This is a genomic window from Jeotgalibaca arthritidis, from assembly GCF_011100465.1.
GTDB lineage: Bacteria > Bacillota > Bacilli > Lactobacillales > Aerococcaceae > Jeotgalibaca > Jeotgalibaca arthritidis.
In genome coordinates, this window is sequence record NZ_CP049740.1 from 57,672 (window position 1) to 115,342 (window position 57,671).

Annotated in this window: 52 protein-coding genes, 1 tRNA gene, 1 other RNA gene and 2 pseudogenes (2 of these 56 cut by a window edge); 4 read left to right on the forward strand and 52 right to left on the reverse strand. The window is 38.3% G+C overall.

Going from position 1 to position 57,671, the window contains the following annotated elements; genetic code table 11:
* Positions 1–564, forward strand: the 3' portion of a protein-coding gene (locus G7057_RS00320) for a gamma-glutamyl-gamma-aminobutyrate hydrolase family protein (protein ID WP_166160523.1). It extends 156 nt beyond the left edge of the window; the window shows 564 of its 720 coding nt (coding positions 157–720); its start codon lies beyond the left edge, outside the window; it ends in the stop codon at positions 562–564.
* Positions 565–616: 52 nt separating this feature from the next.
* Here G7057_RS00320 and G7057_RS00325 read toward each other — a convergent pair whose 3' ends face one another.
* The 8 genes from G7057_RS00325 to G7057_RS00360 all read right to left on the reverse strand — a co-directional run bounded on the left by G7057_RS00325 (position 617) and on the right by G7057_RS00360 (position 7,123).
* Positions 617–970, reverse strand: coding sequence for a glycine cleavage system protein H (locus G7057_RS00325; protein WP_166160524.1), 354 nt, complete (start codon positions 968–970; stop codon positions 617–619).
* Between the two features lie 11 nt (positions 971–981).
* Complete coding sequence (locus G7057_RS00330; RefSeq protein ID WP_166160525.1) at positions 982–1,335, reverse strand: arsenate reductase family protein; 354 nt, start codon at positions 1,333–1,335, stop codon at positions 982–984.
* A 17-nt stretch (positions 1,336–1,352) separates the two neighbouring features.
* Positions 1,353–2,552: an FtsW/RodA/SpoVE family cell cycle protein gene (locus tag G7057_RS00335; protein ID WP_166160526.1), complete on the reverse strand. Its 1,200-nt coding sequence runs from the start codon at positions 2,550–2,552 to the stop codon at positions 1,353–1,355.
* A 101-nt stretch (positions 2,553–2,653) separates the two neighbouring features.
* Positions 2,654–3,673 carry a YihY/virulence factor BrkB family protein gene (locus G7057_RS00340; RefSeq protein ID WP_166160527.1) on the reverse strand — a complete coding sequence of 340 codons (1,020 nt, stop codon included), beginning with the start codon at positions 3,671–3,673 and terminating at the stop codon, positions 2,654–2,656.
* A 99-nt stretch (positions 3,674–3,772) separates the two neighbouring features.
* Positions 3,773–4,813: a branched-chain amino acid aminotransferase gene (locus G7057_RS00345; RefSeq protein ID WP_166160528.1), complete on the reverse strand. Its 1,041-nt coding sequence runs from the start codon at positions 4,811–4,813 to the stop codon at positions 3,773–3,775.
* Positions 4,814–5,147: 334 nt separating this feature from the next.
* Complete coding sequence (locus G7057_RS00350) at positions 5,148–5,597, reverse strand: hypothetical protein (protein WP_166160529.1); 450 nt, start codon at positions 5,595–5,597, stop codon at positions 5,148–5,150.
* 24 nt (positions 5,598–5,621) lie between these two features.
* The gene (locus G7057_RS00355; RefSeq protein ID WP_166160530.1) at positions 5,622–6,566 is read right to left on the reverse strand and encodes a metallophosphoesterase family protein; all 945 of its coding nucleotides are present in this window, start codon (positions 6,564–6,566) and stop codon (positions 5,622–5,624) included.
* Positions 6,567–6,685: 119 nt separating this feature from the next.
* Positions 6,686–7,123 (reverse strand): GNAT family N-acetyltransferase, encoded by a 438-nt coding sequence (locus G7057_RS00360; RefSeq protein WP_166160531.1) that lies wholly within the window; start codon positions 7,121–7,123, stop codon positions 6,686–6,688.
* A 129-nt stretch (positions 7,124–7,252) separates the two neighbouring features.
* Between G7057_RS00360 and ssrA the strand changes: the two genes are divergently transcribed.
* Positions 7,253–7,619: a transfer-messenger RNA gene (gene ssrA, locus G7057_RS00365) on the forward strand.
* 226 nt (positions 7,620–7,845) lie between these two features.
* Here ssrA and G7057_RS00370 read toward each other — a convergent pair.
* From G7057_RS00370 to G7057_RS00565, 40 genes and pseudogenes are all read right to left on the reverse strand, one after another.
* Positions 7,846–8,589 carry a histidine phosphatase family protein gene (locus G7057_RS00370; protein ID WP_166160532.1) on the reverse strand — a complete coding sequence of 248 codons (744 nt, stop codon included), beginning with the start codon at positions 8,587–8,589 and terminating at the stop codon, positions 7,846–7,848.
* Between the two features lie 19 nt (positions 8,590–8,608).
* On the reverse strand, positions 8,609–10,594 hold the full coding sequence (locus G7057_RS00375) for a fructose-1,6-bisphosphatase (RefSeq protein WP_227004608.1): 1,986 nt from the start codon (positions 10,592–10,594) through the stop codon (positions 8,609–8,611).
* Positions 10,595–10,754: 160 nt separating this feature from the next.
* The gene (smpB, locus tag G7057_RS00380; RefSeq protein WP_166160533.1) at positions 10,755–11,216 is read right to left on the reverse strand and encodes an SsrA-binding protein SmpB; all 462 of its coding nucleotides are present in this window, start codon (positions 11,214–11,216) and stop codon (positions 10,755–10,757) included.
* Positions 11,217–11,248: 32 nt separating this feature from the next.
* Complete coding sequence (rnr, locus tag G7057_RS00385; protein ID WP_166160534.1) at positions 11,249–13,609, reverse strand: ribonuclease R; 2,361 nt, start codon at positions 13,607–13,609, stop codon at positions 11,249–11,251.
* The gene (locus G7057_RS00390) at positions 13,606–14,370 is read right to left on the reverse strand and encodes an alpha/beta hydrolase (RefSeq protein ID WP_166160535.1); all 765 of its coding nucleotides are present in this window, start codon (positions 14,368–14,370) and stop codon (positions 13,606–13,608) included. The genes rnr and G7057_RS00390 overlap by 4 nt, the downstream gene beginning before the upstream one ends.
* A gap of 124 nt (positions 14,371–14,494) precedes the next feature.
* A complete protein-coding gene (gene secG, locus G7057_RS00395) occupies positions 14,495–14,728 on the reverse strand; it encodes a preprotein translocase subunit SecG (RefSeq protein WP_076765660.1) in 234 nt (77 codons plus the stop codon).
* 67 nt (positions 14,729–14,795) lie between these two features.
* Complete coding sequence (locus G7057_RS00400) at positions 14,796–16,049, reverse strand: DUF1015 domain-containing protein (RefSeq protein WP_166160536.1); 1,254 nt, start codon at positions 16,047–16,049, stop codon at positions 14,796–14,798.
* An 8-nt stretch (positions 16,050–16,057) separates the two neighbouring features.
* Positions 16,058–17,230, reverse strand: a complete 1,173-nt coding sequence (locus G7057_RS00405; protein ID WP_166163975.1) for a phosphoglycerate dehydrogenase — start codon at positions 17,228–17,230, stop codon at positions 16,058–16,060.
* Positions 17,231–17,235: 5 nt separating this feature from the next.
* A complete protein-coding gene (gene serC / locus G7057_RS00410) occupies positions 17,236–18,318 on the reverse strand; it encodes a 3-phosphoserine/phosphohydroxythreonine transaminase (protein WP_166160537.1) in 1,083 nt (360 codons plus the stop codon).
* A 324-nt stretch (positions 18,319–18,642) separates the two neighbouring features.
* Positions 18,643–19,941, reverse strand: coding sequence for a phosphopyruvate hydratase (eno, locus tag G7057_RS00415; protein ID WP_166160538.1), 1,299 nt, complete (start codon positions 19,939–19,941; stop codon positions 18,643–18,645).
* A gap of 94 nt (positions 19,942–20,035) precedes the next feature.
* Complete coding sequence (gpmI, locus tag G7057_RS00420) at positions 20,036–21,565, reverse strand: 2,3-bisphosphoglycerate-independent phosphoglycerate mutase (protein ID WP_076765653.1); 1,530 nt, start codon at positions 21,563–21,565, stop codon at positions 20,036–20,038.
* Positions 21,565–22,320: a triose-phosphate isomerase gene (gene tpiA, locus G7057_RS00425; RefSeq protein ID WP_166160539.1), complete on the reverse strand. Its 756-nt coding sequence runs from the start codon at positions 22,318–22,320 to the stop codon at positions 21,565–21,567. Before tpiA ends, gpmI begins: the two co-directional genes overlap by 1 nt.
* Positions 22,321–22,352: 32 nt before the next feature.
* Complete coding sequence (locus G7057_RS00430; protein WP_166160540.1) at positions 22,353–23,543, reverse strand: phosphoglycerate kinase; 1,191 nt, start codon at positions 23,541–23,543, stop codon at positions 22,353–22,355.
* A gap of 99 nt (positions 23,544–23,642) precedes the next feature.
* Entirely contained in the window at positions 23,643–24,644 is a 1,002-nt protein-coding gene (gap, locus tag G7057_RS00435) for a type I glyceraldehyde-3-phosphate dehydrogenase (RefSeq protein ID WP_166160541.1), read from the reverse strand.
* Positions 24,645–24,683: 39 nt separating this feature from the next.
* On the reverse strand, positions 24,684–25,721 hold the full coding sequence (locus G7057_RS00440; protein WP_166160542.1) for a sugar-binding transcriptional regulator: 1,038 nt from the start codon (positions 25,719–25,721) through the stop codon (positions 24,684–24,686).
* Between the two features lie 277 nt (positions 25,722–25,998).
* Positions 25,999–26,592: an ATP-dependent Clp endopeptidase proteolytic subunit ClpP gene (gene clpP, locus G7057_RS00445; RefSeq protein ID WP_166160543.1), complete on the reverse strand. Its 594-nt coding sequence runs from the start codon at positions 26,590–26,592 to the stop codon at positions 25,999–26,001.
* Positions 26,593–26,800: 208 nt separating this feature from the next.
* The gene (gene icd, locus G7057_RS00450; RefSeq protein ID WP_166160544.1) at positions 26,801–28,069 is read right to left on the reverse strand and encodes an NADP-dependent isocitrate dehydrogenase; all 1,269 of its coding nucleotides are present in this window, start codon (positions 28,067–28,069) and stop codon (positions 26,801–26,803) included.
* A gap of 22 nt (positions 28,070–28,091) precedes the next feature.
* On the reverse strand, positions 28,092–29,210 hold the full coding sequence (locus G7057_RS00455; RefSeq protein WP_166160545.1) for a citrate synthase: 1,119 nt from the start codon (positions 29,208–29,210) through the stop codon (positions 28,092–28,094).
* Positions 29,211–29,236: 26 nt separating this feature from the next.
* The gene (acnA, locus tag G7057_RS00460) at positions 29,237–31,942 is read right to left on the reverse strand and encodes an aconitate hydratase AcnA (protein ID WP_166160546.1); all 2,706 of its coding nucleotides are present in this window, start codon (positions 31,940–31,942) and stop codon (positions 29,237–29,239) included.
* Positions 31,943–32,391: 449 nt separating this feature from the next.
* A tRNA-Arg gene (locus G7057_RS00465) sits at positions 32,392–32,463 on the reverse strand.
* 131 nt (positions 32,464–32,594) lie between these two features.
* Positions 32,595–33,953 (reverse strand): ISL3 family transposase, encoded by a 1,359-nt coding sequence (locus G7057_RS00470; protein WP_076766430.1) that lies wholly within the window; start codon positions 33,951–33,953, stop codon positions 32,595–32,597.
* 174 nt (positions 33,954–34,127) lie between these two features.
* Positions 34,128–34,961: pseudogene (locus G7057_RS00475) on the reverse strand (IS3 family transposase); the annotation flags it as partial.
* Positions 34,919–35,674 (reverse strand): helix-turn-helix domain-containing protein, encoded by a 756-nt coding sequence (locus tag G7057_RS11945; RefSeq protein ID WP_076766434.1) that lies wholly within the window; start codon positions 35,672–35,674, stop codon positions 34,919–34,921. The pseudogene G7057_RS00475 and the gene G7057_RS11945, both read right to left, overlap by 43 nt.
* Before the next feature lie 196 nt (positions 35,675–35,870).
* Positions 35,871–36,050, reverse strand: coding sequence for a DNA-directed RNA polymerase subunit beta (locus G7057_RS00485; protein ID WP_076765636.1), 180 nt, complete (start codon positions 36,048–36,050; stop codon positions 35,871–35,873).
* A gap of 18 nt (positions 36,051–36,068) precedes the next feature.
* On the reverse strand, positions 36,069–37,103 hold the full coding sequence (gene mreB, locus G7057_RS00490; RefSeq protein WP_076765634.1) for a rod shape-determining protein: 1,035 nt from the start codon (positions 37,101–37,103) through the stop codon (positions 36,069–36,071).
* 41 nt (positions 37,104–37,144) lie between these two features.
* A complete protein-coding gene (gene murA, locus G7057_RS00495) occupies positions 37,145–38,458 on the reverse strand; it encodes a UDP-N-acetylglucosamine 1-carboxyvinyltransferase (RefSeq protein ID WP_166160547.1) in 1,314 nt (437 codons plus the stop codon).
* Between the two features lie 85 nt (positions 38,459–38,543).
* Complete coding sequence (locus G7057_RS00500) at positions 38,544–38,780, reverse strand: DUF1146 family protein (RefSeq protein WP_166160548.1); 237 nt, start codon at positions 38,778–38,780, stop codon at positions 38,544–38,546.
* 299 nt (positions 38,781–39,079) lie between these two features.
* Positions 39,080–39,502 carry a F0F1 ATP synthase subunit epsilon gene (locus tag G7057_RS00505; protein WP_166160549.1) on the reverse strand — a complete coding sequence of 141 codons (423 nt, stop codon included), beginning with the start codon at positions 39,500–39,502 and terminating at the stop codon, positions 39,080–39,082.
* 3 nt (positions 39,503–39,505) lie between these two features.
* Positions 39,506–40,927 carry a F0F1 ATP synthase subunit beta gene (atpD, locus tag G7057_RS00510; RefSeq protein WP_076765626.1) on the reverse strand — a complete coding sequence of 474 codons (1,422 nt, stop codon included), beginning with the start codon at positions 40,925–40,927 and terminating at the stop codon, positions 39,506–39,508.
* 23 nt (positions 40,928–40,950) lie between these two features.
* Entirely contained in the window at positions 40,951–41,865 is a 915-nt protein-coding gene (locus tag G7057_RS00515; RefSeq protein WP_166160550.1) for a F0F1 ATP synthase subunit gamma, read from the reverse strand.
* Positions 41,866–41,912: 47 nt separating this feature from the next.
* Positions 41,913–43,421, reverse strand: coding sequence for a F0F1 ATP synthase subunit alpha (gene atpA / locus G7057_RS00520; protein WP_166160551.1), 1,509 nt, complete (start codon positions 43,419–43,421; stop codon positions 41,913–41,915).
* A 19-nt stretch (positions 43,422–43,440) separates the two neighbouring features.
* Entirely contained in the window at positions 43,441–43,962 is a 522-nt protein-coding gene (locus G7057_RS00525) for a F0F1 ATP synthase subunit delta (RefSeq protein ID WP_166160552.1), read from the reverse strand.
* Between the two features lies 1 nt (position 43,963).
* Positions 43,964–44,467, reverse strand: coding sequence for a F0F1 ATP synthase subunit B (atpF, locus tag G7057_RS00530; RefSeq protein WP_166160553.1), 504 nt, complete (start codon positions 44,465–44,467; stop codon positions 43,964–43,966).
* A 36-nt stretch (positions 44,468–44,503) separates the two neighbouring features.
* Positions 44,504–44,716, reverse strand: coding sequence for a F0F1 ATP synthase subunit C (atpE, locus tag G7057_RS00535; protein ID WP_076765617.1), 213 nt, complete (start codon positions 44,714–44,716; stop codon positions 44,504–44,506).
* Positions 44,717–44,754: 38 nt separating this feature from the next.
* Positions 44,755–45,468 (reverse strand): F0F1 ATP synthase subunit A, encoded by a 714-nt coding sequence (gene atpB, locus G7057_RS00540; RefSeq protein ID WP_166160554.1) that lies wholly within the window; start codon positions 45,466–45,468, stop codon positions 44,755–44,757.
* Positions 45,469–45,766: 298 nt separating this feature from the next.
* Positions 45,767–46,385, reverse strand: a pseudogene (gene upp / locus G7057_RS00545) (uracil phosphoribosyltransferase).
* Positions 46,386–46,496: 111 nt separating this feature from the next.
* Entirely contained in the window at positions 46,497–47,723 is a 1,227-nt protein-coding gene (glyA, locus tag G7057_RS00550) for a serine hydroxymethyltransferase (protein WP_166160555.1), read from the reverse strand.
* Positions 47,724–47,953: 230 nt separating this feature from the next.
* Positions 47,954–48,811 (reverse strand): peptide chain release factor N(5)-glutamine methyltransferase, encoded by an 858-nt coding sequence (prmC, locus tag G7057_RS00555; protein WP_166160556.1) that lies wholly within the window; start codon positions 48,809–48,811, stop codon positions 47,954–47,956.
* A complete protein-coding gene (gene prfA / locus G7057_RS00560; RefSeq protein ID WP_166160557.1) occupies positions 48,798–49,877 on the reverse strand; it encodes a peptide chain release factor 1 in 1,080 nt (359 codons plus the stop codon). The genes prmC and prfA overlap by 14 nt, the downstream gene beginning before the upstream one ends.
* A 47-nt stretch (positions 49,878–49,924) precedes the next feature.
* Positions 49,925–50,494 carry a thymidine kinase gene (locus G7057_RS00565; RefSeq protein WP_166160558.1) on the reverse strand — a complete coding sequence of 190 codons (570 nt, stop codon included), beginning with the start codon at positions 50,492–50,494 and terminating at the stop codon, positions 49,925–49,927.
* Between the two features lie 210 nt (positions 50,495–50,704).
* Here G7057_RS00565 and G7057_RS00570 point away from each other — a divergent pair, with 210 nt between their 5' ends.
* Together G7057_RS00570 and G7057_RS00575 are read left to right on the forward strand one after the other, a co-directional pair.
* Positions 50,705–52,054 carry a Mur ligase family protein gene (locus G7057_RS00570; RefSeq protein WP_227004609.1) on the forward strand — a complete coding sequence of 450 codons (1,350 nt, stop codon included), beginning with the start codon at positions 50,705–50,707 and terminating at the stop codon, positions 52,052–52,054.
* Complete coding sequence (locus tag G7057_RS00575; protein ID WP_076765601.1) at positions 52,055–52,720, forward strand: type 1 glutamine amidotransferase; 666 nt, start codon at positions 52,055–52,057, stop codon at positions 52,718–52,720.
* Between the two features lie 208 nt (positions 52,721–52,928).
* Here the strand turns inward: G7057_RS00575 and G7057_RS00580 are convergent, their stop codons facing one another.
* The 4 genes from G7057_RS00580 to G7057_RS00595 form a co-directional block, all read right to left on the reverse strand.
* The gene (locus tag G7057_RS00580) at positions 52,929–54,068 is read right to left on the reverse strand and encodes a DUF1648 domain-containing protein (RefSeq protein WP_166160560.1); all 1,140 of its coding nucleotides are present in this window, start codon (positions 54,066–54,068) and stop codon (positions 52,929–52,931) included.
* Position 54,069: 1 nt separating this feature from the next.
* Positions 54,070–54,456, reverse strand: a complete 387-nt coding sequence (locus G7057_RS00585; protein ID WP_166160561.1) for a GntR family transcriptional regulator — start codon at positions 54,454–54,456, stop codon at positions 54,070–54,072.
* A 268-nt stretch (positions 54,457–54,724) separates the two neighbouring features.
* The gene (locus tag G7057_RS00590) at positions 54,725–56,545 is read right to left on the reverse strand and encodes an ABC transporter ATP-binding protein (protein ID WP_166160562.1); all 1,821 of its coding nucleotides are present in this window, start codon (positions 56,543–56,545) and stop codon (positions 54,725–54,727) included.
* Positions 56,542–57,671: the 3' portion of an ABC transporter ATP-binding protein gene (locus G7057_RS00595; RefSeq protein ID WP_166160563.1), read on the reverse strand. The gene runs 601 nt beyond the window's last position; 1,130 of the gene's 1,731 nt are visible here — the last part of the coding sequence; its start codon lies beyond the right edge, outside the window; it ends in the stop codon at positions 56,542–56,544. The genes G7057_RS00590 and G7057_RS00595 overlap by 4 nt, the downstream gene beginning before the upstream one ends.

A 57,671-nucleotide genomic window follows, 5' to 3' on the forward strand; every position in this document is an offset into this window, starting at 1 on the left:
GCTGAGCGTTATGTAAGTTTGATTGATGGCTTAATTTTAACGGGTGGTCATGATGTCAATCCTATGCATTACGGTGAAGCACCTCACTCAAAATTACAGGCTATTTTCCCTCAGCGTGATTTATTTGATCTCGCTTTATTAAAAGCAGCTATCAAAAAAGGCATCCCTGTTTTAGGAATTTGTCGCGGTATGCAAATCGTCAATGTTTATTACGGTGGCAGTTTATACCAAGACCTAGACAGTCAATACGAGCAAACGCTCATTCAGCACGTTCAACGCTCTTCCTTTCATATTCCGATTCATATGGTCAGTGTTGAAAAGGATAGCTATATCGCTGAGATAACGGGTGAATCATTGATGGTTAATTCCTTCCACCACCAAGCCCTTAAGGAAGTTGGAAAAGGATTAAGGGTTGTTGCCAATAGCCCAGATGGTATTATCGAAGCGGTTGAGGATATGGGTTCAAATGTGGTTGCCATTCAGTGGCATCCAGAAACCATGATCCCTCATGATGCTGTCAGCCAAGCTTTCTTCAATGATTTAGTCGCAAGAGCTGAAGGATAACTAAAAAGAGAGTCATCAGGATTTTAACTCATCCTGATGACTCTCTTTTGGCTTATGATAAGCCTGATTCGTTATTTAACTGTGAAAATGCTGTTTCATCAACATCTGTTAACTTAACAATCCATGTATCGTTGCGATCTTGGCTGTTTAATTGTGAAGGATGATCAGATAAGTCTTCATTCACTTCCACGATCGTTGCATCTAGTGGCAAGGTTAATTCGGTAACAGCTTTTGCTGCTTCAACACCAATTAAGGTATCATCTTTTTTAATCTCACCTGTTGATGGTAAGTCGATAAAGCTGACTTCACCTAGATCATCTTGACCTTTATCAGATAAACCGACAACAACCTGTCCGTCTACCTTTTCAAACCAAAAACCGTCTAAACTATATTTTAATTCTGCCATTTCTGTTCCTCCTAGACCCAAATTTCACTGTATTGGTCTTCTTTGAAACCAACTGTGACCTCTTTGCCATTTGTAACAAACGGCCGGCGGATTAGCATGCCATCATTAACAAGATAAGCGACAGCCTCTTCGGTTGTCAAGTCGTCCAGCTTATCCTTTAAGCCAAGCTCTTTATATAAGTTACCGCTCGTATTGAACAAACGACGTCTCGTGATTGTTTCGTTTTCCAATAATTGCGTTAATAGTTCTTTACTCGGTGTTTCTTCTTTAATATTTTTCCAGTCATAAGCAATGTTGTTTACATCCAACCATTTCTCTGCTCGTTTACACGTCGTACATGTTGGGTGTCCGTAATAGACTAACACACACATTCCTCCCTTTTCTACATACCGTAGTGTTCTGCTTCATCTGAGAACATATAAGATTTATAGTGGTACCGCATTGACATGACCAAACCAATTCCCATCATGTTTCCTAATAAGGATGATCCCCCTTGCGAAATAAACGGCAGTGGAATCCCTGTTAGCGGTAAGAGTCCGATTGTCATCCCAATGTTTTCTAAAACGTGGAACAAAATCATCATAATCACGCCTGTTGTCATGTAGGCATAGAACTCGTTTTGCGTGTCAAAACAAATGCGAACCATTTGGTAAATGAGTAAAAAGTAAACTAAGACGACGAAACAGCCGCCGATAAAGCCAAAGTTCTCACCAATAGTAGCGAAAATCATATCCGATTCGCGAACGGGCACATAAACTTCTGATACACCAATTCCCTTACCAAACAGCTTACCTGATCCAATGGCCTTCATACTTTGAGCCAATTGGAAGGCGTCTCCTCTACTATCCGCAAATGGATCGAGCCACGAATCGATTCGGGCAAATTGGTAATCCATAAAGCCTAGTTTGATAAGGAGTTGTCGGTCGTAGACAACTAAGAAAATCAGTAGCGCACCTAAACCACCGATAATTAAGAAGACTGGCAGTAAAATTTTCCACGATACACCAGACATTAAGGTCATTCCGATAATAATGGCCATATAAACCAATACGGTTCCTAAGTCATTTTGGACCATAACGAGGACAATCAGTGGCAGCGACCATGCGGCAATTTTAGCTAACAAGAAACAGTCAGTTTTAACTGTTCGCTCTTCTGTTTCCATATTATGCTTGGTAATCACTCGTCCTAACATCATAATGAGTGAAATTTTAACGACTTCTGAAGGCTGAAAGGTAACAGGTCCAAAGGAGAACCAGCTCTTAGCCCCTTGACTAGCGGCCATCTCTCTATCATAGAAAATGAGGACTAATATCAATAAGGCCACCCCAGCAAAGTACGCAACAGGAGCCAATTTCCACAGTTGCTCCGAGTCAAAATTCATCATGATGATGGCAACAATTGTTCCAACCGCATACCAGGCAACTTGCATAATAACCGGACGGATAGCTGGACTACTACTCATTAGGTACATGGTTGAATAGAGTGTCACGATACTAATAATAGCTAGCAACATGACCGCTAAGATGATGCCATAATCAATTTTGGACACATCTTGTTTTGAATTTTTTTGTTGATTTCTCATGAGTGATTCCTTTCTTTCTAAATACAACGTCATTAAGTTATTATATAGATAAAAACCAATAAAATAAAGGTAAGAATCTTTAAAGGACTCTTACCTTTTTCTTAACGTTGCCAGTCAGAATAATCTTCTTGTCCGGGCAAGTCTTTCGTCTTCACTTTTAAACTTTCTTTGGTTAATCTTTTTCTTAAAATTTGTTTCGTTGCGAGATAGTCCTGCGCTTTATCAGAATAGACAACTGATAAATAGGTTTCACCTTCATCGAGGATAATTTTATTTTCATGGGTATAGTCATAAATAATAACGTTCAAAATGCCGCCAACAATAAATACGCTACTGATTAAGTAGAGCCAAATCATCAAAACAATAAAGACACCTATCGCACCGTTCCCAATCGCTTGACCTCCCGCAAATCGGATGTATAAGGTAAATAGTTGGGAAACACCAAGGAAGCCTATCGTTGCTAAAACGGCACCGGGAATCGCAAATTTAAAGGACCACCTAACATTTGGCACAATAAAGTAAATAAAGGACATAATCACCACTAAGACGACTAATGCAACAAGCCAGCGGAAATATTCAAAGGTGGTGATGATGCCGACGAGGTCGACTGGTAATAGATTTTGGACTAAGTTTAAAATTTCTCTACCGAAAACAAAGATAAAGGAGACCGCTCCAATTAAGAAAACAAACGAGACTGTAATCAGAAAGGAGAAGATTCGGGTCACAATAAAATTCTTACGTTCTTTAGCATTATACACTTGGTTGAGAACGCGTTGGAAAACGGTAAAGGCTTTGGATGCCGGCCAAATCGATACGACCACCCCGATTGAAACGACACCGCTACTCCCACCACTGAGATAGCCTTCTAATATAGGTAGTAAAACAGACCCCACTTCAGCCGGCACACCCATTTCTACATATTCGAGGACTTGTTCGGTTGGTATCGGCAATAGCGGAATGATATTCCCTAATGCAAGTAAAATGGGAAAGAGTGCCAAAAGAATATAGTAAGCTAATTCTGCGGCCTGTCTTCCCATTTCGGCACGCTTGAATTGGGTCATGGCGATGCCAAGTATTTTCCCAAAATCAAGTTTTTGATTTTCCTTTGATAAAGCAGCCATGTCTCTCACAACCTTTTGTTTTGTTAGCTTTATCTTACCAAAGGCTGTGGCTGAGGTAAAATGAAACGGCCGATTCACTTGGAATCAGCCGTTTTATTTTTATTCAAATACGTCGTAAATCCAGCCTTCTGGTCCTTCAATATCACCAAATTGAATAGCTGTTAGTAGCTCATACAACTTCTGTGTAATCGGTCCAACTTCCGTTTCCGAATAGAAGACATGGAACTCATCATGATTTTGAATGCCACCAATCGGAGAAATAACAGCAGCTGTTCCGCAGGCTCCCGCTTCTTTAAATTCATCCAAACGGTCGACATAAACATCACGCTCTTCTACCTTCATGCCTAATAAATGTTCAGCAATATGTAGAAGTGAGTATTTGGTAATACTTGGTAAGATCGACGGCGATTGCGGTGTTACAAAAACATCATCATGAGTAATCGCAAAGAAGTTAGCTGAACCAACTTCTTCAATTTTTGTATGCGTAGCTGGATCTAAATAAATACAATCACTAAATTCACGGTCATGAGCAAGTTGACCTGGCAGTAAACTTGCGGCATAGTTGCCACCTACCTTAGCTGCACCTGTACCATGAGGAGCAGCACGGTCGTAGTCAGACACAATAAAGTTGGTTGGTGCTAAACCACCTTTGAAATAAGGACCAACCGGCATTACAAAAACAGAGAAAATATATTCTGGTGCAGGTTTTACACCGATATTATCGCCCACGCCAATCAAATATGGTCTAATATACAAGGTACTACCTGATTCATAGGGTGGCACCCAAGCTTCGTTAGCGCGAACCACTTGTTTCACGGCATCCACGAATTTATCGACCGGCACCGTTGGCATCATCAAACGTTCACAACTTTTAATCATGCGTTTGGCATTTTCATCTGGTCTGAAAAGTTGGATATCGCCCTCTTTTGTTCGGTAAGCTTTTAAGCCTTCAAAACAAGATTGACCGTAATGGAGGGCAGTAGAGCCCTCACTAATGGTAATGGTATTATCTGTTACTAATTGGCCATCATCCCACTGACCGTCTTTCCAATAAGAGATATAGCGATAGTCTGTCTTCATATAAGAAAAGCCTAAGTTTTCCCAATCTAAATCTACGGTTTTAAGATTTTCTGCTGTCATAGTTATTCCTCCAGTTTAACACTGATATTTTTGCTAAAAAGAAAAGATGGACTGCTGCTAAGAGCGGGCCCACCTTTCACAACGAGCCCTTACTCAACAAGAAGAGGACTCTTATTTTTGTTTATCACAAAATAGAATCCTAAGGCTCAATATTCACAAAAATGACAGCTTGGAGTACTAAGATGCTGTTTTTAAACATGTTTTTTCTAGTCATTGCCATTATACTATTTTGCATCTTAGTTCCTCCTCTCGTCATTTGACTATTGATTATGTAGCTATTCTATATTTCTAATGAGAATAAGTCAATGGTATTTCTAATTATTCTCTAATTTTATTAATTAGCAGGGTAATCGACATACTCATTGGTAATAATATCCAATTCCTGTACATTTCCTGTTTCATTATCGTATCGGAAAAATCCTCTTGAGCTAGCCGCTGCGTCACCATTTTCACGAATATTAATAGTCACGATTTCTCCTTCTACACCATCAATCAGGTAAAGGAAGTCATCACCTTCTTCTAAACCAGTTAAATCTGAAATCGCTGTTTTTGCTGCTTCAATTTTTGCTGCTTCGTCATGGTTTAATTCCGTGTCAGTTGATTCGTCAGTTGATTCAGCAACTGATTCACTTTCAACTGCACCGTTCGTTGATTCTTCAACCGATTCAACTACCGCTTCTGAGCTACTTTCTGCTGAACCCACATTTGGATCAGTTGTATCGGTACAGGCTGCTAATAATAAAGTCGCACCTAATAATAGTGAATATTTTTTAATATTAATCATTCAATCCCTGCTTTCTTTTTCTTATTATCGTTTAGCTGTATCACTTTCGAGCGAAAGAATACCTTGATAGTCGGGGTGTTTCATATCAAATTCAGATACGTGGGCCGGTCCTCGCATCACTTCGCGAACCACATTTAATAGACCATCTTCATTAGCCTTTATTTTCCATCTGACGAGCTGAATAATCTCGCCATTTAATTCCAAGGCCGTAATAATCGTCGGATAAACACAACACCCAATGTTAAAGTAAGGCAATGTAGCTGTCTTTGGAAATTTAAAGCGATGAGTATGCCCACAAATGAGCATCATCTTGTTTTCCGCAATCCACTTGGAATAATTTTTTTCTATTTTGTGGCGGCGATGAATATTTTTAACGGGACTCACTGGATTTCGAATCCCAAAGGCATGTAGAAAGCGCCAAAAATATTTCAACGACAGCATGGTTAACATCCAAAATTGATCGTTGGGGGCATCCCCTTGATGACCGTGAACAGTAAAAATTTCTTGCCCTGTCTTCTTGTGTTTTAAAACAAGGGCTTCAATCGGCTTCAGGTCTTTTAGAAAATCAAAAAAAGTCTCCGAATACTCATCGTAGTTGCGGTAGTAATGCTTTTCGACATAGTGCTGATGCTTCATATAGATATTGTGATTGCCATACATCATAATAAAACGATCATCATCGTAGAATTTCTTAATCGTTGAAAAGACTTCTGGATGGGCGTTTTTGATGTGTTTGACATCTTGATATTCCCACAGTTCATCCCCATCACCAGCTTCGACATAGGTGTACCCATTTTTGTAATAGTAATCAATGGCGTACTGAAAAATATTGCGGTTGCGAGTGAATTCGTCTGATAAACTGCCATCGCCTCGGTGTTGATCACTGATGAATACATATTTAGTCGTCTCATCAAAGACTTCCACCCTTGCACCTTCATAGGCAGCTGTTAAGCGTTGTTTGGTAAACATAGCTTTCACTCCTCATCTACTCTTTTCTTGCGAGTAACAATAAAGCTCTTAGTTTAATTATACGTGAAGAATGATTAAAATAAAAATATGTCGCAAAAACTTGAGAAAAGCTTAACCTGCTACACGAGAGATTTTTCCATTCGAATATGTCCTACTGGCGCAGATAGCATAATATAAGGTTCTCCAACGGTATGGTAGCCCTGCTTTTCATAAAAGCCTTGCGCTGATAGTCGTGCTGCTAGATTAACCGATTTAGCCCCTTGGCTGTGGCCTATTTTTTCTAATTCGTTGAGTACTAATCGACCAATCCCGCCTTGTTGTTGTCGTGTATCCACGCAAATGTAGTCAATGTGATAGTCTTTATTTTGTAGTATCGCAATTCCTACGCCTAATAAAGTGGTGTCGCTAAATGCACCAATAATAACGGCTTCTTCTTCATTCGTTAAATCTTCGTCGTAAATGGATAGGCCTAGCGGTTCTCTCATTATTGTATTTCTGAGTGCTATCGTTTCTTGGTAGTCGGGACTTCCGTAAGCCAGTTGTTTTAATAAGACCATCATATCCCCCCATATATCGTTTAATGGTAATTATACGCCATTATGCTGGAAAAAGTGACTTATTTGACAAATTAATGCTTTACGGTATAATTAATTGTACTCAATATGAGTAGCCCTTAATCTGATTAAGGGGATGTTACGGATTCGACAGGTATAGGTCGAGCTTTTGACGCGCTTCGTAGGTTACGGCTACGCAAAAACGTTCCAGTTAAATATAACTGCAAAAACAAACAATAACACTTTAGCTTTCGCTGCGTAAAACCAGCTAGCTAAGATCCTCTTGGTATCGTCCATGTACTCAAGTAAGGGTCTCAAACTTAGTGGACTACACCGTGACTTTCCACCTGGAGGAATCGGAAGAGACTAATCAGGTTAGCGTTGTGTAACGCCTGTTAAACGGCTAACACGAGGCGAACTCCAAATTGTTTAACTATGAGCGTAGACTTGGAAGTGCCGATATATTTGGACGCGGGTTCGACTCCCGCCATCTCCATACTATTCCAGAGCCGTCTGGAATGCGAAAGTCCTTGATTTTTATCAAGGGCTTTTTTGTTTGCCCTCTTTTATAGGAAAAGCGGTCTTTGCAAACGATTATTCATTTGCAAAAACCGAAATAAGCTGAAAAACGGTAGTTGAAAACCAATTTTCGTTTGCAAAAACCGAAATAGCCAAAAAACCGGTCTTTGAAAGTAAATGATCACTTTCAAAGACCGGTTTCGTTTTTATTCGTCTGTTTCTTTATCAGATGGCAAGATTTTATGGCTCGTAGGCTCATCATTGCCACCCGGTGTATTGTCTGGTGCGAAATGTTCAGTACTATTGAATTTTTCTAAATGATAGAAGCCATCATAGTAACTGACAACTGAAATACTGGCATTATCTAAATGACGATCGATTTCGAAATCTGGAATAAGAGCATGGATTATGTTTCGAATGGTCATCCCATGAGAAACAATCAAAATGTTTTGCCCAGAATCGCGATGCTTATCAATTAACTTGATTAAGCCACGTTCGACACGCAACCAGAATGTTAAGTAGTCTTCTGCTTCGTGGTACGGATCCATTTTGCGCATTCCGTTTAATTCTTTAATAACAGATGTGTTATCTGAGTAATCAATCCCATTTTCAAATCCTAAAAACTGGTGCAGCTGCGCCCATGTTTCGGTCGCATCCAAACCTTCATATGAACCAAAGAAAATTTCTCTAAATTCAGGCATTGCTTTCACACTCGGTGTGTCTTTGTGTTCATTTTCATTTAAAATGATTTGTGCTGTTTCAAATGTTCGTCTTAAGTCACTGCAGTAAACAGCATCAAACTTGATGTTTGCTAGTCCTGCTCCACTGCGTGATACATCGCGTTTCCCTCTATTAGTCAAAGGAGCGTCTGACCAACCTTGCATGCGATTGTACTGATTTAAGTAGGTCTCGCCATGTCTCATAAAATAAAATGTGACTCCCTTAGTCATCTTACACCTCTTTAAAAATCTATTTCGTTTTGACAGTTTCGACAATACGTCCTTCTTGATAGGCCAACAATAATTTTTGTAAATCTTTGACTTGTTGGGTTAAACGCACGCCGACATCTGTTTCACGTACTGTTTTTCGTTCTAGTTCTTTGTCCACTACTCGACGTGTAGACACAATATCAATTTCATTAAGCAATGCGTCCGTTACCGAAGTAAAGGGTTGATGAGAAACGAGTTGCATACCAAATGAATTATATAATAAGGTATAGCCCGCTAAACCGGTTGTATCTTGGTAAGCTTTTGAAAAGCCACCATCGATAACGATAAGCTTACCATCAGCCTTCAGAGGATTTTCCCCACGCTTTTCTTTAACTGGCGTGTGGCCATTAATAATATGACCTTTTGACGGATCCAAATCAAATTCTCTTAAAATCATTTCGCAAGTTGCAACATTGTCCCGCTCTTTGTAGTAGATATTTTTCTCTTCAAGATGGGTTGCTTTATCTTTGATATACAAGCGTTCAAAGGTCGTCATCTTATCTTTTCCGAAAAGTGACGAGGCCTTTCCTTCCCATTGATACCAGATATAATCAAGATTTTTTTGGTTGCTTAGGCCTTTTTTACGGTTTAAGTAGCCTTTTCTCAAAATATCTTCGTATTTATCTAGCAAGTTTTTTCCGCTATATGACTTATTATTAATCGTCATCTCCATAAAGCTGCCATCTTTATTAAGTGGTACACAGCCATGGAACAGCAGGTTATCATTATATTTAAGATAGAGGCTTCCCTTGCTGTATAGAAATTGGGTATGCTTGTGAAGGCGTTCTGAGTTCATAAAGCCGTCTGTCAACCGTTGAATCACCACTTCTTCTTCAGCAGTGAGTTTGTAGGGATCGTTTGGATCAATCGTTGGAAAGTAATCACACGTTAATGGGTATTCCTTACCATCTAGACGAATGGTTCCTTTTTCGTAATCAATATCAGACAGTAACAAGCGATCATTCATTTCAAATTCAGGATGACGCTTAATGATCTCGCCTTCCAACTTAAATTGGATAATCGAAATCGCTTGATTCATCTTCGCAATTTGACGAATTTCTTCTGGATAAATTTTTTCTTCCGAGTCTGGATTGATTTTTGGCATAAATGGTTCGTAACGATCTTCTGTATAATTCATTTCTGAAAATAGCATCAACGACCGCAATGAGATTCCGTAAGCATCTTCGATAATTTCAAGATTATCGTAGCGCGCACAAATCCGAATTACATTCGCTATACAAGCTGCTGAACCACTCGCTGCACCCATCCATAACACGTCATGATTTCCCCATTGAATATCTAATTCATGACCATCCATTAACGTATCAATAATACGGTCTGGGTATGGGCCACGATCATAAATATCACCAACTACATGTATATGGTCAACCACTAGTCGTTGGATAACATGGGCAAATGCAGAAATTAATTCTTTTCCTCGTTTTAAAGAAATAACCGTCTTAATAATCTTATCATAGTAGTCTTCTTTATTCGACATTATCGTATCCTTGAACAAGAGCTCCTCAATAATATAGGCATAATCACTTGGCAAGGCTTTTCTAACTTTAGAACGGGTATATTTAGACACAACAAAGGCACAGAGTTCTGTAATGCGTGTCGTTGTCAAAATAAAGAATTCTTCAATTTCTTCCTGACTCTCAAGTGAAGCTACAATTAAATCTATTTTCTTATCGGGGTAATAGACAATGGTAGCGAGCTGATTCATTTCCTTGGTGCTTAAACGGCCTTGGAAAACCTCTTTAATTTTTTCTTTAACGTTACCTGATCCATTTCTAAGAACATGTTGAACAGCATAATATTCCCCGTGCAAATCACTAATGAAATGCTCGGTCGCTTTGGGTAAGTTCATGATCGCTTCTAAGTTGATTATCTCGGTAACCGTATCGGCAATCGTTGGATATTCTTTCGAAAGTAATCGCAGGTATTTATCTGTTTGAACAATCATGGTCTAACCTCCATACAATCATCGTTATATTTATCATATCTTTTAAACCGTCAAATGAACAGTCTAAATTAGACATTTGATGAAAGTATTTTAATAAATACGCATTTTTGTCACAAAAAAAAGAGAGTAGTTTTCATAAAAACTGCTCCCTTTCCTTATTCTAATAACGATTCTTTAATGCACGATCGACTTCGCGTTTCATATCTTTTTGTTTTAGCGACTCACGTTTATCGTATTTTTTCTTACCTTGAGCGACACCAATTAACACTTTTGCATAACCATCTTTAATATAAACTTTCAATGGAATTACGGTAACCCCTTGTGTTTTTGTTTGATTAGCTAAGTAATTGATTTGCTTTTTATGCAGTAAGAGTTTGCGTGAACGAAGTGGATCATGGTTAAAAATGTTTCCTTGTTCAAACGGACTGATATGTACATTTTGCAAAGTCGCTTCTCCATTACGGATGGACACATAGCCATCTCGAATGTTAATACGAGCATTACGAATGGATTTAATTTCAGTGCCTTTTAAAACCATCCCTGCTTCAAATGTTTCCAGAATACTATATTCGTAACTGGCCTGTCTGTTTTGGGCAAGAACTTTTCCGTCTCCCTTTGGCATCACTTCTACCTCAATTTCTGCTTCAAAATTTTTTAACGTTTCTTTTTAGAACGTTTTTTCTTTTCCCCGCCTTGTTTATTGGAAGTCTTTTCTCGTGATCCACCGTTATCTTTCCGTTTTTTACGGTGACCTTTCATACCTCGGTCTTGGTTGGATCTCGGTTTACTCTTCCCATTCTTCTTACGGCTAGGTGTTTGTATCTCTTGATTATACACTGTCAATTCATCATCTTCAACTAAGGCGAAGTCAATCTCACGTGAATCAACATCTGCTTTAGTTACTTCAATGCGAACTTTTTGACCAATTCTGAAAATCATACCTGTTCGTTCACCCAGTAGCACCATATGGCTCTCTAGGTAGTTAAAATAATCTTGCTTCATATTCGAAATATGAACCAAACCTTCAATGGTATTTGGTAACTCAACGAAGATACCAAATTTAGTCACTGAACTAATGACACCTTCGAATTGTTGGCCAACTTTATCAACCATAAATTCTGTTTTCTTCAGAGAGTCAGTCTCACGTTCTGCATCCACTGAGCGGCGTTCTGTTACTGAACTTTGAACAGAAATGTCAGACAGTTTTTGTTCCCACTTATCACGTTGTTCAGCGGTTTGCTTGTCAGTCAGATACATGCGCAACAATCTGTGAACAATCAAGTCGGGATAACGTCTGATTGGTGATGTGAAGTGCGTATAGTCTTTAGTCGCCAAACCGTAGTGACCAATTGGATTAGTATCATATTTTGCTTGTTTCATACTCCGTAATAAGACGCTGGCAACAACGGCATGGTATGGTTCATCTGCCGTTTTTTGTAAAATGTTTTGCAGTTGCTTTGGTTTAATACTTTCGTTCGATCCCGTAACCACCATTCCAAATGTCGTCACGAATTCCATAAATCGAAGCATTTTAACAGGATCCGGTTGCTCATGAATCCGGTAAATAGCCGGTAGTTTACGACGCGTAAAGTGTGCTGCTACTGTTTCATTGGCTGCTAACATAAATGATTCAATTAGACGTTCGCCAACACCACGTTCCACAACTTTAATATCAAGAGGATGGCCTGCTTCATCAACGATTATTTTTGATTCGGTCGTATCGAAATCAATCGAGCCGCGCACTTTCCGTTTTTTCTCTAAAATCTTATGAAGGCCGCCCATATCTTCAAGTAAATTAACATACTCGATAAAGACATCGCGTGTTTCTCGGTCACGGTCTTCTAAAATGGCGTTTACTGCTGTATAGGTAAAGCGTTGGTTTGAGTTAATGATTGACGGGAAAATATCGTATTTTACGACATCGCCTTTATAATCAATCTCCATCACACACGACATAGCCAAGCGGTCTTCATGCGGTAAGAGCGAGCAGACACCATTTGATAGTTTCTGCGGTAACATTGGTACCACACGGTCTGTTAAATAGACACTCGTTCCGCGCTCAAAAGCCTCGCGGTCAATCGCTGAATGTTCAGTTACAAAGTAAGAAACATCCGCAATATGGACACTTAGTTGATAGTTGCCATTGGCTAAAATAGACATTGAAATGGCATCATCCAAATCCTTAGCATCTGCCCCATCAATCGTAATGGTCACTTGGTCTCTTAAGTCGCGGCGATTCGTATATTCGTCCTCTGGTATCTCAAACGGAATGGCTTCTGCTTGTTGAATAGCATCCTCTGGGAACTCTGTCGGAATCCCTAGTTTATAAAGGATGGACAAAATATCGACACCAGGTGCATTTTTATGTCCAATCTCTTGAGTCACGATACCTGTCATCGCAACAGGATTATCACTATTTGGATACTCTACAACTTCGCTGACAACGATGCTCCCTTCAACGGGATGAAGACCTGTTGGCTGAACATACAAGAGCATCTGTTTAATTTTATTATCTTGAGGGACAACATAACCTAAATAGCCTGTTTCCTCTCTTCTTGGTGCATCGTAAGGGAAAAACTCTCCGACTATGCGGTTGGTTTTCCGTGCAATGATTTTAGTGATTTTACCTTCTGGACCTTTACTATTCCAAGGCTCAGGCTTATGGGTAATCACAACTTCGACTTGATCGCCTTCCATGGCACTAGCCGTCTGCTCTTTTGAGATGTAAATATCATCTTCAGCTGGATCATAATCAACGAAGCCAAAGCCGCGATCATTGGCGCGGAATGTTCCGACTAATGTCGCATCATCTCGTTTAATTCTAAATTTCCCTTCTCGGTTTAAAACAATTTGCCCCGCTTGTTCAGCTTTAGCAATTGCTTTTACTAAGTTATTAAAGCTTTTCGAATCATCATAGCCTAGTGCTACGCTTAATTGCTTCACTGAATAACTGTCGTATTGATGTTCTTGTAAGTAATCAATGACTTGATTAAGAACATGTTCTGTTTGTGTCATACGTTTTCCTCTTTCCAATTTAGCTTGTCAAGGTAGTTGATGACGGATGTTTCAAAATCGTGGCGCTTTGATCCTACAGTAATCACGTGGGTTGCTTCTGGGAAAAATTGGAAGTCAACTGTTGCATGGTTAATGGCGTCTCGCAAGACACGGCCATTCATATAATCAATCAATTCATCCTTACCTGAAGAAGCAATATAGTAACTACCGGTAATCTTATCTAAGTCTGCCTGAACGATATCGGTAAACTCACGTATATCAGCCATTTGTTGACCAAGCTTTTCTTTAATTCTGTCAATATTCCCCTCAATTTCTTCTGAGGTTTTGCCAATGTGTTTATTAAATGTACGATAGTAATTAACGAATGCAGCAGGTACTTTGCTATCACCAATATTTAAAACAGGTGAGTTAAACGATCCGCCTCCGATATAATTGCCAGTTTCAAGCAAACGTGTTGCAATAATACCACCCATGGAAAGTCCCATAACGGCAATATCTTCGTAGCCCTTTGAGCGTAGAAAGGCTGTTGCTGCTTCACCATCTGCCAGCCACTGTTGGGGACTGCCTTCATCTAGAATATCTTCAAACCGCTCTGTCGCGTGTCCAGTGAATTGAGGAGAGTATACGGTATAGCCTTTTCTCTCTAACGTTCTGCCAAGCATCCGAACGTCATTCGAGCTGCCTGTGTAAGCATGTAGTAACAAAACTGCTCGTTTCCCTTTTTCAAAGAAAAATGGTTGTGGTAATTTTATTTCTTTCATGTGATAACTCCTCTGCTCATATTCTACGTTTATTGTACGTTAGATTTCAAAAAAATCATACTAAATAGAAAAAGGACTCGAACAAAAGTCCCAGTCCTTTTCTCTTAAATTCATCGTATTATCTTTAATTTGAAGACAAATAAGCTAGTGCAATAGCTAAACCAATAAATAGAAAACCTAATACAGCTGTTACTCTTCTCAGACCAGCTTCAAAGCCTCTTGCTTTTTGTTTTCCAAATAACTGCTCTGCTCCACCGCTTAATGCACTTGCTGCATTAGTTTTAGACGGTTGTAACAAGACAGAGATAATGAGTAAAATTGATACAATGATTAAAGCGATTAATAAGACGTCGTACAATGGTGGACCTCCTTTAAATACTACCGCTTAGTATATCATAATTGAGCACGTGATTCTAGTAGTTAATCTATTTTTTACCCTTTTCTGTTTCCAACTCATGCAAGAATAATCCACTCAATAACTTTGGCTCAAACCAAGTTGATTTCGGTGGCATCTGCTCACCTAGATCAGATACCGTCAATAATTCGTCCATTGATGTTGGATAAAGCGAAAAGGCAATGCTAGCGTCTTTATCCGCTAATTTCATTAAGGTTGCTGTATCGTGAATACCACCAATAAAATCGAGACGTTGGTCTGTTTTGGGATCAGTAATATCAAAGATTGGTTCAAATAAGAAATTCTGTAATAAAGAAGCATCCAAACCATCTACATAGTTTTCAGGTCTCTTGTCATCTTTAATCGTTAGCTTGTACCATTTCTTATCGATATACATACCGAAGCTACCTTTTTCTTGTGGTTGGTATTGCGCATCATCTAAGGCTTCAACCGTAAAATAAGTCTCGATTTTTGCCCAATCGCCATCCTTCAATGGTAAATGAACAAGACGATTATATGGCAAGATCTCCAATTGAGATGTTGGGAAAGCAATTCCTAAGAAATAATTAAGCTCTGCGTCATCTGCTGCATCAGGGAATTCTTCACGTCTTTGTTTTGTAATTTTAGCTGCTGCAGCCATACGGTGATGACCGTCAGCAATATACAATGCCTCAATATCATCTCTAAAGTAGTTGGTAATTTTTTCAACTAAGTCATCTTCGTCAATTTTCCAGACGTAATGCTCCACGTTATAGAAGCTTTCAAAGCAATAAATCCCCATATTGCGGTTTTTAAAGTCCAATAATAGGTCATTAAGTTCGCTGTGGTCTTTGTAAGTTAAGAAAATAGGACTTGTATTGGCATCAAGTGCATCATTATGGCGAATACGGTCTATTTCTTTATCTGGACGTGTTTTTTCATGTACTTTAATCGTTTTATTGATATAATCATCCACTGAAATTGCCATTACAATACCGTATTGCGATTTACCATTACGTGTCAAGCGATAAAGGTAGTAGCTTGGTTTTTCTTCTTTTACTAGCCATCCTTTTGATAAGAAGTCTTGATAATTTGTTTTTGCCATCTCATAAACACGGTCATCATCAACAGCAACATCATCTGATAAGTCTACTTCTGCACGGTCAACTCTTAAAAATGACTTGGGATTATTGCTAACTAGTTCTTTTGCTTCTGCAACATTTACCACATCATATGGGAGACTAGCGATTTTATCGACATCATAATTATTGGGACGAACGGCTTGGAACGGTTTAATCTTTACCATAAATACTGTTACTTCCTTTCTATGATACGCGTTTTTATTACACCTGATATTTCTTGAATTTGACCGGTTACCTCTTCTAACAAGGACATTTCAACCTCTGGAATATCAATAACCGTATAGGCGTAATTACCACGACTCCTGTTCAGAATATTATCAATATTAACAAAATGTTTGGCTAAAATTGCTGAAATTTGACCAATCATATTAGGAACATTACGATTGACAATGGTGATACGTAGTGGTGATTGTAATGGTACATCAATCGTTGGGAAATTCACAGAATTGATAATATTTCCTGTTTCTAAGAAGTATTTCAATGTTTTGACTGCCATAATTGAACATTGTACCTCTGCTTCATCGGTTGATGCGCCTAAATGTGGGAACATCATAATTTTATCGTTGTCAAAAAATTCTTTTTCGGCAAAGTCGGTCACGTATTTAGACAATTTTCCTTCTTCTAATGCTTCTAACAAGTCTTCCTTAACAATTAATTCATTTCGAGCAAAGTTCAATAATACAGCGCCGTCTTTCATTTGGTTAATAAATTCTTTATCAACATACCCTTCTGTATTAGCATTTACGGGAATGTGAATTGAGATATAGTCTGAATCTCTCAATACTTCTTGTAATGTTTTCGCGTTTTTAACACGTCTTGATATATTCCAAGCTGTTTCAACTGATACATATGGATCATAGCCGATAACATCCATTTTCAAATGATAAGCATCTGTCGCTAATAAAGAACCGATTGCGCCTAGCCCAATTACACCTAACGTTTTGCCAGCTAGCTCTGTTCCTGAAAATTGCTTTTTACCAGCTTCTACTTGCTCAGAAATATCATCGCCTTGTAGTTCTTTCAACCAGTTTATACCTCGGTAAATGGGGCGAGCCGCCATAATCAAACCAGCAATAACCATTTCCTTAACAGCATTAGCGTTAGCACCTGGTGTGTTGAAAACGACAATTCCCTCTTCTGAAGCACGTTCAATTGGAATGTTATTCACACCTGCACCTGCACGCGCAATCGCTAGTAAGCTCTCATTAAAGGTTAAATCATGGATTTTTTTACTTCTTAATAAAATTGCTTCTGCATCTTGTGTCTCATTTAAACTGTATTCCTTTTTATTCAGAAGGTCTAACCCTTCTGTTGCGATCATATTAAAAGTTTGAATGTCTCTCATCATGCTTATTTAGCTCCTCTGTTTTCTTCGAATTCTTTCATAAATGCAACTAGTTCCTGAACACCTTCTAGTGGAAAGGCATTATACAAACTCGCGCGCATACCGCCTACTGAACGGTGACCTTTTAAGTTAACAAAACCGCGCTCTTGTGCTTCTTTTAAGAAGTCTTTTGTTAAAGTGTCATCTGTTAGTGTAAACGGAATATTCGTTAGCGAACGGAATTCTTTTTGAACAGGTGATTGGTAGAAATCAGACTCTTCAATCGTTTGATATAAAAGACCCGCTTTTTCTTGGTTTGTTTTCACCATTTCACTAACGCCGCCTAATTCGATTAACCACTCGAATACTAATTTTGCCATATAAATCGCAAAGGTTGGTGGTGTATTATACATTGATCCTGAGCTGACATAGGTCTTGTAGTCAAGCATAGTTGGAATTCCTGGGGTATCTTGTAACAGGTCTTCACGAACAATGACGATTGTTACGCCTGCTGGACCAATATTTTTCTGTGCACCAGCGTAAATCAAACCAAAGTCGCTGACATTGTAGTTAGCAGATAAAATATTTGAAGACATATCGGCTACGACTGGTACGTCACCGAATGTTGGAATAGTTTGGTATGCTGTTCCTTCAATCGTATTGTTTGTTGTAATGTGAACATAATCTAATCCTTCTGGAATTTCTGTAACTTCTGGAATAAGGGTATGTTTGTTTTCTTTTGTGTTTGCTAAGATAACAGCTCGGTCACCAATTAGAGCTTCTGCTTCTTGATAAGCTTTTTCCCCCCATGAGCCAGAGACAATATAACCAGCCTTACCATCTTTCAAAAGATTCAACGGTATAGCAGCGAATTGAAGCGTTGCCCCACCCTGAATAAATAAAACTTTATAGTTATCTGGAATAGCCATTAATTGGCGTAAATGAGCTTCTGCATCATCAATAATAGCTTGAAAAAGCGAGGATCGATGACTCAACTCCATTACGGACATGCCACTATTTTCATAAGATAGTAATTCGTGTTGAGCTTTTTCTAAAACAGATTTTGGTAGGATAGCTGGACCAGCCGAAAAATTCCATGTTGTTTTCATCATATCGCCTCATTTGCTTTTTCTAATATTTTTTTAATTCTATTTTCATAAATTATTATAGCAGATTTTAACAATTAAAAAAGGGTAAAAGAGAAAGTTACTAAAAAAAGTAATATTCGTTAATAACAAATTATATTTTTTTGCCTTTTTGGAGTTAAATCATTATTTTAGTTGATTTTAACATAAACCTCTTCTTATTCAAATTTATATCATTTCAGCTATTTCCGAACACTTTTAAATACAAACCTAAAAAATGTTCGACAAATGCAAAAAAGCTCTACCTGCATTTTCATGCAAGTAGAGCTTTTTTAACTTAAAAGGTTATTATTTGTTTTCTAGGTTGTAGAATGCTTCTAGACCTTCGTAAACAGCTAGTTCACCTAATTGATCTTCAATACGTAATAATTGGTTGTATTTAGCGATACGGTCAGTACGGCTTAATGAACCAGTTTTGATTTGACCAGCATTTGTTGCAACAGCGATATCAGCGATTGTTGCGTCTTCTGTTTCACCTGAACGGTGAGAGATAACAGCAGTGTAACCAGCTTTTTTAGCCATTTCAATTGCTTCAAATGTTTCTGTCAAAGTACCGATTTGGTTAACTTTGATTAGGATTGAGTTACCGATGTGGTTTTTAATCCCTTTGCTTAAGATTTCAGTGTTTGTTACGAACAAGTCGTCACCAACTAATTGAACTTTTTCGCCTAGGCGTTCAGTCAATAGTTTCCATCCATCCCAGTCATTTTCGTCCATACCATCTTCGATTGAGATGATTGGGTATTTGTTAACTAATTCTTCTAAGTAATCTACTTGTTCAGCAGCAGTACGTTTAGCTCCGCCTTCACCTTCGAATTTAGAGTAGTCGTAGATACCGTCTTCGTAGAATTCTGAAGATGCACAGTCAAATCCTAGGTAAACATCTTTACCTGGTTCTAGACCTACAGCTTTAATTGCTTCAAGAATTGTTTCAACACCGTCTTCAGTTCCTTCGAAACGAGGTGCGAATCCACCTTCGTCACCTACAGATGTTTCTAGGCCACGAGCTTTAAGGATTGAAGCAAGTTTGTGGAAGATTTCAGCTCCCCAACGTAGTGCTTCTTTGAATGTTGGTGCTCCAACAGGAAGAATCATGAACTCTTGGAACGCGATTGGTGCATCAGAGTGAGATCCACCGTTGATAATGTTCATCATTGGAGTTGGTAAAACTTTAGAGTTGAACCCACCTAGGTATTGGTATAGAGGTACATCTAGGTAGTCAGCAGCAGCGCGAGCTACAGCGATAGAAACAGCTAGAATAGCGTTTGCTCCTAATTTACCTTTGTTTGGTGTTCCATCTAATTCGATCATAGTTCTATCGATAGCTAGTTGGTCACGTACGTCAAAACCGATAACAGCGTCAGCGATTAGCTCAACGTTTTCTACAGCTTTTTGTACACCTTTTCCTAAGTAACGATCTTTGTCGCCGTCACGTAATTCTACAGCTTCGTGTTCACCAGTAGATGCTCCAGACGGAACCATACCGCGTCCGAATGCGCCGCTTTCTGTGTATACCTCAACCTCTACTGTTGGGTTACCGCGTGAATCAAGAACTTCTCTAGCCAAAATATCTGTAATGAATGGCATTTTTTTCTCTCCTTTTTATAAAACAATACTTGGTTTTACATACTAATTTTAGACAACTTTTACTAAGATTGCAACCACTTCTTACAATCATTGATTACTTAATAATCAATGATTCACCAGTCATTTCTGCTGGTTTCTCAACATTCAATAAATCTAACATTGTTGGTGCTACATCGGCTAGTTTACCGTCAGTACGCAATGTCACATCTTTTTTCGTTACAATAACAGGAACAGGTACAGTTGTATGAGCTGTATGTGGTGTTCCTTCTGGTGTAATCATTGTATCTGCGTTACCATGATCAGCAAAAATAATTGCGTAACCATCGTGTGCTAAAATACGATCAACGACTTTACCTAGGTTTTCGTCAACAGCTTCAATTGCTTTAATTGTTGGCTCTAACATACCTGAGTGTCCCACCATGTCTGGGTTTGCAAAGTTCAAGATGATAGCGTCGTACTTGTCTTCGTCAATAGCATTCGCCATTGCATCGCCTAATTCGTAAGCACTCATTTCTGGTTTTAAGTCATAAGTAGCTACTTTTGGTGATGGAATCAGAATACGGTCTTCGCCTTCATATGGATCATGCTTACCACCATTCATAAAGAATGTCACGTGTGGGTACTTTTCAGTTTCAGCAGCATGTAGCTGTGTTAAGCCTTTGTTACTCAACACTTCAGCAACCACGTTTGTTAATGGAATTGGCGGGAAAGCCACTTCTCCAATAACAGAATCTTGGTATAGTGTCATTGAAACAAATTTAACATTTTCCGGACGTACGCCACGATCAAATTCTGCCCACTCTACATTTGTAAAGGCATTTGATAATTGAATCGCACGGTCTGGACGGAAGTTAAAGAAGATAACAGCATCATTATCGTGAACTGGCGCAACTGGTTTGCCATCTTTAACAATGACACTTGGCATAACGAATTCATCGGTTACATTGTTTGCATAGCTTGCTTCTACAACTGCTTGAGCAGATGTAAATTCTTCACCTTTTCCAAGGACAACAGCGTCATATGCTTTTTCAACACGTTCCCAACGTTTGTCGCGGTCCATTGCATAGTAACGACCTGAAACTGATGCAATTTCGCCTACTCCAAGTTCTTGCATTTTATCTTCTACTGTCTTGATATAACCAGGTGCAGCATGAGGATCAACGTCACGTCCATCTAAGAAAGCATGTAGGTAAACGTTTTTGATTCCTTTTTCTTTTGCACTCTCAAGCAAAGCAAGTACATGGTTAATGTGACTGTGTACACCACCGTCAGACAACAAACCAAATAAATGCAAGCTTGAGTTATTGTCAAGCGCATGGTTGTAAGCAGCTGTTAATGCTGGGTTTGTTAAAAACTCACCATCACTAATTGCTTTATCGATACGTGTTAAACTTTGGTAGACAACACGACCAGCACCAATATTTGTATGTCCTACTTCTGAATTACCCATCTGGCCTTCTGGTAAGCCTACAGCTAAACCAGATGCTGCCATTGTTGCATGAGGAAATTCGTTCCAGTAGCGGTCAAAATTTGGTTTATTTGCTTGAGCAACAGCATTACCAACTGTTTCGTCACGCTTACCAAAGCCATCAAGAATGATGATTGCTACAGGTTTTTTAGTCATTATTTTACTGCCTCCAATAGTTGCAAGAAAGATTCTGCTTCTAAACTTGCGCCACCTACAAGAGCACCGTCAATATGTTCTTGACCCATGTATTCTTGGATGTTTTCTGGCTTAACACTTCCACCGTATTGGATGCGAACTTTATCTGCTGTATCAGCGTCATATAAGTCACGAACTGTTTGACGTACAACGCCACATGTGTCGTTAGCATCTTGTGATGTCGATGATTTACCAGTACCGATTGCCCAGATTGGTTCGTAAGCAATAACCAAGCTAGCTACTTGACCAGCAGTCAAATCTTTCAAAGCGTTAGTAATTTGACCTTTAATCCAGTCATTTGTTTCGCCAGCTTCTCTTTGTTCTAGTGTTTCACCACAACAAACGATAGGTGTCATGTTGTTACGGAAAATTGCATGTGCTTTTTTGTTAATATCTTCATCTGTTTCGTGGAAGTATTCTCTACGTTCAGAGTGTCCGATAATCACATAGTCAGTTCCTAATGCACCAAGAGCTTTCGGGCTGATTTCGCCTGTAAATGCTCCTTCTTCTTCAAAGTAGCAGTTTTGAGCAGCAACTTTAAGGTCAGTACCTTTGCTATCTGAAATCATTTTTTCTAAATACAAAGCTGGTGATCCAATCACTGAATCTACTTTGTCATTTGATGGTACGGCATGTTTAACTGCTTCGATAAACGCGTGCGCTTCTTCAGCAGTTTTATTCATTTTCCAGTTACCAGCGATAATTGGTTTACGCATAATAATCCTCCTACTTGATCTTACAACGGTTTTTATTTATCAGAAATTGATGCAACACCTGGTAGTTCTTTACCTTCTAGATATTCTAGAGAAGCACCGCCACCTGTTGAAATGTGAGTAAAGTCTTCAGCAAATCCTAATTGCATTGCTGCAGCAGCTGAATCTCCCCCACCGATGATTGTTACAGCATCGTCTAATTTAGCGATAGCTTCACAAACACCAATTGTTCCTTTAGCAAAGTTGTCTAATTCGAATACGCCCATTGGACCATTCCATACAACTGTTTTAGCGCCTTCTAATTCTTTAGCAAACAGTTCTACAGTTGCAGGACCAACGTCTAATGCCATTTTATCTTCAGGCATTTCATCTGCAGAAACAACACCTGCTGAAGCATCGTTGCTGAATGTTGTTGCTAAATGAGCGTCGATTGGCAAGATTAATTTGTCGCCTGCGCGAGCAATTAAGTCTTTAGCTAATTCTACTTTGTCAGCTTCTAATAGAGAAGTACCGATTTCTTTACCTTCTGCTTTAGCAAAAGTATAAGCCATACCACCACCGATAATAACTTTATCAGCTTTTTCTAGTAGGTTTTCGATAACACCAATTTTGTCGCTTACTTTAGCTCCACCAAGGATAGCTACGAAAGGACGTGCTGGCTCGTCAACAGCGCCACCGATGAATTTGATTTCTTTATCCATCAAGAAACCTGCTGCTGATTCTAAGTTTGAAGCGATTCCTACGTTAGATGCGTGAGCACGGTGAGCCGTTCCAAATGCATCGTTAACGAACAAGTCACCTAGGCTAGCCCAGTATTTACCTAATTCAGGATCGTTTTTGCTTTCTTTTTTACCATCAACGTCTTCAAAACGAGTGTTTTCAAATACTAAAACGTCGCCGTCTTTTAGATTGTTGATTGCTTCTTCTAATTCTGCACCACGTGTTTGTGGAACAAATGTTACGTCTTTACCTAATAATTCTCCTAGGCGTGTTGCAACTGGTTTAAGAGACAATTTAGCTTTGTCTTCTTCCGTTTTCACTTTACCTAAGTGAGAAAATAGGATAACTTTTGCGTTATTTTCTAATAAATATTCGATTGTTGGCAATGCTTGAACAATACGGTTATCGTTAGTAATTTCGCCGTCTTTCATTGGTACGTTGAAATCTGCACGAACTAAAACTTTTTTACCTGTTACAGCTAAGTCTGTTACAACTTTCTTTGTCATAGGATGACCCCCAGTTTGAGTTTTCATAAAAAAAGCAGGGAAGCGCGATGCTTCCCCGCTTTTCGTTCTTTACGATCCGCTATCGGATTAATTCAAATCTTATAGGTTAGTAAAGTATTCTAAAGTACGAACTAATTGAGCAGTATATGACATTTCGTTATCGTACCAAGAAACAGTTTTAACTAATTGTTGGTCTCCAACTGTCATTACTTTAGTTTGAGTTTCGTCAAACAATGAACCGTAAGTCATTCCTACGATATCTGCAGAAACGATTTGATCTTCGTTGTAACCGTAAGATTCGTTAGCAGCAGCTTTCATTGCAGCGTTAACTTCGTCAACAGTAACTTTTTTGTCTAGAACTGTAATTAATTCAGTTAATGAACCAGCAGCTACAGGAACACGTTGTGCAGCGCCATCAAGTTTACCTTTAAGTTCTGGTAAAACATCACCGATTGCTTTAGCAGCACCAGTTGTGTTAGGGATGATGCTTTCTGCAGCGGCACGAGCACGACGGAAGTCACCTTTTGCATGTGGAGCATCCAATGTGTTTTGGTCACCTGTGTAAGCGTGGATTGTAGTCATAAGACCTGAAACGATACCAAACTCATCGTTCAATGTTTTAGCCATAGGAGCTAAACAGTTAGTCGTACATGAAGCACCAGATACGATAACATCGTCTGCTGTTAATGTTTCATGGTTAACGTTGTAAACGATTGTTTTAACATCGCTACCTGCAGGAGCAGATAATAGAACGCGTTTTGCGCCAGCTTCGATATGAGCCATTGCTGCATCTTTACTGTTGAAGAAACCAGTACATTCTAATACAAATTCTACACCTAACTCACCCCATGGGTTGTCAGCTAGGTTTCTGTGTGAGAAGATTTTAACTTCTTTACCATTGATTGTGAATGAGTCTTCGTTAACTACAACTTCACCATCGAAACGTCCTTGTGTAGTGTCATATTTTAACAAATGAGCTAACATTTTTGCGTCAGTCAAGTCGTTTACTGCTACCACTTCGATACCTTCAAGTTCTTGGATACGACGGAATGCAAGACGACCAATACGTCCAAACCCATTAATTGCTATTTTTGTTGTCATACTAAGATTTCCTCCTTTAGGATAATCAGTTTTTTTATTTTAAAGGGTATCCCCTTTTAAAATCGAGTTAGCGGCACCTTCATCTGTTACAAGCCATGTATGATCAGGTGCGATATGTGAATAAGCTTTAATCGCTTTTGCTTTTAATTCTCCTCCTGCTATGGCTATCGCATAGGGAATTTCTTCGACGTCTTCCATTTGAAGACCAAACCGTGATAAACGAGAGGTGATATTTCCCTTTTCATCAAAGTAACACCCAAATGCTTCTCCGACTACTTCACTCTCATTTAACCGTTCTTTTTCGTCAGCTGACATGCGCCGACGTTCCATCATAACTTTAGCATTTCCGATGCTATATAACAAGCAATTCGCACGTTTCATCATATTAATTGTATAACGAATGGTTGGTTCATCTTTCAATGAATCCAGTGCCTGTGCACTTAGGTTATCCGGAGCAAATAATGCTGTATTTTCCCCACCTGTTGCTTGCGCCATCAGATCACTCACAGAGTTGGCTTGAATGGACATCACTTCACCTAAGCCGCCTCGTGACGGAACAAAAGTGAATTTACGATTGTCAGATAGATTTGTTGTCATGTGTCTTGCCATAGTAGCCATGGTACTTCCACCTGCTACTGCAACGATGAATTCACCTTCTGGTAAAAGCTCATCGAACATTTCAACCGCTGCTATTCCTAACTGGTCGAGTACGTCCGGGTCATCATCAAGGTTTCCCGGGATAATACGACAGAGTTGTAATTTCAGCCTCTTAGCTAGTTCCTCTTCTTTTTCATTCATCTTCATAAACTGATCAACGGTTTGTTCAAGTTCAAAAAGAATCTTCTTCCCTTTAAGAGTCAAGGTCATACCAGCCTTGGAACTAGAGATAATACCGTTTTTTCGTAAAAAATCTGTTTCTGTGCGTAAGGTACGTTCAGACTGATTCAACTTTTCCGATAATGCTCTTCGTCCAACTGGTGCGGACTCTCGAATCTCTTTCAAAATTCGATAACGAGAATGAAGAACTGATAATAAATCAGGAACTATTTTCTGTAAGACGGAAATGGAATTCTTCATATAATCCCCCATCTCTAATGTATTGGACGATTTAAGTCCAACAAAGAAAAACTCTTCTTTTAAAAAATATCATTTTATTTTTTGTTGAAAAAAGGAGAAGTAATCTGCATTTATTAACCTTACGCATTTTATTCTAACAATTTTAATAGCATTTGACAAGCCTTTATACTTTTAACTTTGTTTTCTTACTATTTTTTAATAGTTACATTGGTCAATAAACGTCCCAACGAAGCTGTAAAAAAAAAGACAGCCTTTTTATTTGGCTGCCTTAAACAAATTAAGCTAAATTTTTAGAGCTTGTCATCACTTCATCGATAATACCATATTCTTTTGCTTGATCAGCACTCATATAGTTATCACGGTCAGTATCTCTCTCAATAACTTCCATTGGTTGTCCTGTTTTTTCAGATAAAATCTTATTCAAACGTTCACGTGTTTTTAAAATGTGTCGTGCAGCAATTTCAATTTCAGTTGCTTGACCTTGCGCACCGCCTAATGGTTGGTGAATCATAATTTCAGCATTTGGCAAGGCAAAACGTTTACCTTTAGCTCCTGCTGTTAACAAGAAACTACCCATTGAAGCTGCCATTCCCATTGCGATAGTTTGAACATCTGCCTTAACAAAGTTCATCGTATCATAAATAGCAAGACCTGCTGATACAGAACCACCTGGTGAGTTGATATAAATATAAATATCTTTTTCTGGATCTTGAGCATCTAAGAATAATAATTGAGCGATAACAGAGTTAGCTGTGTTGTCGTCAATTGGGCCGCTCAACATAATGATACGGTCTTTTAAAAGTCTTGAGTAAATATCATAAGCGCGTTCACCGCGTGATGATTGTTCGATAACTGTAGGTATTAAATTCATGTTAGTTTCCTCCTATACGATAATTTCTTTCTTTACATTTCTCATTGTATAACAAAGGTCAAATAAGGTCAATAATTAAGTGTCGCTGTTTGACCTTCCTAGAAAGAAACTTATTCTAACCTATTTTACCAAACTTTTGAAAAAATTATAGGAAATTCGCTCGAAAAAGAAACAATCGAATGTTTTTTCGATTGTTTCTAGTCAGTCCTTATAAGTTTTCGATTAACAAGTCTCCAAATTGCGAACAGCTTACCTCAGTTGCGCCATCCATTAGACGAGCAAAGTCATAGGTTACCGTTTTATTTAAAATGGTTTTTTCAAGAGCAGCAATAATCAAATCGGCTGCTTCTCCCCATCCAATATGCTCTAACATTAAAGTTCCAGAGAGAATAACTGACGATGGATTAACCTTATCAAGACCTGCATATTTCGGAGCCGTCCCATGTGTTGCTTCAAAAATAGCATGCCCAGTCAGATAGTTAATATTCGCTCCAGGCGCAATACCAATACCGCCTACTTGCGCAGCAAGAGCATCTGAAATGTAATCCCCATTCAAGTTCATGGTCGCCACAACATCAAATTCAGCTGGACGCGTTAAAATCTGTTGAAGGAAAATATCTGCAATGACGTCTTTGACAATAATTTTACCGGCAGCAACAGCTTCGTCTTGCGCTTTGTTCGCTGCATCCGCTCCATCTGCTGCTTTAATCCGATCATACTGTTGCCAAGTAAAGACATCATCGCCAAACTCATTTTCAGCTAGGTCATATCCCCAATTTTTAAAGGCGCCTTCTGTGTACTTCATAATATTACCTTTATGAACGAGTGTGACTGTCGGACGATTTTCCTTAATGGCATAGCTAATAGCTGCTCTAACCAAACGCTCCGTCCCTTCTTTAGAAACAGGCTTAATACCAATCCCACTTGTTTCAGGGAAACGAATCTTGTTGATGCCCATTTCATTAATTAAGAAGTCAATTATTTTCCGTGCTTGGTCACTATCCTTCTCAAATTCGATACCGGCATAAATATCTTCTGTATTCTCTCTAAAGATAACCATATCTGTTAATTCAGGTTGCTTTAACGGTGATGGTACGCCTTCAAAATAACGGACAGGCCGTAAACAGACATATAAATCAAGTACTTGCCTTAAAGCAACGTTCAACGAACGGAAACCGCCACTAATCGGTGTCGTTAAAGGTCCTTTTATAGCAATCAAGTATTCATCAATCACATCTAGGGTCTCTTTAGGTAACCATTCTCCTGTTTGGTCATATGCTTTTTCTCCTGCTAGCACTTCCTTCCAAACAATTTGGCGTTTCGCTTGATAAGCTTTCTCAACTGCTGCATCAAAAACTCGTTCAGCTGCTTTCCAAATATCTGGTCCGATCCCGTCTCCTTCAATGAAGGGAATAACAGGATAATCTGGGATCACTAACTTGCCATCAACAACTTTAATTTTTTCTCCATCTACCATAAACACTTATCCTCCTTGGTTACTATCGCTTGTCAATTGGAATATAAACTTGACCACTTGGGCCAATATAGCGTGAACGCGGACGAATCAAACTATTGTTTTCGCGCTGCTCCTTAATATGTGCTAACCAACCCGATACACGGCTCATAGCAAAAATCAGCGTAAAGAGATCACTTTCAATTCCCAACACATGATAGACCGTTGCAGAGTAGAAATCGACATTGGGTATTAACCCTCTTGCATCACGGATATACTCTTCAATTTCGACTGATATATCGTACCATCTCGCATCTTCCGTATCATGAGTCAGTTGATAAGCCATTTCTTTTAGATAACTTTGACGTGGGTCTACTGTTTTATAAACACGGTGGCCAAAACCCATGATTTTTTCTTTAGAATCTAACTTTTTCTGTAAATATTCTGCAGCTGTTCCATTGTTATAAATCTCTTCTAGCATATCAAATACTCGCTCGTTAGCTCCCCCATGAAGCGACCCTTTTAACGTGCCAATAGCAGTAGTCACACAAGAGTATACATCTGATAAGGTTGACGCTGACACACGAGAAGCAAAGGTCGATGCATTCAGTTCATGATCGGCATGAAGAACAAGCGCTTGATTTAATGCCTTTACCTGAGTTGCTGTCGGTTCTTCACCCGTTAACATATAAAGAAAATTAGCAGTAAATCCTAAATCATTTCTCGGTTGAATCGGATTCAACCCTTTACGAAGCCTTGAAAAAGCAGCAACAATTGTTGGCATTTTCGCTTGTAAAGATAAGCTTTGAATCTTAGCTGATTTTTCTGAATTTTCTTCAGCATAAGGATCAAAAACCCCTAACAAAGAGACCGTCGTACGTAAAACACTCATCGGATGAAGATTTTGTCGTGTTTGAATTCTTAAACAAGCTTCTACTTCACCTGAAATACTCGACCAATCTTTCAATTCTTGTTGAAAAGTTGCGAGCTCGTCTTGAGTCGGTAAATGACGGTACCACAGTAAAAAGATAACCTCTTCGAAACTAGCGTCATTATTCATTAATTCTTGGATGCTATAACCCGCGTACGCCAATTCATCATCAATGATCGAACTGATTTCGGTATCACAAGCATAGATATTTGCTAAGCCGCCTACAATTTCCATTCTTTCACCTTCAATTCTTTCGGGATTCATGTCTGCATGGTTTCCAATTTCTTACGGACAACCATCGGAAGAATACCTTTATGTTTGTAATAACGAATATCTGCTTCCGCATCGAAACGTACAATTGCTTGGAAGTTAATTTTTTCGCCATTTGGATGAAGCGCTCGAACATTAACAACTTCACGAATACCAGTTTCTCTTGGCAAATCAACAGAGAAGCTTTCTTCACCCGTTAAACCAAGTGTATCTGCATCTTCTCCTTCTAAGAACTGAAGAGGCAAGACACCCATCATCACTAAGTTTGAACGGTGGATCCGCTCATAACTCTTGGCAATAACAGCCTTTACACCTAGTAAACTTGTTCCCTTAGCAGCCCAGTCACGCGAAGAACCCATACCGTAATCTTCACCAGCTATTACAACTAGCCCAGTACCGTCTTCTCTGTATTTCATAGCTGCATCATATATCGTCATAATCTCGCCAGTTGGCCAATAAGTGGTGTAGCCACCTTCCGTACCTTCTGCCACTTGATTTCGAATCCGAATATTTCCAAAGGTTCCTCTCATCATGACTTCATGATGACCACGACGCGAACCGAACGAGTTAAAGTCTCGAAGCGAAACGCCATTTTCTTTTAAGAACTTACCAGCAGGTGAACGCATACCGATAGCGCCGGCAGGTGAAATATGGTCTGTCGTAACAGAATTCCCAAATTTAGCTAGCACACCAAGATTAACTAATGGTTCTATCTCGCCTGCTTCTGGACTCATATCTTCAAAATAAGGCGGGTTAGCAATATATGTTGAAGCCATATCCCACTCATAGACATTTTCATCAGTGGTTTGGATCGCATTCCAGTCTTCGTTAGCATGGAAAACTTCTGCATAATATTTTTGATAGAGTTCTGGCGTAACATATTTGTCAATGTAGTCATTGACTTCTGTTGCTTCTGGCCAAATATCACTTAAAAAGACATCTCGCCCGTCTTTGTCTTTGCCAAGTGCTTCAGTGGTTAAATTGATATTCACATTACCTGCTAAGGCATAGGCCACAACTAAAGGCGGTGATGCTAGATAGTTGGCTTTAGTTAGAGGATGAATCCGTCCTTCAAAGTTTCGGTTACCACTCAGTACAGAAGATACTAGCAAATTACCTGTTTGTATCGCTTCTTCAATTTCTGGTAGCAAAGGACCTGAGTTCCCAATACACGTTGTACAACCATAGCCGACTAAATTAAAACCTAACGCTTCTAGATACGGCATCAGACCAGCATCTTCTAGATAGGCTGTCACAACTTTTGACCCTGGAGCCAGCGATGTTTTTACAATTGGCGATACTGACAGGCCTTTTTCGGCAGCTTTCTTCGCTAATAAAGCTGCGGATATTAAAACAAAAGGATTAGACGTATTTGTACAACTTGTAATAGCGGCAATAACAACATCACCTGTTTTGATTACATGTTCTTGACCGTCAATGACACACGTTGTTGATTTTTCTAATTCTTTTAAATCTAAGCCGAAACCTTGGTTGCCTTCTGGCCCTTCTAAAGCGGCTTGAAAGGATTTCTTCATATCAGATAAAGGAATTAAATCTTGCGGACGTTTTGGTCCAGATAGGTTTGAATCAACTTCTGATAAATCAATTTCAATGACATTTGAATATACAGCCTCTACCTCTGGTTTATAAAAGAGATGATTAGCTGTAAGAACATCTTTCACAAGAGTTATGGTTTCATCCGAACGTTTTGTCAACGCCATATACCGTAATGTTTCATCATCAACTGGGAAGAAGCCACAGGTCGCCCCGTACTCAGGCGCCATATTAGCAATGGTTGCTCGGTCAGCTAACGTTAGTGATGCTAATCCTTCTCCAAAGTATTCAACAAATTTACCAACGACATTTGCTTGTCTAAGAACTTGGGTCACTTTAAGAGCTAAGTCTGTCGCAGTTGCGCCCGCTTTTAAATCACCAACAAAGCGCACGCCAATTACATCTGGAATTGGAAAGTAAGAGGGTTCATTTAACATACATGCCTCTGCTTCAATCCCACCAACTCCCCAGCCCAATACACCGATTCCATTGATCATAGTTGTATGAGAATCCGTCCCAACCAAACTATCTGGAAATGCCCACAGTTCACCCGTTTCTTCTTTAGAAACAACGACGTCTGATAAATACTCTATATTAACTTGGTGAATAATCCCTGTCGCTGGCGGAACAACACGATAGTTAGAAAAAGCATTCTGTGCCCACTTCAAGAACGTATAGCGTTCTTTGTTTCGTTCGAATTCTAGGGCAGCATTAAAGGCTAATGCTTCTGGCGTTCGGTAAGCATCAACTTGAACAGAATGGTCAACGACTAAGTCAACTGGAATCTCTGGGTTAATTTGGTCACCTATACCACCGAAGCGAATGAGCGCTTCTCTCATAGATGCTAGGTCAACAATAACAGGAACACCTGTGAAATCTTGCAGAATAACACGCGTCGGTTTAAATGGTATTTCGCCATCTTGCCGATCTTCTGCCCATTTTGCTAGTTGTTCAATGTTCGTTTCTGTTATATCGATACCATCTTCTTGTCGTATTAACGATTCCAACAGAATACGAATGGTGTAAGGAATCTTATCAATTGATACACCCAAAGCAGTTGTTACTTCAGCAATATCAAAATAATGGTATTTTTTTCCATTAGATGTTAATTCCTTCTTACTCAAATCATGATACGAAGTCATAGCTCCACTCCTATTCCTCAATAAGCATTAAAAAGTATTATCATTATAACCTCATAGTTTCTCATTGTAAATTCATTTTTATACGTGTATTCTAACTATAGTTTCATTTAACGTTTGGAAGAATGCTTACTAACGTTGTTATATCAAGTTTTCACTGTCCTTTTCATCAAAAATTATAGAGCATAATATTTTTAAAAATAAACCGTCATTTTGTTAGATTTTATAACACAGATTGCTTTTTTAATTGTTTTTTGATGATTTATCACAAAATCTATGTGAGGATATCGAACAAAAGGACAAAAAAAGACTACCTATCGATTAGGTAGTCTTTTTTGCCGATATTTTGCCGATATTATTTTAAAAAAGTCCTTTTCATACTATTGTGTCATTTAGAAACCTTGTTCTATCAACACTTTTGACGACTTTTCGCAAACCATCTTTTCTATTTACGTCTCCTGAGGGAATCGAACCCCCATCGCAAGAACCGGAATCTTGAGTGATATCCATTACACTAAGGAGACACAATAGTATTATTATAGCAAAGGTTAACCTTATAAACAATCATTTTCAAGAACTTTGACAATGAAAAACGCCTAAAAAAACGGTTCTCTGTCAAATCGTGTTGGTGACCCTATAATAGTCAAAGTGAGATTTAAATTCTCACTTTGGCTTTTTCTTTTTGTCTAGCTTGTTCGTCTTGATAGCGTAATGCCTTGGGCTCAAAATGATTGATAGTCAAGCGGAAACTGACCAGAATACGCGCACGGAGATTCGTGTAATTACGATAACCAAACCCAGATCGCTTTATGGTCTTAATTTTATTGTTAATACCTTCAATGGCGCCATTAGAAAGGGTATAAAAACAGGCATTGCTAATACCCACTCGATGTGTCACTAACGTTTGGACGGTGGTACGGATCTTTCTTGGTAATATCTGTTGTCTAGTGTCTTCTAAAATCGTGCTAAATTGTTCAAAATCATGCTGATAAAGGGCGAAACGGAGATGATTGACTAACATGTAAACCTGACGCAACTGTGGATCAAGGGACAATAAATAATCAACCATCATCTTTTCAGTCATCAGACCGTCATAAAGACGATGGGTTCGGTAATCACTCACATTTAATTCCCAGTCATTTTTTAAAAGCAACTTCCATTGTTTCTTTAACTTACGGTAATCCCTCGGGCGTTTACTGTAGAGATTATTCATCACACGAATACGATGTGTATTGAGTGCGCGATTGAGATGCTGCACGATATGAAAGCGATCAATGACAATTTGGGCGTTTGGAAAACACGTTTTTACCACTGCCATATAAGGCGAATACATGTCCATCGTGACCGTCTTCACGCTATAACGAGACTCTTTTGGATACCGTAAAAAATAATCAATGAGATGATCTTTTCTTCTGTCTTCAACGACATCCATTAACCGATGGTTTTGAGCATCAATAAATAGAAAACTCATCGCACCTGAGACAGCTCCAACTGACTTAAATTCATCAATAGAGAGATGTTGAGGCAAGTAGAGATGCTTAGAAGCTAGCGGTTTCGCAACCTGTCTAAGCACACGAATAACAGTACTCGTCGAAACAGACAAGTGCTGAGCTACCAATGTCATGGACTGTATTTCACGCAGCTCCATCGCAATAGTTTGTTTAATAATAGTGGAGATAAAACAATGGCGTTCAACCAGAGTTGTTTCAGCGATAAAAGTCTGATGACAATGCTTGCACAAGAAACGTTGTTTCTTTAGGCGTAGAAGAAGTGGCTGAAAATTGATGTGCGTCAGCTTAATGGTCGATACTTTTGTTCCATTCTTGATGATATCTTGATGAGATTGATTTAAAACACCACAATTGACGCAACAACGCGGTGTATAGGTCAATTTCCCCTGTATAATCATATGATTGATTTGGTTTAGTTTTTCAAATTCTACAGGAATATCTTCTAAAATAATATTTGGGTCTTTTATTCCGAACATTTTTTTAATACAATGAATTTGGGTCATGTGAATCCTCCTATTATTTGGTGTGGTAACTTAATTATAGGGGTTCACTGACCTTTTTTGTGTTTAAAAATAGAAAAAGGTGTTAGTGAATCATTTGAACTGCCCCCTGTCAAGTAGACAGGTAAATAAACAAAATCTTTGTCCCATGTATGATACTGTTCATGCATGGTTTTTTTATGCCGGAATGCTTAAGCCCATTTTTAATGTCACCCGTTGGGTATTATAAAAACCAATATATTGTTCAATATCACGCTCTAATTCTTCAAAGCTCATATAAGTCTTCAGCCGATACATTTCTTCTTTGATAATGCCCCAAAAGTTCTCCATTGGACCGTTGTCAATGCATTTTCCCACACGAGACATACTGTGGGTGAGTTGATGTTTCTTCACAAAATTATTAAAGTCGTATGACGTGTATTGATATCCCCGATCGCTATGAATAAGCGTTTGGGTTGATATAATCTTGTCTTCAATTTGGCGAACTGTATCACGAACTAAGGCATTATCATTACGTTTCGATAGTTTAAAGGCTACGATCTTATTTTCGCCATAATCCAATATGGCACTAAGATAAGCTTTGGCGTTCTCTCCATACTTAAATTCAGTCACATCGGTTAATAAGACTTCCATCGATTGATAGTCCTTTCGGAATTCTCTATTGAGGACATTATCGGCGATATGTGCAGGATTGTGGGGCTTGTAACGATATCGTTTCTGACGGATAACAGCTTTCAAGTTCAGTAATTTCATCAAACGATAGACACACTTATGGTTTACTTTAGCGTTCATGAAGTGGTTCAGATAGATAGTTATTCGACGATAGCCATAAATACCTTTATGCTTTTCATAGACTTGAAGGATTAATTCAACAAGCTTTCGAAGCCGTTTTTCCGACGCAGTCGGCTTGCGTTTCAACCACTTATAATAACCCGCTCTGCTCACACCCAAAGCATCACAGAGATGGATTACTTTGTATCCTTCTTTTTGTAGTTTCTTGATCGTTTGGTATTCCGCTTCATACCTCGTTTGCGTGACATCAACTCTCTTTCCACTTCTTCTAACTTTTTTAACGCTACGTTCTCCGTTTCTAGATACTCATTTCGTGCTCTTAAAGCTGCATTTTCAGCCCGGATTCTTTCTTCTTCCGTTTGAACAGAGTTTGGTTTGCCGCGACCTCGTCCATCTACTAGTCCGTCAGGACCATGCTTCTTATATTTTTGAACCCATGAATACACGTTATTGTAGGATACCTGATACTTCTCAGCAGTTTTTTTATAAGATAAACTATTAGCTAGGCAGTCTTGGACTATTTTGATTTTTTCTTCTTGTGTTGATTTTTTATCTGTCATCGTATACACCTCGGATTTTGGAGAATAGCTCCTCATTTCTTCCCCTTTAGTATACTTGTTTATCCAGCTCCTGACAGTATCAACTTTTGGGATATTATATTTAACAGCTAGCTGACCTATAGGTAATCTATCTTCTAAATATTCTTTCACGACTAAGTCCTTAAATTCTTTGCTATATTTATTGGACTTAGATTTAACTTGAATCCCACTAATTCCATGCTCTTGGTATCTTAAGACTTTATCCCAAAAGGACGTCCAATTAATTAATAAACCATAGGCTTCTTTTAATTCTTTGAAACTGATTCCTTCATTCAGATACATCAAAATATATCTTTCGATTTCTTCAGTTGTATGTTTACTGTTTGAACGCATAAAAATCCCCCTAAAGTAATTTTACTTTTTTAAGTGTCTACTTTAGGGGGAGCATATCAATTTCGATTCACCAACACCATATATTATAGAACCAAAAAAACAGCCCCAAGTCGCTCTATAGAATGACTTGGGGCTGTTTGGCTTTTATGACGCATTAAAGGAGCACATAATAAAGAACGTTAACGCTTCTCTATTCTTATTTAACATATTCCAATATATGTTCCCAAGTTTGGCGATCGAATACCTGCATGGCTTCGCCATCACCGAGAACGCTATAACCGATTATTAACCCCAGAGCAAATAAACCAACTGCTAATGCCACAAAAATAATAATCGTGAATAATGATTTAAAAATAGGTTTAAAATCAAACTTCATATTTAACGTCCTTTACTGTTAGTTTCTTTGTGTTAACCTTCTAAACCAGCTCGGTCCAAATTGGCGGCTACGTTTTTGCTTGCCAATGTTCTCAAGTAAAATACCTGTTCCTAATGCAACAGAGTCCAATGAATCTGGTGATGTAAAGACTGGTACGCCTAATTCATCACTGAATAATTGTTCAATGCCTTTAATCAAGGCTCCACCACCGGTTAAGACAATACCAGTATTAATGATGTCTGCTCCTAATTCTGGTGGTGTAATTTCAAGAACTTCCTTAGCCTGCTCTACAATCAACATTAACGTATCATGCATAGCATTGTAAACTTCTTCTGAAGTAATTACAATGGTTCTCGGAAGTCCAGTAACCATGTCTCTACCACGAATTTCCATACTGTCTAGTTTCTCTGGCAACAATGCTGTTCCAACATTTTTCTTAATTTGTTCAGCTGTACGCTCACCAATTAATAAGTTGTGCTCACGTTTGACATAGTTCATAATATCTGAATCTAATTTATCCCCAGCTGTTTTTATTGAACTACTTGTTACAATACCACCAAGTGATAGAACTGCAACATCACTCGTACCACCACCCATATCGATAACCATGTTACCGTTTGGTTGGAAAATATCTAGACCAGCACCAACAGCTGCAACTTTAGGTTCTTCTTCAAGGTAAACATTTCTACCGCCGCTCTTCTCAGCCGCTTCAATAATTGCTTTTTGCTCAATTGTCGTAATGTTAGTTGGACAGCAAATTAAAATATTTGGTTTTGTTAAAAGACCCTTTACATTCAAGCGATCAATAAAGTGCGTCAGCATTGCTTCTGTAATATCAAAGTCAGCAATCACGCCCCCTTTTAATGGACGAATGACACGAATATTAGATGGCGTACGTCCTACCATTCGATAAGCTTCTGCCCCTACTGCTAATACACGATTTGTTGTTGTATCAACAGCAACAACTGAAGGTTCATTTAAAACAATCCCTTTTCCTTTAACATGGACTAATACGTTTGCTGTTCCTAAGTCAATTCCTATATCTTTAGCCACATTGTTCCCCTCTCACTCTGTAAAAATATCGTCAATCTCATTTAATTTGCTACAAATAAGGCATCTAAGTCTGCACTTGAAAGAACATGATCTTCTTCGTTCACACGTTCAATCTCAGCACCTAGCCCTCTTAATTTAGCATCAAATCCGTAATAACCACGGTCTAAATGTTTTAAGTTTGTTACGCGCGTATAGCCCTCAGAGACTAAACCAGCAATAATCAAAGCTGCTGCTGCACGTAAGTCAGTTGCTGCTACTTCTGCGCCTTGGAATGCAGAGTTACCGTATAATAGCACTGTTTGTCCTTCGATTTTAAAGTTAGCATTCATGCGTCTTAATTCTTCTAAGTGCATGAAGCGGTTCTCAAAAACGGTCTCTGTCATCGTACTTGTTCCTTGAGAAACAAGTTGAGCAATTGTCATTTGCGCTTGCATATCCGTTGGAAAACCTGGATGTGGCATCGTCTTCACGTCAGTTGATTTCAACTGTTTTGGTCCAATAACTTGAATACCATTTTCTTTCTCTTGAATAGTAACACCCATCTCTTTCAATTTAGAAATCAATGGTTTGTTATGTTCAGCAATTGCGTCTTCTACGAAAACATCTCCATTACTGACTGCAGCAGCTACCATAAATGTACCTGCTTCAATACGGTCAGGAATAATGCTGTGTTCTACAGCATGCAATTCTTCAACACCTTCAATACGAATTGTTTCTGTTCCTGCTCCGTAAACGCGTGCACCCATGCGGTTCAAGAAATTAGCTAAATCTACAATTTCAGGTTCGCGTGCCGCATTTTCTAATGTTGTTGTTCCTTCAGCAAAGACAGCGCCCATCATCAAGTTTTGAGTTGCCCCAACGCTTGGGAAGTCCATATAAATACGCGCGCCCTTTAATTTGTCAGCATACGCTTCAACAAAGCCATTTTCAATTTTAATGGTTGCTCCCATTGCTTCGAAACCTTTTAAGTGCAAATCAATTGGACGGGTTCCAATTGCACAACCGCCTGGAAGTGCTACTTTAGCTTTCCCTAAACGACCCAACAACGGTCCCATTACAACAATAGATGCTCTCATTTTGCTAACATATTCGAATGGCGCTTCCCAACTAACGTCGCCAGTTGCATCCAATTCAATTGTACGTTCCTCTTCATTGAAATCAACATCAATATTTATATTTCTCAATACATTATTAATTGTATAAACATCAGATAAAATAGGAACGTTTTTAAGAGTTGTTTTTCCCTTAGAGGCTAAAATTGTTGCAGCCACAATAGGTAACACAGCATTTTTAGCGCCATCTACTTTTACAGTTCCTACAAGACGATTACCGCCTCGAACAATCATTTTTTCCATTTTTAAAAATCCCTCCGAGAATAAGTGCGTGATAATGTGAGGCCGTTTTTAATCGCCTTTTCAATTTATATCGTAATTAAACATTTTAGTTTGTTATTAATAAGGATAGGCTTCTAGATATTTGAAGAAAGTCTAGAAAGAATGAGCTGCATGTATAACCTAACGCAATTGACAGCAAGACATATAATACTCTCGCTTCAGGGACGTGGTTTTTTCGAATCCAACTTTCTATTCTTACTGCTTTCATAGCATAAAAAGACAAAAAAATAAATAACATATGAGAAAATAGCTCCAATAGACCAAACACAAATAAACTGTTCATCTACCCACACCTCCTCATAGTCTCAAACTATACTAACACAAATCGATGAAAAAAAAAACAAGTATAAAGTTTCTTAATAACTTTAATAAAAATGACATCATTTTTACACCTTTCCTTTTATATGAGACTCTTATATAAAATAGTAAAAAGACTTTATTACAGTTTCACGATAGAAAGTGACTTCTTTTTTCATAAATTAATGTCTTGTTTCAATTCTATAACAGCGATGCGAATAAATAAAATAATACGATTATTGAATTTGAAAAAGCCAACCTGTTAGAAAACAGATTGGCTTTTGCTTATATTCTTTTTTCAGAGACGCCTATACGGTTAATTGCTCTAGAAAGAGCAACTCTTGCTCTTTGAAACTCCATTTGGTTTTTCTCGTCTCTAGCTTTCATCATTTTTTGCTCGGCTTTTTTCTTAGCTATTTCAGCACGATCAATATCAATATCTCTCGCACGTTCCGCTGTATTGGCAATAATATTGACTTCGTTATCACGGACTTCCATGATTCCTCCGTTAATTGCAATATAGTTTTGTTGAAAGTCATCCGTCACACGGGTTACTCTTAACTCCCCAATCTTTAGCGGCAAAATAATCGGCGTGTGATTCGGCAAAATGGTAATGCCACCATCTGTTGATTCAGCATGTACCTCTTTGGCATGATGCTGAAAGATAATACCTTCTGGTGTAATTACATTCACATTCAAAATAGCCATTCTCTACACCCCTTTATACCCTAAGCTTTCTGCTTTTTTTAGAACATCCTCAATGGAACCCACGTTTCGGAATGCTTCTTCTGGGACTTGGTCATATTTACCTTCTACAATACCTTTGAATCCTTTAACGGTTTCCTTAACTGGTACAAACGACCCAGGAACGCCTGTAAATGCCTCTGCTACGTGGAAGTTTTGCGAGAGGAAGAATTGAATACGACGCGCACGCCCTACTAAAGTCTTCTCTGCATCTGACAATTCGTCCATCCCTAAAATCGCAATAATATCTTGCAATTCACGGTAGCGTTGTAAAATTTGTTGAACTTGTGTAGCAATTTCATAGTGTTCTTCTCCAACAATATCAGGAGACAAGGCACTTGAAGATGATGCCAATGGATCAACTGCAGGATAAATCCCTTGTTGTGTTAAGCGACGTTCCAAGTTAGTTGTTGCATCCAAATGGGCAAATGTTGTTGCTGGAGCAGGGTCAGTATAGTCATCGGCTGGTACATAAATCGCTTGGATTGATGTGATTGAGCCATCGTTTGTTGACGTAATACGTTCCTGTAGTTGCCCCATTTCAGTCGCCAAGGTTGGTTGATAACCAACGGCTGACGGCATTCTTCCTAATAATGCAGAAATTTCTGAACCAGCTTGCGTGAAACGGTAAATATTATCAATAAATAATAGTACATCCTGTTTCTCTTGATCACGGAAATACTCTGCCATCGTTAAACCTGTTAAGGCTACACGCATACGAGCGCCAGGTGGTTCGTTCATTTGACCAAACACCATAGCGGTACGTTTACCTACACCAGATTCTTGCATTTCATGGTAAAGGTCGTTCCCTTCACGCGTACGCTCTCCAACACCAGTAAAGACGGAAATCCCACCATGTTGGTCAGCCACATTATGAATCAATTCTTGGATTAGAACGGTTTTACCAACACCCGCTCCACCAAACAACCCAATTTTCCCACCTTTTAAATATGGCGCTAGTAGGTCGATAACTTTAATTCCTGTTTCAAGAATTTCATAACTACTACTTAATTCATCATATTTCGGTGCTTCTTTATGAATAGATTCACGCGGATAATCATCTGCAAAATCTTCTTTTAAGTCGATCGGTTGTCCTAATACATTAAATACTCGGCCGAGTGTTTCTTGACCAACTGGTACCTTAATTGGATGAGCTGTATCAATTACTTCTAACCCTCGTTGTAAGCCATCAGTAGATTGCATCGAGATTGTGCGGACAACCCCTTCACCAAGTTGCAGAACGACCTCTAGTGTAATGGTTTCAATTGTCCCATCTAGTTTTTTCTTATCAACCAATAAAGCATTATTAATATCTGGTTGTTCATTATCTAGCGGAAATAGAACATCTACTACAGGGCCTACGACTTGAACAATGTGTCCTGTTCTCATTTATTCATGCATCCCCTTTATCATTAATCGAGTGCTTGTGCACCGCCAACAATTTCATTAATTTCTTGAGTAATGGCAGCTTGTCGCAATTGGTTATACTCCATTGTCAATTGATCAATCAAGTCTTTTGCGTTATCTGTTGCACTCTTCATGGCCGTCATACGTGATGCATGCTCAGCAGCTTTTGCATCAATAATGGCACCATAAATTAAACTTTCCGCATACTGCGGTAATAATACTTCTAAAATGTCACCTTCAGTTGGTTCAAACAGATAATCAATTTCATGCTCTTCTACTTCTTCATGATCTAAATCACCTAAAGGAAGCATCATTTCCACATGAAATTGTGATGTCAATGCATTGACATGATGATTATAACAAACATACAGTTCATCAAATACAGCATCATGGAAATGCTTCACTGCTTGCGAAACCACTTGCGTGACTTCATTAAAGGAAGGTTGATCACTTAAATCGCTAACGACATATTCAACATGAATCCCGCTTTTTTTCAAATCATTAGCAAGTGTTTCACCAATTGAGATAATGACGTATTCATCAGATGTTTGATGGTCTTGTAAAATCATATCACGTGTTGCTTTCAGTATAGAACTGTTATAACTACCAGCCAGCCCTTTATCTGATGAAATAATTAAATAGCCGGTCCGTTTAACGGGTCGTCTAATTAACAAGTCATTAAAATCAATGTCTTGCTGTTCTTGTGCGGCAACATGACCATGTTCTTCAAGAAACATCAGCTGAGAGCCTGCAATATGTGTCACAATTTCTCTAATTTTTTTCGCATACATTTGATAGTTTCGAACCTGTTGTTCAACACGAGTTAGCTTAGAGGCAGAAACCATCTGCATCGCACTAGTTATTTGACTGGTTTTTTTAGTTGATGCAATTCTTTTTTTTATATCAATTAAAGAAGCCATTTTCTCACCTCACTTTAGAAAACAACTGGCTACTTTGATGTCCATTCTTAATTATGAGGAACAAAGGTCTCTACAAAATCTTTTATAACTGCTGATAATTCTTCTTCATCTGGCAATGATTTTGTTTCAACAATATGTTTCATCAAACTTGAATGGCTAATGTTCATGTAATTAAACAATTCTTTTTCAAATCGTTTTAAATCTCGAACTGGTACGGTATCCAGGAATCCATGTGTCAAGGCATATAAAATAACAATTTGATTTTCAACAGCAATCGGTTTATGCAAGTCTTGTTTTAAAACTTCCACAGTTCGATGACCACGGTTTAGTCGTTGTTGTGTTGAAACGTCTAAATCAGAACCGAATTGTGTAAAGGCTTCAAGTTCACGATAAGAAGCTAGATCTAAACGCAATGTACCGGTTACTTTCTTCATCGCTTTTACTTGCGCTGCCCCACCAACACGAGAAACAGATAGACCTGCTGAAATAGCTGGTCGAATACCAGAGAAGAATAAATCGCTCTCCAAGAAAATTTGTCCGTCTGTAATTGAGATAACGTTCGTTGGAATATAAGCTGAGATGTCTCCTGCTTGTGTTTCAACAATTGGTAATGATGTAATTGAGCCACCGCCCATTTCATCACTTAACTTAGCAGATCGTTCTAATAAACGTGAGTGCAAGTAGAAAACATCCCCTGGATAAGCTTCACGGCCAGGTGGGCGTTTCAATAGTAATGACATTTCACGATAAGCAGCTGCTTGTTTTGATAAATCATCATAAACAATTAATACGTGTTTCCCTTGATTCATAAACTCCTCTGCCATTGCTGTTGCAGCGTATGGCGCAATGTATAACATTGGAGCTGGTTGTGATGCACTTGCTGATACGACAATGGTATAATCCATCGCACGTTGTTGTCTTAACATTTCTGTTAGATTACGTACGGATGATTCTTTTTGTCCAATTGCCACATAAATACAAATAACATCTTTTCCTCTTTGATTAAGAATAGCATCAACAGCGATGGTTGTTTTCCCTGTACGACGGTCTCCAATGATCAACTCACGCTGACCACGGCCGATTGGCACTAAAGCATCGATCGCTTTTAATCCTGTTTGTAATGGTTCTGCTACAGATTGGCGGTCCATAACGCTTGGTGCTTCACTCTCAACAGGGCGTTTCTTAGTCGTTAAGATAGCACCTTGTCCATCAATTGGTTGTCCCAAAGCATTCACGACACGACCAATTAGAGCGTCTCCAACTGGAACATCCATAATACGTCCAGTACGCTTAACAACGTCACCTTCATGAATGGTCTCAAATTCACCAAAAATAACAATTCCGACGTCATCCTTTTCCAAACTTTGTGCCATACCAATGGCACCATTTGAAAATTCTAGGAGCTCGCCACTCATAACGTCTTGTAAACCAGTCGCTCTAGCGATCCCATCACCGACATAGGTCAGTTTTCCAATTTCTTCCATTTCTGGAACAGATTGAAAAGAGCTGATTCGTTCTTTTATCAAAGAATGTAAATTATCTTTATCTATCGCCACATTCTTCACCTCTTCAATCTCATTGGTCTTCTAATAGATATTTTTTCATTCCGTTTAGTTTTGTACGAAGTGTGTTATCAAATGCATAATTATCAGATTCTAATTTAACTCCGCCCAACACTGATTCATCAACAACCTCTTTGACATACAGGTGATGATTTTCAACTTTTTTACGAAAGGCCTTAATGATACGATCACGTTGCTCATGAGTGAGCGCCACTGCTGATGTAATGGTAATATTTACCGGCTTCCGATCTTCACGATGCAGCTCATCAAACAAATTAATCGCATTAACGTAAGCTGCTGTATCAATATCAGATAAAAATGCTAATGATGGCTCTGATAAGAATTGAACCGCAATTCGTAATTTTTGTTCAATAACAGCTTGGTCTTTCTCTTCCTCCATAACCTCAAGTAGGTTATCGCGAAGTTGGTTTAGTTCATAAGCCATTTTGTTGGCAACTTCTGAACTCTCAATGTTGTTATAAAAGGTTGTAACGAATAGTTTCAGAGAGGAGTCTTTAATGATTTCTCTTTCCATATTAATCTTCCAATCCTTTTATAAATTCTTCAATCAAGCGATTTTGATCGTCTACATTCAGTTCTTTACCGATAATACCTTCAGCAATACTAATTGACATTTCACTAATTTCTGAACGAAGTGATGTAAATGCTTGTTTACGCTCTAAATCAATTTCTTTTTCTGCTTGAGTACGAATTCTACGAGCATCTTCCTTAGCTTCTTCAACAATTGCTCTTTGCATTTCTGTTCCTTCAGCTTGTGCTCGTGATAGTGTATCATTTGCTTTTGTACGTGCTTCACGAAGTTGTAATTCAACCTCTGCTAGTTGCTGTTCAGCACTTAGGCGAGCTGTTTCTGCTTTATCAAGATCAGCATTAATCGCTTCTTCACGTTGAGCCAACATATTCATTAGTGGCTTCCACGCAACACTTTTAATGACAACAAATAATAGTAGAAACGAAATCAATGTTACCAGTGAATCACCCAATGTTGTCGAAGCTCCTAAAATTAAGCCTAGTGTCACATTCTCTCCTCCTCTATCAATTTATCTGTTAATTGGTTATTGGAAAATAAGTAAGAATGCTATAACTACAGCCATAATTGGCACAGCTTCAATTAACCCTACACCGATAAACATTAACGTTTGTAATCTACTTTGCAATTCAGGTTGTCTAGCAATCGCTTCGATTGTTGTTGAAATAACCTTACCGTTCCCTAATGAAGCTCCGATGGCTGCTCCTGCAACCGCAATCGCTGCTGCTATAAAATTCATATTAATTTCTCCTTTGTTTTAAAAAACTTATATTATTATTACTCTGCTTCAATTTTATGCGATAAATACACCATTGTTAGGGTTGTAAATACAAAGGCCTGAATAGACCCGATAAAAATTGAGAATCCTTGCCAAACCATTTGGAGTGGTATCCCCACTACCCATGTCAGTGGTCCTGCTGCATTTGCTAACGAAGCAATCAGCGCTAGTAAAATTTCACCAGCATAAACGTTCCCATACAGACGTAAAGCTAACGTCAATGCATTTGTGAATTCTTCTAGTAGCTTAATCGGCATTAGAACCGGAACCGGTCGAATGTAACTATTCATAAAATAGTCCTTGAAGCCCTGCTCTTTTGCTCCAAAATAATGCGTTAAAAGAAGTACCATTAAAGCAAGCGCCAGTGTTACCACGGGACTCGCTGTTGGACTCTTCCAGTAAGAGTAGCCTCCAATATTTAAAATTAAGAATAACCCCAAGACATTCGCAACCCATATGAAAAGGAATAGTGTAAAACCTAACAAGAAAAATTGTTCACCTGTCTTCCAGTCCATTGAGCTTGCAATCATGTTCTTTACGAAATCAGCTATATACTCGATAACGAGTTGCCCTTTTTTCGGACGTAGCGTTAGATTCCTTGTACAAACGTAGCAAAATAGAAAGACAATGAAGCAGGTAGCTGCCACACTAATCAGAATATTTACGCTAAAGCCAATCCCCATGAATTCAATCACTTTCGATTCATGTTCCAATCGTTTCACCTCTTTTCATTTCTATACAGCTAGAATAAGCCCTCCAGTTTAATCACTTCCATTGTCCATGAAAACGGCAGGGTTCATTTGCAAAACCATAATACCACGCTTAACCAAAATAATCAAAAATATTTATTATTTTTTTACGTATACCAATCAATATATTGAAAATCCAACATTGTGTAACTAAATATTGAACAACAAAATGATTATTTTTATTTTGAAAATACTTTCACATTTGCAATATATTGAAAAAAACATGCCTTCTCCACACAGGAAAAGACATGTTTTTATTAGACTATTTAGTTCCAAATAGACGGTCACCAGCATCTCCCAAGCCTGGAAGAATGTAACCAACTTCATTTAATTTTTCATCCAATGCTGCCGTAACAATTTCAACGTCAGGATAAGCTTCATTTAAAACTTTCACACCTTCTGGCGCTGTTACTAAGCAGACAAATTTAATATTTTGTGGTTTTGCGCCACGTTTAATTAATGCTTCAATTGCCGCAACGGCAGATCCACCTGTTGCTAACATCGGGTCAACAACAAATAATTGACGTTCTGCAATATCTGCAGGCATTTTTACGAAATACTCATGAGGTTCAAGCGTTTCTTCATCACGGTACAAACCAACATGACCTACTTTAGCTGCTGGAAGCATTGCTAAGAAGCCATCAACCATGCCTAAACCAGCACGTAAAATGGGAACAATGGCAACTTTTTTTTCCGCTTAATGTTTTTTGAACAGATTTAACAAGAGGCGTTTCAATTTCTACGTCTTCTAAAGGCATGTCTCTTGTTACTTCATAAGCCATTAGCATCGCAATTTCACTTACAACTTCACGAAAATCTTTCGTTCCTGTGTCTTTTTGTCTAATAATGGTTAATTTGTGTTGAATCAATGGATGATCCATAACTGTTACTCGTGCCAATTATATTCCCCCTCAAAATTTCACTTTTTCTATTGTATAGCATTACAATCATTTTGGCTAGAAATTTTATGCACTTGGCGGGTATTATTTGACTTATTTTCCAATGTGAAGTGGAAAGGCCTGTGTCAATTGACGCACGTTGTTTTTCACTTCATCTAGAACAGCTGGATTATCTTGATTAGAAGCTACTTTTATAATTAACTCTGCTACTTTTGTCGATTCATCTTCCTTAAATCCACGTGTTGTAATCGCTGGTGTTCCAATTCGAATACCACTTGTTTTTGTAGGGGGTAGTTGGTCATATGGAATCGCATTTTTATTAACAGTGATACCCACTTCATCTAATAGTATTTCCAATTCTTTTCCATTAATGCCGTAAGGGGAAACATCTAATAGTAACAAATGGTTATCTGTCCCGTCGCTAATCACGTTAAACTGTGATTGTTTAAAGGCATTTTCCATTGCTTTAGCATTTTTAACAACTTGATTAATATAATCTTTGTACTCTGGTTGTAGGGCTTCAAGGAAGGCAACTGCTTTAGCAGCAATGACATGTTCAAGTGGTCCACCTTGGATACCAGGGAAAATAGCAGAATTTAATTTTTTTGCGTACTCTTTTTTCGCAAGGATTAAACCACCACGAGGGCCACGTAATGTTTTATGAGTTGTCGAAGTAACCACATCAGCGTATTCAACAGGATTTTGATGATAACCTGTTGCGCACAAACCAGCGATGTGAGCCATATCAACCATCAATTTCGCGCCAACTTCATCAGCAATTTCGCGGAATTTTTTAAAATCAATATGACGTGAATAAGCACTTGCTCCTGCTACAATTAATTGTGGTTGTTCTTTAATAGCAATCTCACGAACGGTATCGTAGTTTATTGCTCCTGTTTCTTTATCAATACCATAAGAAATGAATTGGTAGTTCTTACCACTAAAGTTAACAGCAGATCCGTGTGTTAAATGACCGCCATGATTCAAGTCCATACCAAGAATTTTATCACCTGGTTGAACCAATGCCATATAAGCAGCCATGTTAGCCTGACTTCCTGAATGTGGTTGAACATTAGCATATTCTGCGCCGAATAATTCCTTAGCTCGTGAAATAGCTAAAGATTCAATAACATCGACAAACTCACAGCCCCCATAATAACGTCTGCCAGGGTATCCTTCTGCATATTTATTTGTTAAAATGCTGCCCTGTGCTCTTAAAACATCCACTGAGACCACGTTTTCTGAAGCAATTAACTCAATTCCTTCTTCTTGGCGATTTTTTTCTTTTTCAATTGCATCAAAAATTTCTTTATCAAACACTCAACATTCCCCCTGAACTCCTTTTTATTAAAGGATGATTAAATTTATCTTTAGTATATCACAGTTCATTTTAGCTTAATAGAATAATCTATAAAAAAACACACATTATTATATAAAGATGCGTTTCCAGCTGTCGAAAATCAAAAATAACCGAACATAATTAAGTGATTACGCTTGAATTGTTCGGTTAAGCGAAAAAGAGCTAGGAGTTTCATCCTAGCTCTTTCTTTTTATTTAACAATTAACATACGATCTAAGCCATTAATATCTTTTTCAATTGAAACCTCTTTATCTGGAAAAGCTTGTTGATAGAGTGATTTCAATTTTTCACCCTGCTGGAAACCAATTTCCATAAATAAACAACCGTCTGTTTTTAAATGAAATGGCAGTTCGTAAGCAAGACGCTCATATAGGCTCAAGCCATGATTCTCAGCAAACAAAGCCGTGTGGGGTTCGTATTGGAGAACAGACGAATCCATTAAGTCTTTTTCATCGTAACCAATATAAGGTGGATTGCTGATAATGCAATCAAAGGTTTCAAGCGACACAGGTTCAAGTAAGTCTCCCTTTAAAAAGCGGATTTCTACTTGATGTGTTCCAGCATTTTCAATAGCCACTTCTAATGCCTTCTCAGAAATATCGGTCGCTGTTACCTCATCTTGCGGGCGTTCCTTCTTCATCGTAATTGCAATAGCACCTGATCCTGTTCCGATATCCAAAATACGCAAAGGTTTATCCTCGGCTACTTTATTCAAATGACTAAGTGCGCGGTGAACCAACTCTTCTGTTTCTGGTCGCGGAATAAGCGTATCTTGAGTGACTTTTAAGGCATAGTCGTAAAACCATTCTTTACCGACGATGTATTGCAATGGCTTCCCCTTGATAAACTCATTAAGATCATCTAAATACTGAAGATAAACTGATTCTTCCATTGTATGGTTGAGATGACGAATAAAGTCTGTCTTCGTCCAATCCAATCGGTCTAGGAGTAAGCGTTCTGCGATATAAGTATTTAATTCTAATTTTTCTAGGTATTTCACGGCACTTTGAACAACTTGCTGATATGTTCGCGTACTAATTGATTCCATTATTTAAGTTCTCCAGTTTTTCAGTTTGATCAGCGAGGATTAAAGCATCGACGATTTCATCAAACTTACCACTTAGTATTTGATCTAGTTTTTGAATGGTTAGACCAATACGGTGATCTGTCACACGGTTTTGAGGGAAGTTGTAGGTACGAATCCGTTCCGAACGATCCCCTGTTCCCACTGCAGATTTTCTATTTGCGTCATATTCAGATTGTGCTTCACTAGACATTTTATCAAAAACACGTGCACGCAAAACTTTCATTGCTTTTTCACGGTTTTTCAGCTGTGAACGCTCATCCTGCATGGCAACAGCAATACCGGTTGGAATATGAGTTAACCGAACAGCAGATGCTGTTTTGTTAACGTGCTGTCCACCGGCACCACTTGCATGATAAATATCGACACGAATGTCTTTATCAGCTAAGTCTAGCTCTACTTCTTCCATTTCTGGCATAACCACAACTGTTGCAGTTGATGTATGAACACGACCTTGTGATTCAGTTGATGGCACACGTTGTACACGGTGGGCACCACTTTCATATTTCAATTTAGAGAATACATTTTGCCCTTTAATCATAAGAATAATTTCCTTATAACCACCAATGCCCGTAATATTAGCATCCATGACTTCTACTTTCCAACCTTGATTCTCAGAGTATTTGCTATACATTTCAAACAAATCTCCTGCGAATAAAGCCGCTTCGTCCCCACCAGCAGCACCACGAATTTCCATGATAATATTTTTGCCATCATTTGGGTCTTCAGGTAACAGTAGAACTTTAATACGTTCTTCAAGTTCAATGCGTTCATTTTTCAGTTCAGATAGTTCTTCTTTTGCCAATTCAACCATTTCTGCATCTAATTTTTCAGAGAGCATCTCTTCTGTCTCAGCAATTTCTTCTTCCATTTTTTTGTAGCGTCTAAATACTTCTACTTTTGGACGTAAATTTGCTTCTTCTTTCGTTAACTCCATCAAACGTGCTGTATCCGAAATAACCTCAGGATCACTTAATAGTTCTCCTAGTTCTTCGTAGCGGATGATGAATGCATCAAGTTGATCAAACATCTTTCTCAAAACCCTTCTATTTTCAAATATAAATCGTTTGCTGCAGCCTACAGTTCTGGATGGAAATAATGGTTACGACAAACTGGAATATACGATTCATTGCCGCCAATTTGAATTTGTTCACCTTCATAAACAGGTTTACCATCTATAATACGCATATTCATCGATGCTTTTTTATGGCAATACCAACAAATTGTTTTTATTTCTTCAAATTTATCTGCATAAAGCAACAAATACTTCGATCCTTCAAATAACTCATTTGTAAAATCGTTCTTAAGACCAAAAGCCATGACCGGTATACCTAACTCATCTACAATTTTAGCTAATTGTAATATATGGTGTTTAGCTAAAAACTGAGCTTCATCTAAAAGTACACAGTATGGTTTCTCCTTCTCAGATTTTACCACTTCATAAATATCTGTGTCCTCGCGAATAGCATAGGCTTCCCTACGAAGACCAATTCTACTTGCGACATAGCCAACTTGATCACGGTCATCGATAGCACTAGTAAAAATTAATACTGGCTTATTTTGTTCTTCGTAATTGTGGGCAACTTTTAGAATTTCAATTGTTTTCCCACTATTCATCGCGCCATATTTAAAAAATAATTGTGCCATTTTACACCTCATCAACATTTTACATAGTTATTATCTTGTAATATAATAGTAAGAAATAGCTTTAAAGTCAATCATCCAGTTTTATTTCAACAGAATGTTAAGAAATATTAAAAATTAACGATTATCGACCTGTTCGTGCTATCGTCGGCTTTCAGAATAAACACGTTTTATGCTATGATGTCAAAGAGAATTTTTGAAGGAGAGATACATTTGAGTATAAGGGGAGCATTGGCCATTTCGGTCGGAAAAGGAACACAATGGGCACTACGTAAATTTACTAACGGCGGAAGCAGTTTGCCTGGTAAACTGGCAGCTAAAATTGATCCAGCTGTATTGGCACAATTATCAAAAGACTATGAAGTCGCAATCATTACTGGTACAAATGGTAAGACACTAACAACTTCCCTAACCTACCATGTTTTACAACAAAAATTTGACCGCGTTTTAACCAATCCAACAGGTGCAAACATGGCACAAGGGATTATTTCGACATTTTTAGATCCGCAACCAACAAAAGCTGGACAAAAGAAAATGGCGATTCTCGAAGTCGATGAAGCAAGTTTAATTCATGTGACTAAATATATTAAACCAAAAATTATTGTGAATACGAATGTTTTCCGTGATCAAATGGACCGTTTCGGTGAAATCTATACGATTTATCAAAAAATGGTTGATGGTGCTGCACTAGCTCCAAATGCAACTATTTTAGCTAATGGTGATAGCCCTATTTTTAATTCTAAAGATATTGTTAATCCACAAATTTATTTTGGCTTTAACCATCAAGAAGATGGCGAGACAATGGCTCACTATAATACAGACGGTGTCTTATGTCCCAACTGCCAAAATATTTTACATTATAAATTTAATACTTATGCAAACCTTGGCAAGTATTATTGTCCGAATTGTGAGTTTAAACGTCCTGAGTTGAAGTACGCGGTGACAGCTGTTGATCATTTGGATTACCAATCATCAACCTTTGAAATCGATGGTCATCCGTTTAAAATCAATGTTGCTGGACTCTATAATATTTACAACGCTCTAGCTGCTTATTCAGTAGGTCGAGAATTTGGCCTAAGCGTTGAAGAGATTCAAAAGGGATTCTCTTCTGCTGAACAAAAATTCGGTCGCCAAGAAACCATTAAAATCGGCAGTAAAACGATTATTTTAAACCTAATTAAAAACCCAGTGGGATTAAACCAGATTATTGATTTGCTTGATTATGAAACAGATCCCTTCTCACTTTCGGTTGTTTTAAATGACCGTCCAGCAGATGGTACTGACGTGAGCTGGATTTGGGATGGCGATTTTGAAAAACTAACGACTCATCATATCGAAAGCGTTAGCGTAAGTGGTATTCGCCGTGAGGAAATGCAATTGCGTTTGAAAGTTGCAGGACTCTCTGAAGAAGAAATGACGAGCTACGATACAGTCGGTTCTCTTATTGATTCTTTCCAAAATCAACCGACAGAAAAAATTTATGTGATGGCAACTTATACAGCTGTTCTTAACTTACGAAAAGAATTAGCAGAACGTGGTTACATCAAAGAGAGGATGAAATAGTTGAAACTACGCATTGGTCATTTATACGGAAATCTATTAAATACATATGGCGACAACGGAAACTTACTGATGTTGCAATACTGCGCTAAACAAAGAGGCGTTCAAGTCGAAACTGACATTGTGAGTTTAAATCAACCCTTCAATCCCAATGACTATGATCTTGTCTTCTTCGGTGGCGGTCAGGATTATGAACAATATATCGTTTCAAAAGATATCCAAGCAAAAGCTGATGCTATTAAAACCTACATTGATAACGATGGTGTCTTACTTGCCATTTGTGGCGGCTACCAATTATTAGGTCACTACTATGTCGATGCTAAAGGTAAAAAAATTAGCGGCATTAGTGCTATTGATTACTACACTTTGAACCAAGATAATAATCGCTTTATCGGAGACATTACAATCGTTGATGAAGAGACAGGCGATACTTACAATGGTTTTGAAAATCACAACGGTCGGACATTCTTAGGTGACGGTGTTCAGCCTTTAGGTATTGTTCAAGTGGGTAAAGGAAATAATGGTGAGGATAAAACAGAAGGCGCACGTTATAAAAATGTTTTCTGCTCTTATTTCCATGGTCCTCTATTAGTTAGAAACAACCATTTAGCAGAACGTATTGTTGATTTAGCTATTAAAAACCATCAAAAAAAGAACTTATTAGCATAAGAAAAGCGGACAAGTCCGCCTTGGCCTATGAAAAAATAGGAAATTTGACCCTGAATGAGCAGCGATGCGCGCAATGGGGCAAATTTATCTTTTTTTCACTAGGTCAGGACTTGGGAGCTAGACATTGATGGCTGAACTTATAATCCCCTAGACTATAAAATAAATCCGTCAGGAAGAAAATTCTTCTGACGGATTTTTATATACTTTTTTATTGATCCAGTAATAATCCCCAAAGGACCATCGCTAACGTTAGAATCACTATGCCTAATGTGAACGCCCAAGCCTGCCATCTGGCTAAATTTACGGTCGTTCCAATACCGAAGCGTTTTTCGACAAAAATAGCTGCGTCATCGGGATTATAATAAAACATTCCTGCTAACCACTTATCATCATCTTCGGGATCTTGGTAGTATTGGCTAGTCTCATCATCATTGTCAATTTTTAGTTTTTCACCAGCTTGACCGTACTTAAGAGATAAATAGATCGAACTAGCTATGGTAAAGACTAAGAAGGTAAAAATAGATACCATCGCAATCCAAATATAAGTTTCATCCAACAATGTAGTTGTTAGAAACGAGACTGATATTAATAGCTGTGTCAATATCGAGAGTGCAAAGAAAAAACGCGTCCATGCTTGGCGAAATAGCTTACTCTTTAGACTGGACACAAGTGGCGCCAAAGGAGAAAGTTTTTGACGTGATTTAATAAAGGAATAATAAGCTAAATATAAGATAGGAACCATTAGCATTTGCAGGCCAGGAAATGCTAAAACCGTGACGTAAGACTTCATTACAAATTGATTAGCTTGAAACTGCGAATCAAAGTTAATCGGGATTTGATTGGGTATACGATCATAATTCAATAAAGCAATCAAAGTAGTCATCACAATAATAAAGAGTTGCCACAAAATGACAGCACGACTGGAAATTAATTTTAAGTCTTTATGAAAATTAGTATCAATAATAACGGTCTTCTTTATGTCGTTTGTATCATTAATAAACTGTTTTTTCCAAGTCGTTATTTTCTTTCGATAGAACAGATACAGAGCAAATGATATCGCCATAAATAAAAAGATACTCACTATAAGGTAAATCGATACCGCAACCTCAACCGCTTCACCCTCAAAAACAAAGGGCATGACTAACATCGGAAGTGCAAGTAACACACTGATCACAACATTAATCGTGACATAATTCTTAACGAGACCTTTTAAAAAAACTGATTTTAACTCATCGACTGGCACACTAATGCCAAATGGCGTTGCCCTTCTACTAAAGTAAGGCGTTAATCCAGTCGTCACCCCCATAGCAATGACAGTAAAAACCATCAATCCAATAAATAACCACATCCTAGTTATCCCCCTTTCTTAATGCTACCGTGAGTTCCGACAACCATTCTTGAACTGTTTTCTCAGAATGATTATGAACGAGTATATCCACTAATACATCTTCCAAACGTTTCTTCATTTCATCCTCTTGCTCTTCGTCAGTTTGACGATTAATTTTCGGACTCACGACATAACCTTTTTTACTTTTTAACAGCAAGCCTTCTTCTGTCAGAATATTGTATGCCTTATTAACGGTATGCATATTAACACCTAGGTCGCTCGCCAAAACACGAACACTCGGCAAGTCATCCCCTGCGACTAAGGTTTCTTTGACGATGGCTTTTTTTATTTGGCTAGTCAATTGGGTATAAATTGCAATCGGACTCGTCTGTTCAATTTCTAAAAACATTTCAACCACCTCAGCTCTACTTGTTATATATCAAGTATAACACATATCGGTTGAATTTCAATAAATCTGTCGAGTGAGAGAAAAAAAGATGCTCAGTTGACAGTTTTCAAGCTAATTATGTCGACTGAGCTTAAAAAAATTGCCTACTCGACACTTTATTCGTTTTTTATGTCGAGTGAGGCAAAAAAAACATCTCAGTCTACAGTTTTACTTGTATGTAAAAAAACGTCAGAAGGTTTTCAACCTTCTGACGCCTAGTTTATGATTATTAAGATGCTTCGTTAAATTGACTGTTATATAAATCGGCGTAGAATCCGCCTTGTGCCATCAATTCATTATGGTTACCTGTTTCCATAATGTCTCCTTGGTTCATAACGATAATATTGTCAGCGTCACGAATAGTAGATAGACGATGGGCAACAACGAAACTCGTTCTTCCTTCAAGTAATTTTCTCATTGCTTGTTGAATCAGAATTTCAGTTCGCGTATCAACACTCGATGTCGCTTCATCAAGAATTAGAATTTCAGGATTTCGAATGAAGGCACGTGCAATCGTCAATAACTGACGTTGCCCTTGTGAGATATTACTTGCATCTTCATTCAGATAAGTTTGGTAGCCATCAGGTAATGTTCGAATAAATTCATCTGCATGAGCCATTTTAGCTGCTGCATAAACCTCTTCATCCGAAACACCTTCTCGAGCACCATATTTAATATTATCGAAAATAGTACCATGGAATAACCATGTATCTTGAAGAACCATGGCAAAGTGGTTACGTAATTCGTCACGGTCAATGTCGCGTGTATCCGTACCATCTAAGCGAATGCTTCCTCCTCTAATATCATAGAAACGTTCTAATAAGTTAATGATAGTTGACTTACCTGCTCCAGTTGGTCCAACAATAGCAATCATTTGACCAGCTTTGACACTTAAATTAAAGTCAGTCATCAAGTCAGCTGAATCGCCATAACCAAAGCGAACGTGTTCAAATGTTAATTTGTCATCTGTTTCAACTTTTGGTTTATTCGTTTTAGTGATTGGCATTTCTTCTTCATCTAAAACTTCAAAGATACGTTCTGTTGATGCAATAATAGATTGAATGGTATTTAAGATATTGGTTAATTGTTTCATTGGCTCTGAGAATTGGTTGGTGTAAGTCAGGAATGCTTGTACATTACCTAAACTCATTGCCCCATTTGCAACTTCCAATCCCCCTAAAACAGCAACAAAAACATAACCTAAGTTTTTAACCATGTTCATCAATGGCATCAGAACACCTGAGACAAATTGTGCTTTAAAGGAAACCTTAAAGAGTTTTTCGTTCTGTTCTTCAAAGATTTCAATGGACTTTTCTTCTTGGTTGAAGGCAATAATTTCAGTATGTCCTGAAAAATTCTCTTCAATTTGTCCGTTTAATTTACCTAATTCTCGTTGTTGCTTACCAAAATACTTTTGTGATTTTGGTGCAATACGCGAAATAATGAAGGCACTTAACGGAACTGTAATTAAGGCTACTAAACTAAGTTTCCAACTAATGGTTAACATCATAATCAAAATCCCGAAAAATTGAACGACACTAATGATCGCTTGGTTAACAATTTGAACGAGCTGACGCGCGATATTATCCACATCATTAATAGCACGACTCATAATGTCACCGTTACTATTGCTGTCATAATAAGAAATCGGAACACGTGACATTTTTTTCTTGAAGTCTTGGCGCAAGTCATAAACCGTTTTTTGAACAATACGAACAAGTGTAAACTGTGCAATGTAGCTCAAGACTGCATTAGCAACGTAAAGGCCAAACAGTAATATTAAAATACTTTTAATCGTATCAAAGTCAATCGGGAAGCGAGCTATACCATCTGCTCCTTCTTGAGACCCTTTCATCACACCTTCAAAAATAACCGTTGTTGCACTACCTAAAACTTTGGGTGTAAAAATTTGTAAAATAGTAGCAGTCCCTGATAGTAAAAAGGCGAATAATAGTAGCCATTTTTTCAATGACATATATTTAAGCAGTCGTTTAAGTGTTCCCCAAAAATTTTTAGGTTTGACTACTGCTCCTCGTGGTGCATTTCTCATTCATTTTCACCTTCTTTAAATTGAGATTTCATAATTTCTAGGTACGTTTGATTGTCTCTTACTAGGTCATCATGCGTGCCTTGACCGACCACATTACCGTTGTCTAAAACGATAATTTCATCCGCTTCCATAACCGTACTGATACGTTGCGCAACAATAACGACTATCGCATCATCAATATCTGTCTTAAGAGCGGCACGTAATGCTGCGTCTGTTTTAAAATCAAGAGCAGAGAATGAATCATCAAAGACATAGACATCTGGACTTTTCACAATTGCACGTGCAATACACAAGCGTTGACGTTGTCCACCAGAGAAGTTGGTTCCTCCCTGTTCAACTGGAGAATCTAAACCGTGCTTAAGACCTTTAACAAAGTCTTTGGCTTGTGCCACTTCTAATGCTTTCCATAAGGCATTATCGTCTGCTTCTGGATTACCAAATAGTAAGTTAGAACGAATAGTTCCAGAGAATAAATTAGCTTTTTGAGGCACATAAGCAATGCGTTCATGAATATCATGTTGTTTTAAATCTTTCAAATCACGACCATTTAATGAAACAACACCATCTGTTGCATCATAAAAACGCATCATCAAGTTAGCAATTGTTGATTTACCAGACCCTGTTCCTCCAATAATAGCCAATGTTTGACCTGTTTCCATTGAGAAGTTGACATCCTTTAAGGCCGCACGTTCAGCATTTGGGAAGGCATAAGTCACATGTTCAAAGGCAAGTGTTCCTTTTTCTGCTTTTGTATGACTTTCAACAAAGCTGTATGGGCCATCTTGAATAGTACTTTCAAGGTTTAACACCTCATTGATACGTGCTGCCGAAACTTGAGCGCGAGGCACCATTGATAAAATAACTGACAGCATCATAAAACTAAACAGTAACATGGATGAATAGCTAATAAAGGCTACTAAGTTCCCTACTGGCATATTTCCAATAGCGATGAATTCCCCACCGATTAAGACGATAGAAATATTTGTCACACTTAACACCAGTGTCATCGTTGGCATTAGTAAACTCATAATCGACATGGCCTTTACGTTGTTATCCATAAAGTCTTTATTCGCTTCTGCAAATCGTGCTTCTTCATAGTTACTTTTATTAAAGGCACGAATAACAC

Bases quoted from the DNA above. Each gene is read 5' to 3' on its own strand.
- icd (WP_166160544.1), bottom strand. From the start codon at position 28,069: ATGGTAGATGGAGAAAAAATTAAAGTTGTTGATGGCAAGTTAGTGATC.
- tpiA (WP_166160539.1), bottom strand. From the start codon at position 22,320: ATGCGTAAACCAATTATCGCTGGTAACTGGAAAATGAATAAAACTGCT.
- G7057_RS00485 (WP_076765636.1), bottom strand. From the start codon at position 36,050: ATGAAGTTTGATTTTAAACCTATTTTTAAATCATTATTCACGATTATT.
- G7057_RS00345 (WP_166160528.1), bottom strand. From the start codon at position 4,813: ATGACAGCAGAAAATCTTAAAACCGTAGATTTAGATTGGGAAAACTTA.
- atpD (WP_076765626.1), bottom strand. From the start codon at position 40,927: ATGAGAACAGGACACATTGTTCAAGTCGTAGGCCCTGTAGTAGATGTT.
- G7057_RS00565 (WP_166160558.1), bottom strand. From the start codon at position 50,494: ATGGCACAATTATTTTTTAAATATGGCGCGATGAATAGTGGGAAAACA.
- G7057_RS00340 (WP_166160527.1), bottom strand. From the start codon at position 3,673: ATGGCTGCTTTATCAAAGGAAAATCAAAAACTTGATTTTGGGAAAATA.
- G7057_RS00355 (WP_166160530.1), bottom strand. From the start codon at position 6,566: ATGTTTACCAAACAACGCTTAACAGCTGCCTATGAAGGTGCAAGGGTG.
- G7057_RS00470 (WP_076766430.1), bottom strand. From the start codon at position 33,953: ATGACCCAAATTCATTGTATTAAAAAAATGTTCGGAATAAAAGACCCA.
- G7057_RS11945 (WP_076766434.1), bottom strand. From the start codon at position 35,674: ATGCGTTCAAACAGTAAACATACAACTGAAGAAATCGAAAGATATATT.
- G7057_RS00440 (WP_166160542.1), bottom strand. From the start codon at position 25,721: ATGAAGAATTCCATTTCCGTCTTACAGAAAATAGTTCCTGATTTATTA.
- G7057_RS00585 (WP_166160561.1), bottom strand. From the start codon at position 54,456: ATGTTTTTAGAAATTGAACAGACGAGTCCGATTGCAATTTATACCCAA.
- G7057_RS00430 (WP_166160540.1), bottom strand. From the start codon at position 23,543: ATGACAAAGAAAGTTGTAACAGACTTAGCTGTAACAGGTAAAAAAGTT.
- murA (WP_166160547.1), bottom strand. From the start codon at position 38,458: ATGGAAAAAATGATTGTTCGAGGCGGTAATCGTCTTGTAGGAACTGTA.
- eno (WP_166160538.1), bottom strand. From the start codon at position 19,941: ATGCCATTCATTACAGATATTTTGGCTAGAGAAGTTCTTGATTCACGC.
- G7057_RS00405 (WP_166163975.1), bottom strand. From the start codon at position 17,230: ATGAGAGACATTCAAACTTTTAATATGATCGCAACAGAAGGGTTAGAC.
- G7057_RS00350 (WP_166160529.1), bottom strand. From the start codon at position 5,597: ATGATTAATATTAAAAAATATTCACTATTATTAGGTGCGACTTTATTA.
- serC (WP_166160537.1), bottom strand. From the start codon at position 18,318: ATGAAAACAACATGGAATTTTTCGGCTGGTCCAGCTATCCTACCAAAA.
- prmC (WP_166160556.1), bottom strand. From the start codon at position 48,811: ATGGAATCAATTAGTACGCGAACATATCAGCAAGTTGTTCAAAGTGCC.
- G7057_RS00525 (WP_166160552.1), bottom strand. From the start codon at position 43,962: ATGGAAAGAGAAATCATTAAAGACTCCTCTCTGAAACTATTCGTTACA.
- G7057_RS00505 (WP_166160549.1), bottom strand. From the start codon at position 39,502: ATGGCTATTTTGAATGTGAATGTAATTACACCAGAAGGTATTATCTTT.
- prfA (WP_166160557.1), bottom strand. From the start codon at position 49,877: ATGTTTGATCAACTTGATGCATTCATCATCCGCTACGAAGAACTAGGA.
- rnr (WP_166160534.1), bottom strand. From the start codon at position 13,609: ATGACACAAACAGAACATGTTCTTAATCAAGTCATTGATTACTTACAA.
- G7057_RS00515 (WP_166160550.1), bottom strand. From the start codon at position 41,865: ATGGCTTCTTTAATTGATATAAAAAAAAGAATTGCATCAACTAAAAAA.
- acnA (WP_166160546.1), bottom strand. From the start codon at position 31,942: ATGACTTCGTATCATGATTTGAGTAAGAAGGAATTAACATCTAATGGA.
- G7057_RS00580 (WP_166160560.1), bottom strand. From the start codon at position 54,068: ATGTGGTTATTTATTGGATTGATGGTTTTTACTGTCATTGCTATGGGG.
- clpP (WP_166160543.1), bottom strand. From the start codon at position 26,592: ATGAATTTAATACCTACAGTTATCGAACAATCATCACGCGGTGAACGC.
- G7057_RS00455 (WP_166160545.1), bottom strand. From the start codon at position 29,210: ATGGAAATTGTAGGCGGCTTAGCAAATATCTATGCTTGTGATACCGAA.
- gap (WP_166160541.1), bottom strand. From the start codon at position 24,644: ATGACAACAAAAATAGCAATTAATGGGTTTGGACGTATTGGTCGTCTT.
- G7057_RS00335 (WP_166160526.1), bottom strand. From the start codon at position 2,552: ATGAGAAATCAACAAAAAAATTCAAAACAAGATGTGTCCAAAATTGAT.
- gpmI (WP_076765653.1), bottom strand. From the start codon at position 21,565: ATGACTAAAAAACCTGTAGCAATCATCATTCTTGATGGCTTTGGTAAG.
- G7057_RS00360 (WP_166160531.1), bottom strand. From the start codon at position 7,123: ATGGTCTTATTAAAACAACTGGCTTACGGAAGTCCCGACTACCAAGAA.
- atpE (WP_076765617.1), bottom strand. From the start codon at position 44,716: ATGAATTTTATAGCAGCAGCGATTGCGGTTGCAGGAGCAGCCATCGGA.
- G7057_RS00500 (WP_166160548.1), bottom strand. From the start codon at position 38,780: ATGAACAGTTTATTTGTGTTTGGTCTATTGGAGCTATTTTCTCATATG.
- G7057_RS00390 (WP_166160535.1), bottom strand. From the start codon at position 14,370: ATGAAAGAAATAAAATTACCACAACCATTTTTCTTTGAAAAAGGGAAA.
- G7057_RS00590 (WP_166160562.1), bottom strand. From the start codon at position 56,545: ATGAGAAATGCACCACGAGGAGCAGTAGTCAAACCTAAAAATTTTTGG.
- G7057_RS00325 (WP_166160524.1), bottom strand. From the start codon at position 970: ATGGCAGAATTAAAATATAGTTTAGACGGTTTTTGGTTTGAAAAGGTA.
- G7057_RS00375 (WP_227004608.1), bottom strand. From the start codon at position 10,594: ATGATTGTTCAAACAGATAAATACCTGCGATTACTTTCGAAAGAATAT.
- G7057_RS00370 (WP_166160532.1), bottom strand. From the start codon at position 8,589: ATGACTAAGGGAGTCACATTTTATTTTATGAGACATGGCGAGACCTAC.
- smpB (WP_166160533.1), bottom strand. From the start codon at position 11,216: ATGCCAAAGGGAGACGGAAAAGTTCTTGCCCAAAACAGACAGGCCAGT.
- G7057_RS00400 (WP_166160536.1), bottom strand. From the start codon at position 16,049: ATGGTAAAGATTAAACCGTTCCAAGCCGTTCGTCCCAATAATTATGAT.